Raw genomic sequence first — 56767 nt, forward strand, 5'->3', positions numbered from 1 at the left:
TTACGTTTCTTTTAAATACTTGGTTTAAATGGATTAGATTAAGTAACTATTGTTCTAGCTTTTTGATAATCAAGACAACTGAAGAAAGGAAGGAATCATTTTATGAAAAAATTAAGGCTGCTAACATTTGAAAATATAGTAGAACCCCTTTTAAATGAAAAGGTATCATTTATATACTTTCCTATTGAATGGCTGGACATCGTAGAGATACATTATAAGACATTTTTATTAACGAGTAAGTTGAAACGTTTGAATGAAAGATTGTATGATATGTTTTCGGATATATTGTTTATTCAGCATAACCCGTACGTATTAAATGAAAATACACCATGGATTGTATCGAAAGAACCTATTAGACAAGAGCAGCTCGATTATATTTTTCAAAGTTGGTATGAAATTATTCATGATTGGAAACCAAATAGATTAGTAGAACCACCAAAATATGAATGGCAATCCGATTTGATTTCTAATTTGCCAATACTACATGATAATGAAACGTATTCTAAGTGGGTGCCCGCTTTAATCTCACATATTTTTTGTGAGCGTCCTATATATTTAGAAAATACAAATGCAGAAGAAATCTATTTTTCCCCTCTTAGATCACAAAATATTTGTGAGGCGATGTCAGGGCCGATAAAAGATGAAAAAACACAAGATTTTTTCTCCTATGTATATCGATTCGAATGCATAACCCGCGGTGGTGAGAACGCTCCATTATTAAATATTTCAATAGGAATTCGGAGATTTTATCAAGAATATAAGATGATAGGTCAAGCAAACCTTGATATGACAACGTTTGCTTGACTTTTTTTGATAAAATGCAAACATTTTGCAAACATAGGTTATCCAAAGATACTTTTACCGAAGTTTTTAACTGCTTCTTCCTGCATATTCGGTAAAACATGAGAATAGACACTTAATGTCATTGAAATATCTGTATGACCTAATCGCTCACTGATGATTTTAGGGTTAACCCCTTGTTTCAATAGTAGAGTTGCGTGTGTATGTCTTAAATCATGGAATTTAATTTCTTTTATACCTACTTTGTGTGTCATTCTAATGAAGCTTTTTCTGAAATGTGCTCTTTTTATGATTCTTCCAAACTCATTACAATTTATTAAATCTTGATCTAGATAAGCAGAACCAAACCTTAATTTCTCTTTATTGATTAAAATTTTATGTTTTTTTAAGGCTGCTATTGTTTCATTAGGTACAGGAATTGTGCGTTTTGATGAATTTGTTTTTGCAGTTGTTTTGATTTTATTGTCATGACCAGATGTTTGATTTATTGTAACAGTATGTTTTTCAAAATCAATGTCCTGCCATCGTAAACCTAGAACTTCTCCCAGACGCATACCTGTAGTTATTGCAAGTAGATACCCAATGTGATATCGTGATTCTTGTGAATGAGCTAAAAACTTTTTTACTTCTTCCTCTGTCCAAGTCTGGATAGGGGTTTTTTCTTTTTTAGGTATCTCAGCAAAATCTGCTGGATTTCGAGAGATAATATTTTGTTTTACGGCTAGGTTTAAAGCGCTCTTTAAAATTCTATGCATAAGCAGAATAGAATTGTTTGCAATCCCTTTATCTATCGCTTTCTTATAGCATTTTTGAATGTGCATAACATTTAATTTATGGAGCGCGACCATTCCTATACTAGGTATAACATGTTGGTTGATAAATGCCCTATAGCCAGCAAAGGTACTCTTTTCTATGCTCATACTTTTAATTTCTAGCCAATGATTTAGGTAATCTTTTAGCGTAACTTTAGATGGCTCTATAAAAGTTCCTTCATTCAACTCTGTAATTTTCTTTGCCACATCAGCCTGTGCTTCTTTTTTTGTCTTATACCCAGAAAACCACTTCTGTCTTCTTTTTCCTGTCTCTGGATCAGGCCCGATATCAATAACAATACAATACTTATTTCCTCTTTTTCGAATATGTCCTTTCACTTAAAACACTCCTTCATTTGTTTTGAATCATGTTGTATAAGTCTAGTTGTAATTTTGCTGCTATGAAAATTACATGTTTGGACATATCAGCGATGGATATATTCTACCATATATAAACAAATTCAGTTAAAGGATATGATTGTCATCCAATGTTAAATAATAGTAAAATATTAATAGAATTAGATAAAGGGGGATGTAAGACTATGAGAAAATTCACAAATGATCCAGGCGGACATAAAGTAACTAATCCTGGTGTAGGGTGGCATAATGAACCGGGTGGTGGTTGGAAACACAATCAAGAACCTGGTACAGGGTGGAAAATGATTTCTGATCCAGGAGGCGGTGGATGGGATATAAGTTTAGACCCTGGAACAGGCATATAGTACATAGGTGGAGCTTAACGGCTCTTTTTTTATTGTAGAAAAAAGAGCCGTTAGGCTCCCTTGAGAAACGTTGATATATAACGATTTTAAAACTTTCTCAATAAGAATCAGATAACTACACGACTGAATTTTGGAAAAAATGTGATATTATGAAAATAATAAAATAAACGGACGTGAAAAAGACCTACGACTGTGCAAGTGGTGCTCGCAACACCCTTACACCGTCCTCCCTAAACGCGCTAGGGAAAACACTTGTCATAAGTCTCAAACATAATTATAACACATAACCTAGATATAATGGCACGTTTTCCTGTAAATATAAGACATCTAGGGTAACGTTGTCTTTTTTGTCCATAAGGAGGACAAGGATTGTGCAAGTTTTATTGGATTTAAATGACATGCAGGAGTGTCTAAAATCAAATGGTTATACAAATCGTAAATTGGCAACACGTTTTAAAGTAACGCATACAACAGTAAATAGTTATTTTAAGAAGCAAGGTAAATTTGATTTTATGCACTTGGTTGATGCGCTGAAGCTATATAAGCCTAAAAATATTGATTTTAGAAGGGAATGCATCAAAGAGTGTATACCTACACTATCACATAAAAATTTGAAATTAGCATTAGAAGTGTTAGATATGTTTGGAGAATATGATCTTCAAGACCTAGTAATTCAACGAATAATGAGTTTTAAAACTAATAAAAATAAAAGCGAAGAAGAAAAGAAAAAAGGCAATTCAAAAACTGTAAGGATAAATTTAAATTTGGTTCCATTATACAAAACATTAAGAGAAAGAAGTGAAAATACAACTACTCCTAAGAGGTTCTTTGAGAAAGTTGATAAAATGAGAAAAAATCAAAAATACTCAGATAACGAGCTGGTAATAATATCTGTTTTAAATACAATTTACTCTTTTTTTGATTTAGGTAATTATAAGATGGTCAATGAACATATTCAGCAATTATTACCGGACATCTTGGGAATTAAATGTCATACCTTAAGAGATTCTCTTTTATTAAGAATAAAAGAAATGGAAGTTTTCGTTGCACTTCACGAAAATAATTTAGACGAATCACGTGAATTATGTTTTGAAATAATAAATGATCAAAGTAATTGCTATGTCAGCACAAAGGCAGTAGCATATTGCAAAATTGGAGAAAGTTATGTTTTCTCTGATTATCAAAATGCTAAAGAGTACATGGAGAAATCATTAAATATAATTGGTGTTCCAGTGAATAAAAAATTAGAAGTAAGAAGAGAAAAAGTACTTAATACACTATTATTTTTAAGAATATATCATGAAAAAGATTTACATACCATTAACCCAGAAAATCTAGATGATGCTGAAAAAGCATTCTTATATGTAAAGCTAGGTGAAAATCAAAAAGCGATTAAAATTTTACAAGCTTTACAAAATACAAATGGATATCTTAGTAGTTTTCAATTGTACTATATGGGGCTTGCGGTCGGAGGAGAAGAAGGGAAGAAATACCTAGAAATGTCTATAGAAAGTTTTTCTAAATCAGGTGATTATTTCTATATATTCCTACCAAAGACAGCATTGAAATGCTATAATTGAATTATACAAAAAGGGTGGTGAAACGCTTGAAAAATAAGCTTTTGAAAATAGTTTTCACTATTGCTACTGTAGCTTGTCTTTCTATCACAGCTTTTCAGGTGACAGAAAAAGATAAGGTGCAAAGTGCTAAAGAACAAAAAACAACTTTATATATGATTGATCCAGGCCCAGGAGGCGGGTAATTAATATAATATTAGAAATGACACTATCAAATTGATAGTGTCATTTCTGCTTTATAGGGAATGGAAATATTTTGACTGAAACGACAAAAACTTTCCACTTTAAGACGGTTAATATATAAAACAGGATGTAAGGGGAGAATTAAGGATGACGAAAGAGGAAATTGTAATCCTATTTTTAGATACTGTGAAAGAATATGCACCAGATCAATTAGAAGAATATATAGCAGAAATTAAAAAAATAGCCATTCCTAATTAAGGGGCTATTTTTCTGTTTTATTATGGTGTTTGCTAAGAGCTTGAGCGATAGCTAACATTTGTTCTAACGCCATATCTTCTTTATCCTTTGGCAGCGGTTCTAGCCATTCCATGATTTCTTTGAATTTTTTATATTTATCATCACTAGAGTCGTCATCTTTATTTTCTCCGTACAAATAATTTACAGGTACATTAAATCTCTTCGCTATCTTTTCTATGGTTTCACGACTTGGGAATGCTTTTCCATTTTCAAACTTTGAAACAGTCCCTTTAGTTAAATCCACTTCTTTTCCGAATTGTTCTTGATTCATTTTGTTATCTATTCGAATTTGTTTAATTCTATCCTTCATTTCCATATTTAAATACTCCCCTTTTTACGATATATCGTAAATTACGTTAATTACATTATAAAGTTTCCTAGCAAGAAACGTAAAGAGTAAAAAAAGTTTCCTTCTCTGAAATTTTTTTGTTAAAAATACTTGAAGTTTCACGTTATGAAACTTATAATGAGTTTGTAAGCATCAGAAGGGAGTGATCAGATGCAAAATCAAAAACAACTAACGGCACTTCAAAAAGCTTTTGAAGATTCTGGTCTTAAATATCATGAATTAGCTAATATGGTTGGTATATCAAAGTCTTACTGCTATAAAATTATAAATTATAATCTAAGAGTTTATTATGATGTAGCTGTAAAAATATCAAATGTTTTAGGTAAAGAAACCGACATTCTATTTAATGAACAGGAAAAAAATTTTGAATATGAAGTTTCATTGGATGAAACTAAAGGGTGAAAAAAATGAGCCAATTACAAGTTTTGCAACATCCAGTAAATGAGTTTGTTTTTATGGAAGGGAATTAATTTGTTCATGATGGTGGAAAGAAACTTTTCGCAGCAACTTGGAGAGACGTAAAATCAGCGTTTGCAGTATACAGTTATTGCAACATTTTACAGAAAGATTTCAATGAAGAGATATCATACATAAAAGCATGACGGCCAAGGTTAGTATGATTATCCATCGTTAATATAATTTTGGAAGGAGAAAAAAGAAATGGGATTAGATCAAATCATTAAAGAATCAATCCGCGAAGTTGTTCGAGAGGAGATACAAGCTGCTTTAGCGCAGTTCCAACAACAATCACAACCAAACAAAGTAATGAGGGTGAAAGAAGCAGCAGAATATCTTAATATCGCTGTTTGTAGAATGTATGAATTAGCAAGTCATCCACAGTTTCCAGTGATTAGGGAAGGGCGCAAATTACTTTTCCTACAAAAGGATTTAGAAGCTTGGCTTGAAACACAAAAGGAGGTGATTTAGTGGAAGATACAACATCGTTAGTTATATTCGCAATGTTTATCGCGTGCAGCGCATTGTTACTTTACATTACTTATGAACCAATAAAACAGTGGGCTTGGAGTGACGTAAAACAAAATAAAAAGACCCATGGCAGTGGGTCCTTTAAGAAAAAACAGTTGTTATAAGTATATCACGAAAAGTAGGGAAATAGTAGGTGCGTCTAACTGAATATCAAGTGCTATTACCTAATAAGTTTTGGAACTTAGCAAAGAGCAGGGATGAATTAAAGCAAATGGTTGAACAGTATTTCAAGGCTGGTTATCCGCATTATGAAATTCAACGAATTATCAAAAGTGGACAAGTATATGTGGCGGTTTGTACAAGGAGGTAAATAAATGGCAACATTTCGAGTTAGTAAAAGTAAAAATTACACAACCATTAATAATACAGGTCTTCGAGATGAACGTTTAAGTTGGAAAGCAAAAGGAATATTGGCTTACATTTTATCGTTACCAGATGATTGGGTGTTTTACATGGAGGAAATATCTACTCATGCGAAAGATGGAATTGATAGTTTAAGAGTAGGAATAAAAGAACTAAAAAAATTCGGTTATGTTAGAAGGTTTCCTGTAAAAAACGAAAAGGGAAAGATTACTAACTGGGAGACAATTATTTATGAAGTTCCACAAGTGGAGAATCCAGATATGGAAAATCCACTTGTGGAAAAATCACAAATGGAAGTTCCATTTATGGAAAATCCCAAGCTACTAAGTACTAAAGAACTAAGTACTAATAAACAAAATACTAATATACAAAGTAGTGGTAGCATCTTCTCTTTCTACGAAAATAATTTCGGTATTTTAAATTCATTCATAGCCGAAAGTATTTCGCAATGGGTAAACGATACAAGCGAAGAACTTGTACAAGCAGCTATGGAGCGTGCTTTGAAACAGCAGAAGAAATGGAATTATGCTGAGGGGATTTTAAAACAGTGGGTTAATAAAAACATTCGTACTTTAGCTGATGTTAATGCAGCAGAAATAGAGTTTAAGAACAAAGGTAAAAAAGGAGCGAATAGAAATGGCAACACCAATGAAAAAATTGGCGGAATCCCTGGAATCGAAGGTGAATTACCATTCTGATCAATGTATGAATCACTCCTATGTAATAGGTGGACAAACAATCATTAAGCCAATTCAAATGATTATTTATCAAGGAAAACCTGTTTGCCCAAGATGTGTAGTTGAGCAAAACGATAAAGTTTTGGAAGAACAAGCTAACGCTCATTATAAGAAGATTAGCCGTTTACAGAAATTCAACATGCTGGAAAAGGCTAGTGTTATTACAAATAAGAAAATTCCTCTTTCAAGATTATCTGATTACAGAACCGGATGTGATGAAACGATTAGTCACAAGAAAGCTGTAGAAGAAACCTTGGAGGATTTAAAGAACGTAGAAATTAGAAAAGTTGTATTTACAGGAAATCAAGGGACGGCAAAAAGTTTCCTAGCATACAGCATGCTTCATGAATTAAATCAATATTTTTGGGATATCAGTCAAAAAGAAGAAAATTATCATCTTATGAAAAGTTGCTTGTACGTTGAATTAGAAGCAATAACAAGAATGATTATGGATTCTTTTGATGATAAGAGCAGTAAATATACACTTCAATATTTCGTTCAATTAATTGGACAAGCTGATTTTGTTGTGTTAGATGATCTTGGCGCAGAAAGCGGGTCAACTGATTCGAATAGACAGGCATCGGATTTCATTCAACGCCTTTTATATGCGGTATCAAACGCTAGACAAGGAATGAGTACATTTACCACAACAAACTTTACTGGAAAACAACTCTTTAATAAATACGATGCTAAAACAGTTAGTCGTTTATTAGGTGATTCAAAGGTATTGAAATTTACAACAGCTGATCAAAGGCTTGCAAATTTAGGTTTCTAATAAGGAGGAATAAAAAATGAAAAAAATTCAATTAACGGATGGAATGCCGACAAATGCTAGAAGAGAAGACCTTAAAAAAGATACGGAGAATTTATTGGTGAACATTAAAGAAGAATGCTTAAAAAGTGAATTAAGTTATGTGGAGGTAAATAAGGCCCTTCATCTAGCTGATGAAGAGCTTTACAAAAGCGTAATTCATAATACGTTCAAAAAGTCTTAAAATAATTCGAATTGATCTTCTTCTAACTCTTTTTTATACGCATCATATTGGTCTTGATTAGCACCTACAACATAGGCGGTGTTGTAGTATGTTTGCTCATTGTAGAGATCAATTACTTTCGTGCCAACATGTAATAAAGTCCAACCTTTTGCTAAATAATCGTTGGCACGTGAGTTAGCGGAATCATCATCAAATTCTAAAGTAAATACAATATCTTTCATTAAATTTCCCTCCCTTCAAGGGAGATTATACCAAAATAGTAGGTTTGAGTGGGAAAAGATTCTAATAAGGAGGAATAAGCATGTGTGTATTATGTCATGATACAGGAATTATTCGTAAAGAAACTTATCCAGGTGTAGCTCTAACGGAAGGCTGTAATTGTGAAGTAGCGATCCAGCAACAAGAAGAAAACGATAAGCGTTGGCAAGCATGGTTAATCAAATTTGAATCAATGAAACAAGAGTTGCAGCGGAATCAACAACAAAAAGTAAGTTAACAAGAAAAAGGGGGATTTCAGTCGTATGAAGCCTACGAAAGTTGAAATTGATGTTACAGATAATAAAATTTACGTGGTCAAAAATGGTGAAGTTACTCCGCTGAATCCTCCAGCAACAGGGTTTGGGGAACAAATCATTACGTGGCAAAGTGGGAAGGTTGATCGGGTATCAACTACGTATACGGAAAAAATTAAATAACTGGGGATGCGATTATGAAGCAATTAACGATTGATGATTTAATGGGAAGTTTCTACTACAACGCTATAAGCACCAGTGAGAAGTTTTTGAATCTAAGCTTTGAAGTACATTTTTACGATAAAGAGGAACGACAAAAAATGGATTGTTTTGATGCTAAAACGGAAGTTGAAGCTTGGAATGCTGCGATAGAAGAGCATGGCAATGGAATTCAGAAGATTATGATAACTTTTTCAGATCGTACTAGGGCAGAATTTTTGGCGCTTGATTAGGAGAGAGATAGAACTGGGGAAAATGCCTCAGTACGATTCGAGAAATCGATTGTGAGAAACTGAAGGAATTAAAAAAGGAGCTGGAGATAATGAAGGAAGTAATCAAGGAATATATAAATAAATTGCAACAATCAGCGCTAGAAAACAGAAAGGGATCTGACAAAGCGTATGATGCTGGAGATTTAGGTTTATCAGGTTACTATCGTGGTCAATGGATTGCGAATGAGGGAACAGCAATTGCATTAGAGACTATCTTAAATCAGCACAGAGAAAAAATGTAGGTTCAGATTTATTAAAGTCAGACCAAATTTGAATTTTATAAGAAAAGGGGAATGAGAGACATGAAATGGATGTACAACCTTGATAGTAATAATGAGATTTGGACAAGTGATAACTATGAAACAAAAGAAGAAGCTATTCAAGCAGCTTTAAAAGATTGGACAGATAGAATGGTAGCGGATAGAGCGGCAGTTGATAATGAATTCCAAATTGGGCAATTCAAACAGTATGCGCCATGGATCAATGCAGATGTGTTGTTGGACGAATTGTATGAACGGGCAACCGATGAATGTGGAGAAGTTGCAGAATCTTGGCTTTCAGGTGTACCGATGGAAGAAGGGGAGAAGCTTCAAGAACAAATTAATAAGGTAGTTACAGAATGGCTAAAAGGAATAAATGAGCATCCTAGCTTTGGTTCAATTGAAAATATTGAAACGTTAGATGCTAGCAAAATTGAATATAAAGAAAACTAAACAAAAGCGTTATTTTAATCGAAAAGGGGAATGGAAGATGGATATTTGCGCATTTACAGATGGAAGTTCATATACACAATTCGTTGGTAAGAAGTCGCTCTATGAAAGTAAGGAGAGTTTCGCTAAAGAGTGTACTAAGGAGTTCTGTTACATCTTAGAAGATATATTTTCAGAGCAAGAATACCTAAAGGTAATGAGCGAGATTACTTCAGAAGTCGTACATGATAATCTCTATTGTCGATATTATCCTAGAATGCCAGAAGAAATGTCGTACTTGGATTTGGAATCAGGTTACCTGTTTTGTGATAAAAGTAAGGGTGCTTTTGAGGTGTATGTTATCGACATAGAAGAGTTAAAGAACTTAATAAAATAGTTATTGTATAATGACAAAAATTAAAGAACCTGTTAGTTATAACAGGTCCTGTGTACAAGGAGTTCAAGGAATACAAGGGAACTGGGTTAGAGAAACCTTTGCATTGCTTGATTTAATAGTAATGTATTCAAAATAAACAAAAAAATGAATAAAAGTTAAATAAAAGCCTTATTTAATTAAAAAATCGCGTACAAAAAATGTACACGATTATATAAAACTATGTCTTGTCTGCTCTTTGCATTTTATGTTTATTGTATGTAAAACGTGATACATCTAAATAAATTAAAAGAGCACCTTTAAAAGTGCTCTCTGACCAAAACTAATGTTGAAAAAGAACACCCAAGATATTATATGTATGTTTTTTAGATAGGTGTAATTTAAAAATGAAATCTTTATTTAAATAAAAAGAGCGCTAATCGAGAGCGCTCCTTATGCCTCATTATAACGACAGTGACGAACTCACATTATATAGAAAGGCACTATTATTGTATGTCAAAGTCTGAGATTAGTGAATGGATTTAGATAAAATCGTAAAGGGATTATCTGAGATGAGTTTCAGCTAATCCCGAACCAATCATAGAGAGGAGAATGTATATGCAAGCGAAGACAATGCCTAAAATTATTAAACTAATAAAAGCAAATGTTTTGGCTGTACCTTTCGGAGCCAAAATAGCTAAAATAATTGAGATAGGTATCAAAATTAAAACAGGACCGACAAAATACAGATTGAAAAATAAGAATGCAGTTAAAAACATTGAAATGAAACCAAAGTATTCTCTCATTGCGTTATCCCTTCTCGAAAAGTAAATAATACAGATTATACCATATAGAAAATGAATAAAAGTGATTTTTCAATAAAAACGCTATTTGATTAAAAAGAAGTTAGATAAGGATGAAGAATAGTCATCTCTTATGCTGGGGAGGTTAACAGATATCTAAATTAATTAAGGATGAGTATATGTTGAAAAGTAAAGTGATTAGTTTGTTTTTTGGAATTATAATGGCAATTTCATTTTTAAATCCGTTAGATACCAAAGCGTTTAATATTGATGATCAAGAGTTTTATAATTCTTATAATACTTTATTAGCACCATATGCAAGTCAAGTTATCAGAAGGAAGCTTGGACCAGATCGTCAGTATAGTTTAACGGACACAAAAATTATAAAAATTGAACGGTTCCCAAAAGAAAACTTTAATTTTATTGTTACAGTTCAATATAAAACTTATATAGGAGCTCATAACCCTCCGAATGGCATAGAAACTATTACTTTTAATATAGATCCAAGTGGAGTAAAGGTTATAAATTTTGTTCATAAGGATACTTAAAGAAGAAATGATATTCTCCATACATTGATGAGAAGGATATTTGAATTGAAAAATAAAACAAAAATTTCATTTTATAGAAATAAGGAAACTAAAAAAGAGCACCATGCATCAGTGCTCTTTAAGATAGGAGGTAACACTTTGAGCTGGATGGTTAGGTTAAAAGTATATGATGTAGAAAAGGAATAAGACTAAATTTTATTATTAACTCAATATAAAAGAGCAATTAGCTTTTGCTAATTGCTCGGCCCAAGGTAATAGACATAGAGTGGGTATTAGTAAATTTGGCTATTCACGAGCCTGTTTACAGTGTAACCAAGATTTTTTTAATGTATTCCCTCTTTAAAAACCTTATTTAAACAGTGTTATTTAAAGAGGGAGTGGAGTAATGAAAAAGAATACTTTTCCTTTAAACATGAGATGATTTTTTAATTCTCAATATTATATGAGTGTTAAGACAAAAATGTGTAATTAAAAGAGCAGCTAGAAAAAGCTAACTGCTCAGGTCAGGGAACTACTGCTGATAGGGGTTCATTAATATGAGTTTTGGCTATCGCCTATGCACAGTATTGACGGAATATCGAGTTTTATTCAAGGGGGAGAGGGAAATAAATAATTTTAACTTGATACAACTTGGTCTTGATCAGCAACATCAGAATCAAATGTATTCGTTGCACTAACACCGTTAAAGGTATTAACAACAAAAGAAACATTTGATGCCCCTGAACCATTATAAGATTTTGTATTCTCTTTTGGAGATACGTTATAAAAATCCCCTAAATTAAAAGCACCATTACTGTTTTGAACGACAAGATTTCCAACGACAGAAGGCATAGTATACACCTGCTTTCCTAGAACGTATATAAATTAGTATATGGTGTATTCGTCTAGAGGTTCATTTGGATCTAAGATTTCAAAGTTATCGCTCGTGAAGATTTTAATAAAATAATCCTTTGAATAGAAAGTGAGGTTAGGAGAATGACTGATTTAAAGAAAAATTAGAAAAGCAATTGCTCGTCGCACAAAGGCAGTAGAAAAATATCAAGTTGATAACGCTTGGAGAAATATTTTTGTGAAAGCTGGAATAATAAAATAACAGTACTGGAGGGATAGAAAATGAATGGTAAACAGTTTTTCGGAATGTATTTGGCTCTTTACTTAATCATCATGTTTGTGACCTTTAGTAATGCGAAAAGCTTCATACAAGCTGGAATTATTATGGTACTTGTAATTTTGATTTCAGAAGTTGATCATAGATATGGATTTTATAAGGGAAGCAAGAAAGCTAAAAGCAAACAAATATAGTCCGGCTAGAAAACTAGAGGACACCAATTCATTAAAGCAGCAATAAAAGCTGTTTTAGGAATAGGTGTCCTTTTTATTTTGAAAATGGAGATGGGGAAATGAAGGGGTTAAAGGATCAGTTACGTGAATGGAAAAAGCAATCGAATCAAGCAAAAAAGAAAAAGAAGAAAAAACGAAAAGAGAAATTTAGCACTCGTGAAATTGAGGATTTAATGGGGATGCATAGACCTTGTTATGAACGAAGACGTGGAGCAATAAGACAAAAGTAATCTAAAAATAAAAAGGAGTGGTCTTACATGACTAAACAATTATCTTTCTTACCAAAAATTGATAGAATAGCGACACAAGAGAAATTAGAAGGTGTGTTGGAAAGCGTACGTATACATAGACAATTCGGGATGATGCGTAAAGAAATGAAAGTCACTCCTTCTTATGAAATACGCGAGCACGGTCCTACACATACAGTTGGTAAGCCGTTAGAAGATGTTGCTATAGCAAATATCCAACAAAGTAAACGAGAAGAATGGTTAGCAATAATGTCATTACGTATTAATCAATTTCTAAATCGATTAGGAAATGGGCGTGCAGGAATCATCCAAAGGGATATCATTTATAAACGTTATTTAGAAGAAGAGGATGTATGTGATTACATGGTTTATAACGAAATTGGAATGTCAGAGCGTACTTATCGACGTTGGAAGTCTAAAGCGTTTTATAAGCTTGCTTTTGCACTCGGATTAGAAGTTTACGAGACAGAAGAGACTGGAGGTAATGAATAATGAATTTTGTTCAGCCAATACGTGATTCAGAAGAAATACAGCAGCTAAAAGATTATTTTAAAGAAAAGAGCTTACGTAATTACATTCTCTTCATTATGGGTATTAATACAGGTCTTAGAATCTCAGATATTTTGAAACTGAAGGTAGAAGATGTCAAAGGTAGTCATATATCCATGAGGGAAAAGAAAACAGGAAAGCAGAAAAGAATACAAATTACTGCAGTGCTGAAAAGAGAACTTAAATGGTTTATTGAAGAAAGAGAAGACAATGAGTATCTATTGCAAAGTAGACAAGGAAAGAATCGTCCTATTGGTCGTAGCATGGCATATAAGATACTCAGTGGAGCAGCAGCAGAGTTTGGATTAGATGAGATAGGAACACATACGTTAAGAAAGACGTACGGGTATCATATGTACATGCAAACGAAAAACATAGCATTACTCATGGAGATATTCAATCATTCGTCAGAGAAGGTCACATTACGTTATATAGGTGTTAACCAAGATGCAATGGATAAAGCAATGAGTAGGTTTAAAATCTAATCACCGCTTATTTCTTTTTAAATCTAGGGGTATTGTAGCATTTTGGAAAAACTCACGCTAAGAGTAAGCAAGATCTTATACAGTTCTAGTAACAAACAAGAACCCTAAAACCGCGCTAGGATAGGAATGTATAAAAAAATGCATAGATCCATAGAACAAAAAAGAAGGTTTCTTGGTGAGAGTACAGTTTCCTTCCTTTTCCTTGCTACCGATAATGATACGTTATGTTAACCGAGCATGTATATGGTATACATTGTTTCTTGTTCAATTAACTGGCAGTTTAGTTATACAAGTAATTGGATATTTGTGGTAAGATGAAGGTGAATGAGAGAAGAATTTATGGAGGTTACTCTATGGACTACAATCTTTTTAGAACTTTACCAGAAATACCAAATCCTAAATACATTGTATTTAGTGATTTTGATGAAACGTACTTTCCTCACCAATTAACCGCTGAACGAAAAAGTCAAATACAAGCATTAGAACAGACTATCGTAGAAAAAAGTAGGGTTTCTGGTTTACTTTTTGGCTTGGTAACGGGTAGTAACATTGAGGCTGTTCTTGAAAAAATGAAGAGGGGTGGATTTCAGTATCTTCCTCATTTTATTGCAAGTGATTTGGGAACAGAAATTCATTATTTCAACAAGTTAAAACAAGGTGAAATTGATGAAGAATGGCTTAGCAGGTTTGATAATGGCAATTACCATCCCGATAAAATAAAAGAGATAATTGATTTGTTAGCTTCTAAAAATATTGCTTTAGATAGCCAATCACAGATGGGTGCATCAAAATACAAAAGCAATTACTACTATTTCTGCAAGAATGAAGAGGACGATCAATTAAACCTTAACCATATTAGACAAATTGCTAGTGATTTTAAAATTAGTATAAACATCAATCAATGTAATCCTTTGGCTGGAGACCCAGAGAATGCATATGATATTGATTTTATCCCTTTAGGGACTGGAAAAGACGAGATTGTGAGATATATATTAGCAAAATTTAAGATAGACCGACAAAATGCAATTGCCTTCGGTGATAGTGGTAATGACTTAAAAATGTTACAGGCTGTAAAATTCGGTTATTTACTTGAGAACGCTACAAGTGAGGCGAAAAATGGACATGGACGTTTAACCATAGGTTCTTATTCAGAAGGGATACTTAACACCATTAAAGAACTAGTTGTGTAGTAGTGATTGAAACCATTTTTTATAAGTTTTTAAATTAAATGGTCTTTGTTTGTGAAACAAACGGGTGCTAATGTTAAATAAACAAGATACATTGACTTCCGCTTTCGATAATTATGTAAATAAGCTGTCCACATGGGCAGCTTATTTTATTTTTCCACATAGCATAGGTTATTTTGCAAAATGCTGGTGGCATCTCTATACAGTTACTCATAATTTTTGTACTGTGTAACTCAAAAGAGAAAGTTAAATGAAATCAATGATACCAAGGGATTCAGCGAAGGGGTCAGTTACACACAATATAAGATATGGGTATGTCAATACTATTAAAATACTAATGTTATTTGTTAAAATTAAACAATAAGGAGGTGATATCATGAAAACGTATATTATTTATAACTTGTCTGTTAAAGGATTGGATGAAGAAATTAAATTCGATAAGGGGTATCTATATGTACATGAATCGAATTATATTAATTGGAACATTGATATTGACGGGGCAGAACAGGTTTCGGTATTTAGAAATGCAATAAGAAATAGAGAATATTTAGCATTATCTATTTTCACTAGTAATAAGAACCATTTCAAGGGAACTGTTATGGTTAAAAACATAACTAATGATTCAATTGAATTAAAAGGATCTGGTGAATTATTAGGTTATGTAGAGGAATAAAATAAGTGGCAGAGTCGTGACCGCTTTTTGGCAGGAAATGTGCCGGTTGTTTTGGAATTAACATGATATATTTGTATTGTGAGTAGTGGCGGAAAACACAACTTATAATGTTCCTTTATAATCTATATGTTGTCTAAACGATTTCATAATGATGACACATAAAATCCGAAACCAGCAGGTGGTAACAATTGAATGATACCATTATTAAGGAGAGCTTTTGCTCTTCTTCCAATTACTTGGTAAAGGACGGACAAATAGAGAAAGTAAAATTAGGTAGTTGGAAGAAGAAAAATAACACTTCATTTACCGTAATTAAAGCACAAAAACATTAACTAATAAAAAGGAATACCAATAAATATTATAATTTGTGTTTCTTATTGAGTCTGGCAATATTGCTAGGTTGATTGGTAACATGAAATATTTTTGCGTAAAATCCCCAAAAACATCACTTTCAATTTGTCCATTTTATGGTATAGGTGGTAGAGTTATCTTATGGGATACTGAGATCCTATAAGGAGTAATGAAGAACATAAAAATATAAAATTTCATAATCATATTAAGCGGATTGTGTAATGTGGAATAGGGGACTTTTTATGACTTTTAGTACTGTTACTGGTATGGGAGAACTGAAAATTGAGGCGTATGAACCATGTCCATGTGGTTCGGAAAAAAAGTTTAAGTTTTGTTGTTATCCAAAAGTAAAAGCATCTAAGCCGAAGGAATATGATTATTCGGACAGTAGAATCAATCATATTATGACGAAATCTTGGGAAAGTACTGATTTTGAAACTTGTATGGCTTTTGAAAAAGAGACTTGTCATAAGCTAATAAAAGGAGCGCATTCTATTCAAAATAACCGTATTTTAAATAGAATAAGTAAGGATGGACACGTTTATAGAATTGTAGGTAATGTAGAGAAACAGGATTTAAACACTGAATTTAAAAAAATTAGTAAAAATAAAGCCAGTACTTTTTTAGGTTTTTGTGAGGTACATGATACTGAACTATTCCTGCCTATTGAACAAAAAGAATACAATAATGAACCGATTCAAAATTTTTTATTTGCTTTTAGAGCTCATGCCATACAGTTCCATAAGAAACAGCGTGAATTGAAGAGTGTTCAAAATCTTTTTAAAGAATTTCCATATTTATTGGTCAATCCAACAATTATTAATTGGTACAGAGTAACTTTACTCGCTATGTCGGATTGTGAACGTGATTACTCTATTTTTAGAAATCACTATTTATCTGGTAATTTTGATGGGTTAAGAACTATTCATCGCAAACTAGACTTTGAAGTTGATTTTGCAGTTTGTTCATCATTTGCTGTTCAATATGATTTAAATAAAAAACAAATAAACGATATTTACTTCGATAAATCGGATGAGAAAATGCCATCAATTTATATAAATGTGTATCCAGTAGAAAATGGTACAAATATTATTTTATCCTATCATTTAGAAGATGAAATGAAATATAAAGAATATTTCAATCAATTGGAGTCACTGTCACTTAAAGAGTTGTTAAAACATTTGAGTTTTTTAGTTATAGAATATGCTGAGAATGTATTTTTTAATCCAGGTTACATTGAAGATTTGACTGATAATCAAGAAGAATCGATACTTAAAAGTTTTAGCTCCTCCATAAATGTTTTAGAGAAATTAGACCTAATAATGGACGATAATTACTATAATTTCAATTTGTTTATTGATAAAAGTACCAATTAGGTGCTTTTTTTTATTTCGTAAAGATAAAGGCTGGTGTAACTATGAAACCTTTAACAATACAAGAGATTAATAAGCTATATGAACAAGATAATATCATTAAATTCTATAAGCATCCTTACTGGAGAAGGAACATTAGGATTAAGGCGTTAGAACGAGATAATAACGAATGCCAGGAATGCAAGCGTAAAGGTAAGTATAGCAAGGGTAGGAACGTCCATCACATTAAGGAGTTATGTGATAGACCAGACTTAGCATACATACTAAGCAACCTAGAAACGCTATGCATTCGCTGCCATAACTATATTCATAGCAAAGAGAAGAACATAGTGAAGAAGCGTTGCACGATAGTAGATGAGGAGAAGTGGTAAGTGTGGACAGCCTAACGATACAAAGTAACACGTATGAATTAAATATTATAAGACAAATAGAACGAAAGAAACCTAATGATCGTACAATCGCTGATACTTCTTTATATAAACAATTCAAGACTGACATCTACACAACATACAAACAGATAAGACACATATGTAATCCAAGAGCATGTGAGAAGGCTACACTTGAAACTGTAAAGAAAAGTCTACGTGAACATTGGCTAGAACAATATCTAAATATGAAATTAACAGAAGCTCACATTGTTATTGAATATGCTGAGCTATTCTTTGGTTTAGCTATAAAATAATTTAATACAAATCCTTTGAGATACCCCCCGGGTAAAATATAGAAACAATTTTGCTGGGGGACCGAGCAACGCGAGGGGGGATTTCTCTTTTTATTTTCGCGTTACGCGCGTGGGAATAGAAAAAAAGGCAAAAAAAATACCATCCCTTCTCTGGGATGATTAAAATTTTCGATATGTATTTGTAATCAGTGGACCGTCGCCACTGTTTCCTTCTAAGTAAAACTATACATGATTATTCTCGTCTTTACAAGTGTCATTTTTAAAATTAATCTTCGAAAAAATCCAATGAAAAAGCGGGGTGGTGATATTGTGAGCGGAAAACAAAGTAAATATAAATTAGCGTTCAAAGATTTCTTAGAAGGTGTTAAATACAAGGATATCGCGGATAAATATGGCGTATCTGTTAGCACTGTTAAATCATGGCGCAGCCGTTATTGGGAAGACATGATAAATGAAAAAGGTCTAAAAAATGTTTCGGAAAAGGTTGCAAAACTTCAAAAAAACAGAGAAAAAACGCTTAGAAATAAAATAAGAGATGATTTATATGAACAACTCGGCACGAACGGTATCATACACGCTCATTTTATGGATTTAGTAGAAGATTATATGTCATTTTGGGATATAAAAAACAGATTGATAGCTGATGTAAAAGATCGCGGTGTATCTGTACTAGGCGCTAATGGATTTATGAAAAAAAACGATAGCATTAACGAGTTGAATAAAACTAACACGCAAATGTTAAAGATTCTTAACGAGTTAGGACTTAAGGCGGTATGTGAGGATGATGACGATGATGCAGAAGTCTAATCTTCCTTATAAATATCATCCTTTCATTAGTGAGTACATGCATGCTGTGGAAAGCGGATCTATCCGTTCTTGTAATGAACAAAAACAATTAATGACCTTAGTTCGAAAAACTTTAGATGATCCAAATGTTTATGTTGATGTTCAGGCTATTGAGGATAGTGTTAATATCCCAGCTAAATATTTTCCATTCGAATTATTCGCATGGCAACGTTTTGTTAACGCTTGTGTGTTCGGCGTTCGTTATAAGGACACCAATCGTCTTGTTTGGAATCAAATATTAATACTGATGGGACGTGGCGGTGGTAAAAACGGATATGCCGGATATTTAAACTTCTATATGCTATCTAAACAGTTTGGTATAGATAGATATCACATTGAATGGATCGCGACATCTGAAGAACAAGCAAAAACTACATTCGATGACGTGAAGGAAGTAATAGAAAATCCTGCAAATAAGGTTTTAAAGAAATCATTTAGTGCTACAAAGGTACTAATTAAACATAAAACAAACAAATCTCACATGAAATTCAATACTTCTAATGCTAGAACGAAAGATGGACGACGTCCTGGATCAGTTTGGTTCGATGAAATTCATGAATATGAAGATTATAAGTCGATTAAAGTATTCCGTTCAGCCTTGGGTAAAGTTAAAGATGGACGAACTTTCTATTTAACAACGGATGGATATGTCCGTGGTGGCGTTTTGGATGATATGAAAGAGAAGGCTCGAATGATTCTAAGTGGCGAAGTTGAAAGGAGTAAGTTATTCCCCTTCATCTGCAAATTAGACTCCGAAGAAGAAGTCGAAGATATTGCAAACTGGGAAAAAGCCAATCCTTCTATTCGAGATAATATGGAATTATTCGAAACGATGAAAGAAGAATGGGCCGATTGTCAAACCAACATTCCTATGCATGTTGAATTCATGACAAAACGGATGAACATTCCGAAGCAGCTATTTCAACATAAAATCGCTACTTATGAGGATCTTCTTGCAACAGATCAACCTTTACCTGATGATTTACACAAATATGAATGTATTGGTGGTGTAGATTACGCAGAATTACGCGATTTCTGCAGCGTCGGTTTGCTATTCAAACGGCAAGGGAAGCGTTATTGGATTCACCATACCTTTATATGGCATCAGGCATTGAAAATGCAGGATATTAATCAAGATATTATAGATATAGGTGTTGAAAAAGGACTCTTCACCATCGTCTATGATAAAGAAATCGAGCCCAAACGTGTTATCAATTGGTTTTTAGAAAAATCGAAAACATACGACATTAAGCGTATCGCGATTGATAAATTCCGTTCTGTAATCTTGAAACCTTTATTAGAAGAAGCTGGTTTTAACGAAAGAGTTGAGATAGTAAGGCGCGGGCAGTACATTCATGCTATGTTAGACCCATTAATCCAACATCTATTCATAAATCATAATATTATTTTCCACGACGATCCTGTTATGCGTTGGTATTGCGGGAATGTTTATGTGGACGAACTAGGAAATGGCTCAAAAGAATATAAAAAAATCGACCCTGTCAAAAGAAAAACTGACGGGTTTTTTGCGTTCACACATGCGCTCAATTTCGACGGTGATCTTGAAGACTATGCAGTCGATTTAAACGATATGCAAGTATGGTCATTCTGAGAAAGGGGGTGAAAAAATGGGAATTCGTAATGTTTTTAAAACCTTTTTAGGAAAAAGTGATAATGGAACAGTCCCGGATGTTGATTGTAGTGTGATGACACTTAAAGCTGAAATTGCTTACAAGAAATTGTATGTTAACGCTGCTATCGATTTAATTGCTCGTAGTTTAGTAGCTTGTGATTTTGAAACATATAGAAGTGGCAAGTTAAAAAGAAGTTTGAACTACTACCAATTAAATGTGGCACCAAATAAGAATGAAAATGCCCATGAGTTTTGGTATAAGGTTGTCCATCAGTTAATTTACGAAAAGGAAGCGTTAATTTTACCTATAGGTGAGGAACTGTGGATAGCTGAATCGTTTCATCGTGAAACTACGAATGGTTTTAATGAGTATGTTTATAAAAGTGTTTCGATTAACAATCAGCTTTTAACGAAGGAATTTAGAGAACAAGACGTTCTATACTTGAGCCTTTCTGTAGAGTCAATAAACAACGTGATTAATAGTTTATATAGTTCATATGGACTATTACTAGCTAAAGCGATGTCAGATTACAAAGGCAATGGAAGAATACGTTATTTGTTCAGAGGCCGTTTTATGAATTCGTTAACTGATGAAAACGGAAAAGCTTCGCAAGAACTTTTTGAAGAGAAAGCAAAAGATTATATGAATCCTGAAAAGTTAGCAGCAATCATGTTTTTACCTGACAACGTACAAATGGAAGATCAAAGCAAGGACCCACGTAATTTAGATACGAGGGACATCAAAAATCTTGCAAAAGATATGTTAGATTTCGTGGCAACTGCCTTCCACATTCCTCCGTCATTACTAAGTGGAATAAGTGAAGGTGGCATTTCAACTACCGGTAATCCTACTGGCGATTTAGATAACTTTATCATATTCGCAGTAAGACCAATAGGGGAAATGATTACTAACGAATATAACAAGAAGATGTTCTCTAGAGAGCAATATTTAAGTAAAACATACATTAGATTCAACATGGACAACTTCAAATTGTTCGACCTTACTAAGTTTGCTAATTCCGTTGACAAGCTATTTGCAGTCGGTGGCATGAGCATAAACGATGTATTAGAACGTTTAGGAAAAGAACAAATAAAAGAAGATTGGGCTAATGAACGTTATGTTACTAAGAACTATGAGAGAGCAAGGATAAGCGGAACTATGAAAGGGGGTGAAGATATTGGAAATGGAAAAGATTCAACCGAAGTTCCTAATGATGGACAACAATCAACAGGACAATAGTAAATCAGTCATTTATATGTATGGGAATGTTGGTAAAGCTCCTTTCGGTGACATTTCTTCTCAAGGTGTAAGAGAAATGTTAGATGGTGTTACAAATGACATTGAAATTCACATCAATTCAAATGGTGGCGATGCGTTTGAAGGGATTGCAATTTGCAACTACTTAAAAAATCACCCTTCTAATGTAACTGCCGTTATTGATGGTATAGCCGCTTCAGCCGCTTCATTAATTGCGATGGGTGCTAATAAAATCGAAATGCCTTCTAATACCACTATGATGGTACATCGTGCATCGACATATGCATTCGGTAATGCTGACTCATTAGAGAAGCAAGCTAAAATGCTACGTGACGTTGACGAAGCGTTAATTCAATCTTATAACAGCCGTTTTAACGGTGAGTTTTTCCAACTAGAAACACTTCTAGACAACGAAACTTATATGACCGCTGAAAAAGCTAAGTCATTCGGTTTCTGTGACGTAATCACTGATTCAATACAATCAAGTGTGGACAGTGAATCTGTAATTACAAATGAAGTTGAAGAACAACCCATCATCGCATCTATCGAAAACGAAGGTGACAAACGTACTCAAAACGCTGAAAAATCAGCTAACTTTATGGTTTCACTATTAAAATCTATTAAACTGTAGGAGGTAATTTACAATGATTAAAGACTTAGAAACGAAATTTGAAAATCAACAAAATTTAAGTAAGGTTTTAGCATCTGGTTCAGATGAAGAGGTGAATGATGCGTTAGTTGCATTCGCTCAAGGTATTCAAGAAAAAATTTTAGCACAAGCATCAGTACAATCTAGCGATCAAGCTATCTTAGCTGCTCGTGGTGGACGTGCTTTAACTAGTCAAGAAACGAAATACTACAATGAAGTAATTGCAGGTAACTCTTTTGCTGGTACTGAAGCATTAGTACCACCAACTGTTATCGAACGAGTATTTGAAGACTTAGTTCAAAATCATGAATTATTATCTGAAATTACATTTGTTAACGTCGGTGCTTTAACTGAATGGATTCTGAAAAAAGGTGATATCCAAACTGCCTTCTGGGGTAAATTGTGCGCGGCTCACAAAGAACTTTTAGATGAAGGTTTCGAAACGATTAAAATTGAGGAATACAAATTATCAGCATTTATGCCTGTATGTAAAGCAATGTTAGACCTTGGCCCGACTTGGTTAGATCGCTACGTTCGAACTGTATTAGTTGAATCTTTAAAAATCGCTTTAGAATTAGCTATCGTTCGTGGTACTGGTAAAGATCAACCTGTAGGCATGATGAAAGATTTATTAACTGTTACAGGGGGCGTACATGCTGATAAAGCCGATACTGGTAAGTTAAAAGACCTTAATCCTTACACTTTAGGTAATATCATGGCTCTACTTACTAAAGATGGTAAACGTAATCCATCTAATGTGTTACTAATCGTTAACCCTGTAGACTACTGGTCTAAAATTTATGGTTATACTACACGACCTAACATGGATGGAACTTACACTTATAACGTTCTTCCGATTCCAGGTAAAATCGTTAAATCAAATGCTGTTCCTAAAGGTAAATTAATCGCTGGTATGGCAAAAGATTACTTCCTTGGATTAGGTGGAGCACAACGTTTAGACGTTTACGATCAAACACGCGCTATCGAAGACGAAGATTTATACATCGCTAAAATGTACGCTAATGGTCGTGCTGAAGAAAATGAATCATTCTTAGTTTATGATATTTCTGAAATGAAAGACCCAGGTACAGCGGTGACTACTCCAGCACCTACTAAATAGGGAGTGATCCTTTATGAGTGACAATCAATCACAGGCGACGTTACAGTCGCCTTTTGATTTGTTAGAAGATGTAAAACATGCACTAGCAATCACTTGGGATGAAGAAGACAAGGACATCATAAAGCTTATAGATCGTTCCGTTTATTTTATCAATGATTTAGTAGGCGCTGAACTTGATCTAGCCGTCAATTTATCCGCAAGAGAGCTAGTTATTAACCGTATTCGTTATGAATATAACAATGCGTTAGACAGTTTCGAAAGTAACTTCAGACAACCACTTTCACGATTGATATTACATGTCGCAATCGATGAAAGGAAGAAGAATAATGGCAATTGAACAACATAGAAAAACATTTAATGATGGATTTATTAGCGTTAAGGAAAGTAAAACGATCCGGAATAGCGCTAAAAAAGTAATCGGACGTGAAAATGTCGAGATTATCAGACTTAGATTTTCGGAACTTTCGTGCCGTGAAGTTGATATTCAATTCGCTGAAAGTATTGATAAAAAGTTAGATATGAAAATTGAAACGTTATACGCTCCTATGTTCAAGAATAAGGATGTGGACAGCCTAATAATTGAATTACGAGGACATTCTTATAGCATCATTAAAGCGGATCGTTTTAAAAATAGCATGTATTTATACTTGCAAAAGGTAGGTGGTCTAGATGACACTGAATGATTTAATTGAAAAGTTTAATAGTAAACTAGTCCAGCATTTAGAGTCTTTCTTCCACACTGTAGAAGTATACCAGGACTCAGTTCAGGAGGATGAAGCGAATCTATCCACAATCAACCATGTTGTATTTGAAACAGGTGGGTTTGTTAGAGCGGGGGCAAGCGCATTTACACAAGATGTAACAGTTTATTATTTTTCGGAAAATCGTGAGGACTTAGATGTATTGCAAGTTGAGTTTATGAGTTCACTAAGTAAAACTGGCCACACATGTAATAAATCGCTCAAAGAAAAAATGAGGAAGAAAGATACAGAGTTTTTTGTTGATGTATTAACATTCGAGCTTACAAGGAATGTAAAATATGCCTGCTAATTTTAGTGTTGATGCTTCTAAATTTGAATCTTTGCAAAGAAACATTGAGCGATTACCAAACGTTGCGGAAAAGATAATAAATGAAGATTTAAAGTCTAGAATTGCACCAGTAATGAAAAAGTCAGTTCTTGGCTTAATGCCTATATCGAATAGAAAGAAAGCCCACGCTAAACTATATCAATCTATTAATGACGATAACAAAGAGAATTTAACATTAACATTAAAACCAAAATCGAAATATAGATATTTAGTTTTCCCTGATTTGGGATTAGGTACAAGTAAGAAAAAGGCGGCCAAAAAGTTCATGGAGCGTGGTGTGGATAAAAAGGTCGATTACTCTATTGAGGAATTAAATAAATCTTTAATAGAAGAAATAAATAAAACTTTAGGAGGGCAATAATATGCCAGTTACAGTTGATGTATTTGATGCGGTCGAGATTAAAAATGCTAGTGTACTTTTTAAAGGTGAACATGTAACTGACCCATTCGGTTGTGTAGGTAAATTAGATGCAGAAACAGAAATTAAATCAGTTGAAAAGAAATGCGGCGGCTTTACTCAAAAGAAAAAATCAAAACCAACACAAATGAATGTAAAAATTAGCGGTCACATGCAATTAAAGGTTATTCGTAACATTTTTGGTATTACAAACGAAGGGTTGATCGATGGCGTTTACTCATATGGTATCGACAGCTTAGGAAAAGATTTTGCGTTCGTTGCGGAAGAGCTTGACATATTCGAAGAAAACACACGTTTAATCGCATTCCCTAATTGTACAAGTGCAACAGGTTTTGTTAAGAGTGTAGAAAACGGTGCTGAAGAACTAGCCGAAGTAGAATTAGAAGTAACAGCGTTATCTGACGAATTCGGTCGTTTCTATTATGAAGGTATCGAACTACCGGAAACAGTTGCAAAAGAATGGATGACAAAATTTGATTCGGCTAAATTACGAAAAACAGCACAAACAAAATAAATTCTATCAAAGGTGCTCTTTATGAGTGCCTTTTAATTTTGATTATAGGGAGAGAAATTACATGACAAAAGAAATTACGTTATCAAATGGTGAAGTAGTGAAGGCGAATCCTAACTTAACAGCTTTAACATTATTCAAATTAGAAAAAGAAGGCATTATCGATAAAGGATTTTTAAGTACTTTATTAAACGCTGGCGGAATTCAGAACATTGATTTATTAGATACGTTCCGTATTGTTTATGCGGCTTATCGTCAAGCAAATCCTACTGGATATATGGAATTTGAAGCATTCATGGAAGTATATGAAGTTGATATGTCAGAGGCGTTCGATTATTTCGGTGCAGTTATGAAAAAAGAAGCTAAAAACAACATGGCAAAAGGTTTTCAACAAAAAGCCGGAAAAAAGGCTTAAAACTTCCTAAATTCGAAATTGAATTCGTTGTGGACTTATACAGTCTATACGTATTTATTTTTGAAATATCGGAAAGTGACTTTTGGAATTTACCCTTAAGGGATGTTCAAAGAATAGCAGAAAACAAAAGTGCTTACGAAGGGTGGAAAGCCTATATCCAAGAAAAGGAGAGTGGAAAATAAATGGCTACTCCTTCAAAAGAAACCATAATTAAATTTAAGGCTGACACCGCTGATTATAAATCTAAGATAAACGAAATGAATCAGGCGAATAGAGCCTTAACACAAGAGTTAAAGTTAGCTCAAACACAAATGAAGTTAACCGGAACTGATGTTGATAAATATAAGACTTCGTTATCCACACTTGAGAAGCAATATGATATCGCTAAAAACAAAACAAGAGAGACAGCGGAACAACTTCAAAGAACAAAACAAGTGTGGGGAGAAAATGCAACAGAAACAAAGAAGGCTGAAGAAGCGTTACGACGTGCACAAATTACTGAAACTGAAATTTCTAACAAAATAAAAACTACTACCGAATCATTAAAAGAAGCTAAACAAGCTGAAGCATTACGAAATAGTGAAATAGGTAAGTCAAAGCAAGCGTTAGAAGGTTTGAAAACAGCCCATTCCAGTTTAAAAACTGAAGCTGATAAATTAAAATCGGCGTACGATCTCCAAGCAGCTTCACTAGGAAAGAACGCTTCGGAAACTTCCAAGGCGAAATTACAATATGACTATTTAAAGCAAGCGCAACAAAACGCTGGTGAACAGTCTCGAAATTTAGCGCGACAATTAAATAATGCTAAAACTGCATTCGGCGCTGGATCTGAAGAAGTTAAAAGGTTAGAAACCGAATTAAATAGGGCAAGACAAGCTGAAATTGAACTAGGCAGAGAAACGCAAGCTCTAGAAAGAAGAGTTGGAGACAGCTTTAAAACAGCTAAATCACACGTTCAAGAATTCGGTAACAAAGTAAAAGAAGTCGGTCAAAGTGTTTCTAGTGTAGGAAAAGACATGTCAATGAAAGTGACAGCTCCTATAGCTGGCGCCATGGGTTACGCTGCAAAAGAAGCATCGAAATTCCAACATGAAATGGCTGATATTCGAAAAGAGGTAAACGCAACAGGGTTAACTTCTCAACAAGTTAACGACGTTATGAGCAGAATGTGGGATAGTTCCCTTGCTAACTCTCAAAAGTTTGGTGTTAGTACCGAAAAAATAAATGAAGGTTTACTTGTGTTAGTTAAAGACGGTTACACAGCAGAAGAAGCGATGCGAATCATGACTGTTTCTCTCCATACTGCCCGTGGCGCGAATGAAGATTTATCAAAAACTGTGGACGGATTAGGATCTGCTTATGAAGCTACAGGACAAAAAACAAATAACGCTGAGCAGAATATAGCTGGTATCAATAAGATGGCTGACATATTCGCTTATACAGCTAACCATACAAAAGCTAGCGTTCATTCTCTAACAGAAGCAATGTCAATTATTGGGCCAACTGCAAATTCAGCTGGACAAGATTTATCAACAACCGCTTCTGCTGTAGGTTTATTACAATCTAATGGTATTGAAGCGTCTGTAGCGGCAAGGGCTTTGAAATCTGGTTTCGTTAACTTAACTAAGCCAACAAAGGCTATGTCTAAAGCTATGGCGAAAATGGGATTCAGTGCATTTGATGCAAACGGACAAATGAAACAATTACCTCAAGTCATGGACGAACTTGAACACGGTTTACAAGGAATGACACAAGAACAACAAAACGCTACAATCGCTACAATATTCGGTAAAGAACATTTAGCATCGTGGCAAATACTTGTTCATAGTGGCGGCGAAAAGCTTAAAAAAATGTCTGATGATGCCCGGAATGCTACCGGAGAGGTTAAACATTTATCTGAACAAATGGAGAACACACCGGAAAATAAATTCAAAGAATTACAACAAACACTTCATACTTTAGCCGTACAATTCGGGACTGAAATATTACCTGCGTTAATGCCTGTTGTTGAAAAATTAAAAGAATTAATGGACTGGATTTCTAAACTTGATCCTAAAACTAAACAAACAATCGTAATTATTGCGGCATTAGCGGCGGCAATTGGCCCGTTATTAATAGTCATAGGAGCTACGATAACAGCCATAGGGACGATAATAACCGCCGTCGGTTCGGTAATTGGTTTTATCGGTACTCTAATAGGTTGGATTTCAGCTATAGCTGAAGCGATAGGGATAGTAGTCACCGTAATAGCTGCATTTGTTGGCGCTCCTGTCGCATTAGTTGTAGCCGCAATAGCTGCAATAATAGCAGCAGTCGTAGCAGTTATAGCTATATTTAACAACTGGGGAGGTATTACAGATTGGCTTAAAGAAAAATGGAGCCAATTTTCAACATGGATGTCAGAATTGTGGACAACAATTAGCGATGCTTGTTCTAAAGGTTGGGATAATGTAACCCAATCGATTCAAATGGCATGGGATATGATATCGCAATGGTTTAGTCAACAATGGGAAGAGTTTAAAAATAATTGGAATAACTTTTGGGCTGAAGTTGGCAACATAGCAAATGAAATGTGGACAGCAACGATTGAATGGTTTTCAAGTACATGGGATTCGTTCAAACAAATTTGTTCTGACGCATGGGAAGCTGTAAAATCAGGTTTCTCAGCATTCTGGGAAGGTTTGAAAGAGATCGCGCAAATAGCTTGGAATATTCTATTCCAAATCATAACATTCCCTTTACAGTTGTTATTAACTGCTTTCATTTTAGGATGGGAATTAATAAAAGAACCGGTAACACAATTCTGGGAATGGATTAAACCTTACATCGAAGAAGCTTGGAATGCTATTTCCTCTACTTTTATAGAATATAGAGATATGTTAGTTAACACTATCACAGAATTGTGGAATGCAATCACAAGTGCAACCAGTACAGCGTGGAATTGGATTACTAATATAATCCGTGAAGCATGGCAATGGATCACTGATACTGTAAATGAATTTTTGGGCCCTATAAAACTTAAAATACAGGAAGGTTGGAATTACGTATTAAATATAACATCAAAGGCGTGGAACGCGGTTTCGACGTTTATTTCTGATGTTTGGAATGAGATTGTTGGATATATTAGGAACAAGATAAATAAAGCAACAGATACTGTTACAAGCGGTTGGACTTCAACTAAAAATACAACATCCAACAAATGGAATGAAATAACTTCTACTATTTCGAGAGTTTGGAATACGATAACTTCGAATATTAGTAATGCAGTAAATGAAGTGAAAAGCAGAATTGAAGGCGCTTGGAATGTAGTTTATGCCATAACTTCTGGTATTTGGAACAATGTCGTATCTAATGTAACTGGCGCTTGGGATAGGTTGTCTTCTGGCGTGTCTGGAACATTCAATTATATCTCTAACATCGTGCGTAGCAATTGGAGTTATGTTTCAGATATCCTTCAAAGTGTTTACAAACCGATTAATAGTGTAGTTGGTTTCTTTTATGATCTTTGGAATTCTATTATAAGAGTAATGAACGGTATTATCGATACGGTTACAAGAGCGTGGAATAAAGCTGGTGGCATTTTAAACAAATTAAATCCATTTAGCAGTTCTTATTCTATAAGTGTTAACGATAATACAGGAAATCAAGGAATTGCCCCAGCATCATTCGCAGCGCCAAGGGCATTAGCTGTTAATTTAAATCAAGGCGTTCCATTAGCTCCATTCTCTTCTGGAGGTGCACTAGGAGATACGGTACAAAGGATTACTAAAACAATAGGTGGCAATGGTATTCTTTCTAATTTACCTAACATTGTTAACAATTCATTGTCATTGAGTAAAGGTGTTAACGCTAATCAGCAACAACAACCACAAGAAATTAAAAATGAAGTGACTTTTAATACAACTGTTAAAAATGAAAGTGATCTAAATAAAATGTTTGAAAAAGCTGATGATTGGTTTGCAAAGAAAGGACAAATGTTAAATATCGGTATAGGGAGGGCGCAACGTGGTTGATATTCGAATAAATGAAATATTAGGTCGTGACTATCTTCTTTGTATGGTAGAGCGCCCTGACATACCAACAGCAAAAGAAAAAATAGAGTTTATTGAAGTTCCTGGTAGAGAAAACGGATCATTAACAAAGAAAAATGGTTATGAAGACGTTACTTTCAAGATTGACTTTAACTTGTTAGAAGATTATAACATCAAACCATTGTTACGACGTATAAAAGCGTGGCTATTGAACGCTAAAACCCTTTCTTTTACAGATGATAACGTTTATAGAAAAATAAAAAGTGTGGAAATAGGTAGTATCGCTAATGAAATAGAAGAATATGGACAATTCGAAGTTACTTTTGTAGCTGATCCATTCGAATACGCTATTCTACAACCTTTGGAAATAACTAAGACAACTACTCTTGTAAACTCGGGCACTAAGTATTCATTACCTAAAATAACGATTTATGGTAGTGGATCAATTACTGTTACGATAAATGATGTTTCATTCTTAATTAAAAATGTAAATAGTTCAGTAGTAATTGATTCCGAGTTAAAAGAAGCATATTCGAACACTACGCCGATGAATAGTAATATGATCGGTAATTTTCCCACATTCTCTGAAGGTGCAAACACAATAAAATGGACTGGAACTGTTACAAAGTTACAAATTGACCCGAGGTGGCGTTACTTATGATTACATTATATAAACCAACTGAAACGGATTTTACTCACAATGGTATAGGTATTTTAGACGATAATATTTACGATGCAGTTATTGAAGAAGAATTAAATGGTTTATATGTCTTAAGTTTTAAATATCCGTTATTCGCTCCGCACGGATTAGAAATAGGTGGTCAATGTTTAATCAAAGCGCCAACACCTGATGGCAATCAATTGTTTCGTGTAGCACGACCTGCACCTTCTATGGGTGAATTACACGTATTTTGTTATCACGTATTCTATGATCTCGTTGATAACTTGATTGAAGATACATTTATTCAAGAAAAGGGCGGACAAGCAGCATTACAACAAATGAAAGAACGTATGCAATATAACACTAATTTTAATTTCATTAGTGATATCAATACAATTTCTAGTTCTCGTTTGGTTAGAAAAAACCCAGTCGAAGCAATACTTGATAACAGCCAGGACAACTCTTTTCTTAGTCGTTGGGGCGGGGAATTAAAAAGGGATAATTTCACCGTCCACATGCTAAGAGAACGTGGAAAAGATCGCGGTGTTGTTATTCAACACAAAAAAGATTTATTAGGATATGAAGGCGATGTTGATTGGCAAGGTGTTATAACTCGAATGATGCCTAAAGGTTTTGATGGACTACTGTTACCAGAAAAGTACGTGGAAAGCTATAACGCTAGTAAATATATTAAACCTAAAATTAGAGTTGTTGAATTTGAACACATTAAAGCAGCTATTGGTGATTATGCTGACGACGAAGACGCAGTTCCGTTACCACAAGCATATGAAATGTTACGCAATGCCGCAAAAAAAATGTACGATGAACAACATGTTGATTATCCAAAAGCGACATATAAAGTAGAGTTTCAAGAGCTATCTCAAACTGAAGAGTATAAAGATTTGGCGGTATTACAACGTGTATATATGGGAGATACAGTAACAGTTATACATGAAGAAGACGGTTTCGAAATTGAAGCTAAAGTTAATCATTACAAATACGACCCGATCTATGAAGAGTATATCGAATTGACATTAGGCAATTTTAAAGAGTCATTCGTTGATATAACAGGCAGAGTTGATAATGTTGAGAATAACTTCAATGATATTAGAAATAGCGTCAATGGTATTAAAAACAACGTTAAAGGAATGGAAAAATCAATATTAGAACAAGCACGCGAAAATGCTACGAATTTAATCAATAGCGGTTTCGGTGGCCATGTTCGTATATATCCAGAAAGAATTTTGATTATGGATACAGCTGATGAAAGAACCGCTAAAAAAGTGTGGCAATGGAATATCAATGGATTTGGTTATTCCTCCACAGGCATTAATGGACCCTATAATACGGCAATCACAATGGATGGAAGGATTGTCGCTGATTTCATTACAACGGGTGTGCTAAACGGTAACTTAGTACGTGGTGGAGAGATAGTTGGTTCTACAGTACGGACAGACAACGGTACTAACTATGTACACATCCAAAAACAATTCATACGCTTGATGGAATCGAATTTAACGCGAATGTTTATTGGCTATTACAAAAGAGCTGTTGATAGCCAAATACAACCAACAATACTTATGCATGATGATGTGGATACATCACGTTTCCGCGATGGTACTTTAACAATATCTCAATTCCCAGTGAAAGGAGAAAATTACTATACCGGTAGCTTTGGTATTGTAAAAGGTTATGATGCGGATCAAACTCCACATTATTGCGCTAAATTAAATGTGGATACAAAAGGGGATGTATCTCTTAATGGAGATAACTATATTTATATTACTGGTAATAACGGAGTTACCCTAAGGTCTGATAAACAATTTAGCGCCTATACTAATACAATTCGTTTAGATTCTGTTAGCCACGTAGATATTCTTACTGGTGGGGCTTTGTTTATGAAAAGTAATCAAAATACAGAGGTCAATTCTGGTGGGCATACAATTATCACTTCTGGAAAAGGTATAAGTCAGTATGCAAAAAATGGATCATATTGGGTTGAAGTAGCCAACGGTGCTACCTTCACAGTATCTAATCCATCGAACGCATTTTGGGTAGACTCTGCTGGTGGAATAACATTAAAAGGTGGATCTAAATCCGTATGGATGGACAGTCAGTCTTCCATTGTATTCAACTTAAAAGGTAAAAATATGCTTGATATAGTTGCAACGCCCAACGCTGAAACAGACCTTCGATTCCAAACAGTAATGCTACGAAATGGTAACGTTGAGGGATATAAAACACTTCAGGTTAAAAATGGGTCAGGAAGTGCATATAACGCTGTTACAGCATCAGCTTTTCAAACGGCATCGAAACGTGAATACAAAACAAATATTCGTGACGTGCAGTTTAGCGCAATAGAAAAAATTATGGCACTTCAAATCCAACAATACAACTTGAAAACAGATATAGAAGACTTATATGAGAAGCGAATGAATCGTGTTGAAGGGGACCCAATTCTTACAACAAACGATATAGAAACTCACTATGGGTGGATTGCAGATGATGAAAATACTCCTGAGTGTTTTGTTACAAAAACAAGAAATGCAGCTGAAATATATTCTTCAGTAGCAATTCAAATAAAGGCATTTCAAGAAGAAAAACAAGCGAAAGATGCTGAAATTCAAGAGTTAAAAGAAGAAAATAAACAAATGAACAGTAGAATTGAAGTTTTAGAACAACTGTTACTTCAAAATTTAATTGATAAGAAACCGGAGCAGCCATAAGCTGGTCTTTTTTTATTGCCTAAAAAGGGGTGGTCAAAGTGGAAGCGTTACAAGATGTACGAAGTGATGTTCAAGAAATAAAGCAAGATATTAAGGACATTCGCTTAGAGATTAAAAGTTTAGAAATGAGGACAACAGGTAACGAGAAAGACATTATCAATATCAACAAACAGCTAGATAAAATCAGCGCCAATACTACCTGGATTTTGCGACTTATAGTTGGCGGAATTGTTGGTGGCATTCTCACTTTTTTAATGAAAGGAGGTGGTATGTAATGTTTGAAATTACTGTAATAATTGGAATTGTAGTTGGTCTTTCACAAATTGGAAAAACAATTGGATTACAAACAAAGTATGTTCCGTTATTAAATTTAACGCTTGGCATTGTGCTAGGCGTTTTATTTTTGGACGGAGATATCAAAACAAATGTATTTCAAGGAATCATCATTGGACTGTCAGCAAGTGGATTATTTGACCACACAAAAATTATGAAAAAGGATGTTGATGCTAAATGAAAAAGACAATGAAACATATTACTTCGTTACTTATGATTCTAGTACTTGCTGTTTCTTTTGCTACAAGTGCTTTTGCTGATAGAACGCTTATTATTCCTGATTTACCAAAACAACCATACCGTTATGGTGTAGGTGCTTATGAGGGAGTTGTGGCACATTCTACAGCAACTCCAGAAGCTCCAGCTATTAACATTCAAAAATATGAGTCTCGTACATGGAGAAATGCATTTGTTCACTATGCAGTCGATTGGGACGAAACAATCCAAATTGCTGATACAAAATACATTGCTTATGGCGGCGGTCCTGCTGCGAATAAGCGCTTTGTACATGTAGAGTTATGCGAAACAGCGGATTATACAAAATTCAAACGCAGCTATGACAAATACGTTAAGTTACTAGCTAAAATCTTACGTGACCGTGGGTTATCTGTAGAAAAAGGATTATGGACACACAGCGATGTAACTCATTACCTTGGCGGTACGGATCATGAAGATCCAATTGACTACTTAAAGTCTCATGGTGTTTCAGAATCTCAATTTAGAGCAGATGTACAAAGAGCATATAATAATTCTAGTGTAGATGTTTCTGTTCCTGAGAAGCCATCTGAACCGGCGGAAGTACCGACATCCGTAACAGATGGGATTGCTTATATTGAAGGTTATAACGTTAATTTACGTAAAGGACCTGGCACAAGCTATTCTAAGATTCGTCAGTTAAACAAACCAGAGTCTTATACTGTGTGGGCTGAAAAAGAAGGGTGGTTAAATCTTGGTGGAGATCAGTGGATTAAGAACGATCCATCTTATGTGAAGTTTAACAAGAAAAGTACAGTAGATTCTTCTATTGTTGGAAAGCGCGTTATTTCAAAAGTTAACAATCTACGTTTCTATGATGCTCCATCTTGGCAGGACAAAGATGTTGCTGGTTTCGTAGATGCAGGTGAGGGATTTACAATTGATGGGAAGTTAAATGTGAACGGTTCACTACAATTTAAGGTGCACAATAGTATAGGGAAAACATATTATATTACGATAAATGAAGTTTATGTATATGTAAGATAACTGTCATACCACAGTATAGTACACTCATAGGAGGTAGTTAAGTGTTTGATAAAAATGAAATGCAAAAAACAAATGGGATATTTCAAACTAATGCATTAACCCCAAATTTAATTGGTCCCACACTCCCGCCAATCCCACCATTTACTTTACCAACCGGCCCCACGGGTCCAACAGGAGGGACAGGCCCAACGGGAGTAACGGGTCCAACGGGAGTAACGGGTCCAACAGGAGTAACGGGTCCAACAGGGATAACAGGTCCAACGGGAGTAACGGGTCCAACAGGGATAACAGGTCCAACGGGAGTAACGGGTCCAACAGGAGTAATGGGTCCGACAGGGATAACAGGTCCAACGGGAGTAACGGGTCCAACAGGGATAACAGGTCCAACGGGAGGGACTGAAGGTTGTCTGTGTGATTGCTGTGTTTTACCTATGCAAAGTGTCTTACAACAACTTATTGGAGAAACTGTGATTCTCGGCACTATTGCAGACACACCAAACACGCCCCCACTTTTCTTTCTATTTACTATCACTTCCGTAAATGATTTTTTAGTTACAGTTACAGATGGCACCACAACCTTCGTGGTTAATATTTCTGATGTAACAGGGGTAGGTTTTTTACCACCAGGACCACCTATCACATTACTTCCACCTGTCGATGTAGGATGTGAGTGTGAATGTCGTGAACGACCAATTAGACAATTATTGGATGTGTTTATTGGATCTACAGTAAGTCTTTTAGCAAGTAATGGTTCTATTGCAGCAGATTTTAACGTGGAACAAACAGGACTTGGTATAGTGCTAGGTACATTACCTATAAATCCAACTACAACCGTTAGGTTTGCTATTTCAACTTGTAAAATTACAGCTGTAAATATAACTCCTGCTACGATATAATAGATTTCTTTCAGAAGTATCTATTTAATTTCATTGATAATGATTATGTCATACAAACATACTTTAAAAAATGAATAATAAATGCACTACCAAAATATGATATTCTTTTAGGAATAATTTGTGAAGTTCACAAGAAAATGGAATTATATATGATGTTATTTCTCACAAAAGAATAGTTTGTTATGTAATACGAAGAAAAGACCGCCTATTACGGGCGGTCGATTTTTACTAATGATTTTTTAATGCTTGTTTTAACGTTTCAACTGTTTGTTCAAGCCATTCTATAGGATTAAGTTTTAAAGAAGGAAAATAAATTTCAGTATAATATTCAATGAACGCTTCTTTTTCTTGCGTGGATAAATCACTTTTTAAAAATTCAGTTATGTACTTTACAGTATTTTCTATACACACTTTGTGAGCTTCTTCTATAAATTCATTTAAGGCTTTTTCTACTGTTCCCATATCTTGATGAAATGTTCCGTCTAAAAAATCACTTACTTCTTCATACATATAATCTTTATCATTCATAAGTATCCTCCTAAATTTCTATCTTACGGGATATCCTGTTCGAATATAACTTCCTTGTCCGTCTTTTTTTAAGATAATTTTAGCATTAGTTACCTCTAAAATATTTTCAGATCCTCTTACAATAGATCGACCAATAACTTCATCACCTCTATACCTAAACGCTAGAGTTGGCGGGCTGTAGGGATCATCTAACCACCTTTCTATTTTACGTATATTTCGAGGATTGGTTAACACTTCATCAGCAATTTTTTGGGCTGTTTCTAAATTATTAAAAGATGAAGACCCTGTGATATCGGGATCGTCTTTTAAGCGTTGAGCCAATGCTTCATTAGATATTTCAACATGCTTTTCCATTAAATGTCCACCTTTGTCTTCGTGTTGCTTTAAATCACCATCAAATACACGTGGACTATATTGGGTTGATCTATCTATGTTTTCAGCAGATAAAATAGTATCTTCAGCTTTTCTAAAATCAGGTGTATCAAATGCAGAGCGTATATTATTTCCGCCAGCGAAAGCAAACTCATTGTGATTACGATTGAATAAGGATGCAGCGTCTTGCAAGCTTTGATTAGCAGTTCGTGAAATCTCAGCTAATTTTGTGCCAGGGTTCAACATTGCAATTTTATCCACGCCTTTTGTTCCTACGAATAGTTGTCCAACAGCCAATATAGTATGACCAGCCGCGCTTCCATACCATGCTGCACCACTATACGAGTCACCATTGGTAACGTCACGATTCCAAGAATCAGAAATTGTTTGTTTTATCGCATTGAACGTCTCGACTGGGTGAGAAACGGCTTCAATCGTGTTATTAAATGTGTCAATTGGATGGATAACTGCATCTGCAAGTCCTAATAATTCATCACCTATAGCGTCGCCCACGCCCTTTTTTAAGTGATAGGGGACACCTAATCCAGATTTTTCAAAAGCAGATTCGATTTCATCATCTATAGTCTCTTTTATTTTATTCACATCTTTATAAGCTACATCGATACCATGTTTAAATTTATCATATAAAGACTCATCGGAATTTTTTACTTTACTAAGATCCTCATAAGTTTCCTTGAGACCATGCCAAACCTTGTCACGTAAAGATCCATCATTTTTCTCACTATCTAACTTACCACACATTGCTCCTTCTTCAAGATTTCCGTCATATGAAGCATCTGCGGTACGGAATTTTTCGGCACTCCGTTTCAAGTCTTCTTCTACTTGTACAATTGAATTAATGGCTGTAAAAGCTTTTGGTCTGGCATCATTGAACATTTGAATGAACTGTTGATTAGAGGCGCCAATCCATTGAAAACACAAATGATCTATTTCATTACATAAATTATTATGTATAGATTCTAATGCGATCCTGGTATTACTTGCACGATTTGCAACATCTTCTAGCATTTCAGGTGTCACTTTGATTTGAACCATTTTTTTCCTCCCTCTCCCAATTAAAATTATAAGATAAATAGAAGAAAAGTAAATATATAAAATTTAGATTATATTAAGGGGGATTTATTTATAGAAGAAATATAAAAAAGTGCTAACAAGTTTGCAAACGAACCTGCTAACACCTATAAGAAATAGACATAAATTATCGCCGATATGTCGTCTTTGAAAATAGCTTTAATCAGTTACATCATACTTATACGAAATGCTCATAAAGACAGTCTTAATATCAAGAATATAATCATCCAGATATTCCTTTACTTTTAAGACGAAAACGAGGCATGATATTGATTTCTACCTCAGAGTTTGCGTCAAATAATAAAAAAATACGGTTTGTAAAACTAAAAATACAACAAGCTACAACCGGCATGAAATGGATTAAGATATTTAGAAATTTAAAAGATGATTTTCAAATAGGGGGAGAGGTGGATTTAGACCATATTCTCCAATATCCGAAAGATTATATTGTAGGAGAAAATAAAAGGGTGTTATTTCCATACAATGAGAGAATTTATAAAGTTCAAGGTACTAAAATAGAACCGGGTATAACAGTAAAGGAAAGAGAGTATTTATTTAAAGAATTTCAGCGTAAATTCTCTTATTTCACAATACTTCCAGAATGTAAAAAGGTAGCTACAAATAACAAAAATGAATTATTTCCTTTATTTGCACCAAAAGGATTAGAGACATTAATATTAGAAGTTTGGTCTGAAAATATAGCGCTGGAAATAGAACAAGCATTACTTGATAGCGAAATTGTTTTGACTAAAGTTGGTGAAAATTCTTATGTATTGAATACAGATTTTCCAGTGTTATTAAAGATTGTGAGATACAATATTGAAAAGGTGTTACAAAATCCATATAAAATGCAATATTGCCAAAAATATAAAACAAATCTTGTAGATGATGTTAAGAAAGCTGTCTATGCTACCGCGGGTAAGCGCAGTGATGCGACATTAGCATTAATCGCGATGAAGAATTGTGATGGACGCGAAAAAATTGATCCAAAACAAATCATTAGAGAGGGATTTGCACGAACAAACCGTATTTCAACATTTATTAATTTATTTATAGGACAAAATGTATCTCGTAAAACAATTGTAAATAGTATTTTTAGTCTATTAGAACAAAAAGGATTTTTGAGGCGTAGTTGGAATAAGATAAATTTACCTTGTACATATGTTAGTTTATCAATTGAACGAATATCGAAATTCGATTTCTTACCTATTTTTTCAAAAATAAAAGGAAAAGAAATTTTATATAAATTATATGGGAGTACAGAGTGGCAAACGATTGATTACGTATTATTAAATATAAATAAACATAATGCATTTTTACCACAACCATCAAAGAGAAATGATATGGGGGCTCTTTTTAAACAATATGTTTTCGAAACATTAATGGAAATTGTACAATATGCAAAAGAACAAAATGAACAAGTTTACTTCATTGTAGATGCAAATTTAAGAAAATATTGGATAAAAGAGTTACAAAATAAAGAAATTAATATAGATATTTTACCTGATATTGTTCCAGAGGTGTTAAAGGTTCCAAATTTAAATATTATTAGAATAAATACAGGTTTTGATGTACCAAGTTACGGTGTAATAGAATCTGATGATGCTCTAGATAGCATTGGCTTATATGCAGATCAAAAAGGGATGTATTATAGCACTGGTGAATATTCACTTAATTGTAGTGGGATTTTTCAGCGATATATACTTGAAATTTTACCATTGGGTGTAAAACCTGTAGAAAGGGATTATATCGCTAAAATGATACATTACATGTGCTGTAATTCTAGTATGCTTTCGAAAAAGAATGTACACATGACATATTCCGTACATATGGAAAAAGTAATGAAGACTTATATTACTGACATAGATGCAAGAGAGTTTAAAGAATTTGATGATGAATTGGATGTAGATGTAGTAAAGGTAGAAAAGAAAGATTCAATTACTCTACTTTAAATACTAGTAAACAAATCCTGCTCGTTATATCGATCAGGATTTGTCATTTTTTTATGTAAATAAGGATATCCTTTGTCAAGTATCTTTTCGTTTACATATTTACTTTATGTGCAGACAGGATTAATATGTTTTTTAGAAATACAAAAACTATATCATATGGAAAAAGATTTTTATTAATTGAAAAAATTTGAAAGGAATGGGGAATTGTGAAGAAATTAGATGTGCTCTTAATGCTATTGAGCGGCCTCTTTCCAATTGCAGGACTTACAAAGCAAATCCCTCTAGAACAATCTATATATATTGGAGGGCTTTTATTTTTTACTAGTTTCGGTAGTTATTTTGCTAAAAAGATGTATTCACGTATATGTAGCTGGATAGCGTATGCGCCATTTATAACATTACTGTTAGTTATTTGGCATCAGGATATTTCAACAAGTTCAATCATAGCAAATGCGAAAATTGCTGCATGTGTCGCGTTAATTCCATGTTTATTCCGTTTTCGTACATATGGACTTACTTTGGGCTTATTCTCATTATGGGCCGCTTTACTATGGGATATAAAAGAAGTACAGTCGTTAGTCATACTTGAACGCATAACGAGTTTAATGACAAGCCATTATGTATATATATTACTATTAATTGGAGGACTTGTATTAGGAGGATTACTTGCGATGTTCATTCACCGCAAAGAGAAAGATAATAAAGAAAATAAAAATCTACTTGGACCAAAAAAGAAACGCAAAAGATTATCAATTAAGATTCGACTTCCAAGGTTGCCGAAATTAAAGATGAAACTATTTAAGTTTGGTGGGAAAGAATCTAAAAGTAAAATGCCAGAAAAGATCCATGAGTATAAGTACGAAGAACCAGTTGCAACATATGAAATGACAGAGCAAATAGATCCATACAAAGAAAATGCAGTTCAAGGTCAAACAAGGATGGAACGCCGAAGAAATAGGTATAATGCATAATGAAGTTTAATAACCCCGTAATGACTTATCTTAATATTGATAAATCATTACGGTTTTTTTATGTAATTAAATGGAGGTTGTTAATGTGGGGGGCAACAGCATATTTTATAGGTGGGAACCAAAATGAAATAAGGGGAGGATAAAATGCTTATTATTACATATATATCTGCTTGTATATTATTCTTAGTTAGCTTTTTACATGTATATTGGGCTTTCGGAGGTAATTGGGGGACAAATAGTGTTATTCCAACTAAATCAGGGGAAAAGGCGTTTACACCTCGCGCCGGAATGACATTGTTCATTGCATTATTATTAAGTATGGCAGCAATAATTTTGTTGCAACAAGCAAAAATTGTTCATTTTGCAGTTCCTAATGTTATTATTCAAGTCGGTTCCTGGATTTGTATGATCGTCTTTTCTATTAGAGTAATTGGTGAGTTTAATTATTTTGGTATCTTTAAACGACAAAAAGATACGCACTTTGCTAGAATGGATACCGGTTTATATATTCCACTTTGTGTATTGTTATCTTTATCTTTCTTATTAACAATAATTTTGTGAGTAAATAATAGTAGTTTCTTTTCTCAAAATATATGTAAACGTTAGAAATCTAAGAGTAAATAAAAAGGGTGTAAGCGCCTTCTTGTCGAAATGTAAATTATTATGAAAGGCGGTGACACTATGAAGTATGTAAAAGTTAGTATGAATGGTGGAAGTGAACACAAATTCTCAATGACTTTAGATCGGTTTGAAGAACTTATTACTACAGAGAATGGGATATTAGAAAATAAATTAGTATGTATTGAAAATGTAATGATTAATCCTACTAATATATCTTCTGTAGTTGAAAAAATTGGTGTACCGGCTAAGTTTATGGAAGCTTAAAATTGTTAGATAAAAAACATCCATTGAGGATGTTTTTTAATTTATAATTATGAAATTGTGCAGTGAATTTTTGAGTAGATTTTTTAGCAATGACTATGCATATATTAAGTACCTGAACATGGTGCTTAATACATGCACGAAATAATAAGTACAAGCATATATTATGTAGTAGGACAAGATCTTCGTGTCCTACTTAATACTCAAAAAAAACCTCTAATCACATAAGAGCATCCAATTGCAGGGTGCTCTTATTTTTTATGAAAATCTACTACGAGCCTTATTTTATAGTAGGATGCAATAATAAAGGGCTATTTTGAAATAGTGTTTTTTAGCCTTTAATTTTAAATTTATCTTTAACGTTAATAAATATTAAAAATAATATGATAGCAGAAATTAAGTTAGATAAGTAGAAATCTTGATGAAACAGTAGTTCGAAGATGACATCGAAAGTAACGAATAAGGCGATAGCAGGTAGTATGCAAATAAATATAAATCTCCAATTTTTTAAGTAATGTTTATAATTTGTAAGTACTTTATCCATAAATATAGCTCCTATATTTTTGTTTTTATATAATTATACATTTAGATACAAGGATTTTCAAAGTAAAAATATTTAGCAATTCAAAAATATAAGAAGAGCTTTTGTTAAAAATCCAGATTGCTGTAGTAATCTGGATTTGACTTTAAAGAACTATACTAAAATGATACACTATAATCTACGTTATTTTTGAAATGAATAGAGGGATTTGTGTGATAGATAAAATTAAAAATGCTGTAGAGGATATGTACGAAGATGAGGCTAAAGGTTTACTTCAAAATATTCTCATACAGTTAAACTTATTAGAAGAAAACTATAGTGAAGATACAATTAAAAATTTGATGGATATTCCGAAACAATTAACAAGTAATCCTACTTATAAAAGGAATGTAAAAGAAAGTACGCACGTACATATTGCTTTTGATGATTCAACGGCTGGTTGCTTGAAATATATGTTAAGTCAAGAAGAATTATTTGAAGAGAGTGTTGTTGCTTTTTCGGAATTCTTTTCAATTGGACCGATATATAAGTTGCATACGAATAAGGGGCAACTAGCAAGACAGAAGTGGTTAATAAATAACTTAACTGCATATGATAGTTATTTTGAAGAAGAATATTTATTAAGATTTATAGCAACTATAGAAGAACTACATACTATTCCTGTTGAAACGCCTATTACAATTTGGAGGGCTGATAATGCACATGAACATGTAGGTCTAAGTTTTGTAATAGCACAATTAAAGGATAAGAAAAACATTCGAATAATTAATACGTCTGAAGCAAGCAGAGAAATATTAAAACAAGAGTATGATATTCGTGGAACGGGAGAATTACCACCTGAAAGTTTAGCTCTATTCCAAAAAAGTTTTATAAAGTTACCTTATTTAACTGAAGAGAAGCGCATGAAGTTTGAACATGAGTGGAATAGATTATCGGAAAGCATAGAATGTTTAAGAGTGTGGAAAGAAAATGAAGTGCATTCTGTACAGGAAGATTATTTTGATCAATTTATAATTGAATGCGCGAAAAGTGTGGGTGCTGATCGAGAGTTCCTCAAAGCTCCTAGAGTAATTGGTGAAGCACTTGGTCTTGTTGAACAATTGGTTGGAGATACTTTCTTAGAATATCGCTTGAAACAATTAATTATACAAGAAGTATTTGAATTTGAAGGTTCGTTAGATGAAATGCGTTTTTATAGTGTGAAGTTAAGGAGATGATAAAAATATTCTATTTTTGAAAAACTCGTATTTTTAATAATACGAGTTTTTTAAGTTGAATTTGGGCTATACATAAGCTTCCCAGAGAGGGCATATCACATATGAATGATAAAGGTAATGAATGAAAAGAAGGTGATTTGTTAATATGTATAACCAACAAAATTATCCATATGATCAAGCGATGTATTATAATCCACAAAACTACGGGTATGAACCTACAAATGAAGTGAGAGATATGGAACAAGAAGATTACAGACCAGATGATGCGGAAGATGCTCCAACGTCACCACCACCGTCACAAGCGCCATCGTTACCGTCTACATTTGCTTCTCCAGCACAACCAGGCAATATGAAATCATGGATGTGTAACTGTTTAGGAAGATGGGGCTATTTACGTTTACATCGTCCTGGACCTTTTGGAAGGGATTTATGGTTCTTTCCGACTGAAGTGAGAAGAAACGGAGTATCAGGTTACACTTGGCAAGGTGGTCGTCGTCGTAAAGTAAGTTATCGCTATCAACAAATTAGTAATTTTATGTGCTTCGCATAAAGAGAAGTGGGAGAGTAAAACGATTGTACTCTCTCACTTTTTTATTTTTCAATATACGAAGTAAGATTTTGATTAAAAATTTACAATTTTCACGTTTTTATTAGAGTATAATGCATATGTTGGTTGGTTTTCAAAAACAAATGAGAGTGAGGGAATACAATGTCAATGAAAAACAAAGTTGGGTTAAGCATAGAGGATGGCATTAATTTAGCTTCAGCTCAGTTTAAAGAAGATGCGTATGAAATTTATAAAGAATCGCGAAAAAAACAACCTATATTATTTGTAAACCAAGTTGAAATCGGTAAAGAATGGCTCATTACTAGATATGAAGATGCTCTGCCACTTTTAAAAGATAATCGTTTAAAAAAAGATTGGACAAATGTGTTTTCTCAAGATATAAAGAACATGTATCTTTCCGTTGATAATAGTGACCACTTAACAACACATATGCTAAATTCAGATCCACCTAACCACAGTCGTTTACGATCTTTAGTTCAAAAAGCTTTTACACCGAAGATGATTGCACAATTAGACGGAAGAATTCAGAGAATAGCAGATGATTTGATAAGTGATATAGAGCGAAAAGGTACATTAAATCTTGTGGATGATTATTCATTTCCATTACCAATTATTGTAATAAGTGAGATGCTCGGTATTCCAAAAGAAGATCAAGCGAAATTTAGGATTTGGTCTCATGCTGTTATTGCATCACCAGAAACACCTGAAGAAATAAAAGAGACCGAAAAACAACTATCTGAATTTATTACATATCTTCAATATTTAGTTGATATTAAAAGAAAAGAGCCAAAAGAAGACTTGGTGAGTGCTTTAATACTTGCAGAGAGTGAAGGGCATAAACTTAGCGCTCGGGAACTATATTCAATGATAATGCTATTAATTGTCGCAGGACATGAGACGACAGTGAATTTAATTACAAATACGGTATTAGCACTTCTTGAAAATCCAAATCAATTACAGTTATTAAAAGATAATCCAAAACTAATTGATTCGGCTATTGAGGAAGGATTGCGTTATTATTCTCCAGTTGAGGTTACAACTGCAAGATGGGCAGCGGAACCTTTTCAAATTCACCATCAAACAATACAGAAAGGAGATATGGTTATTATTGCATTGGCTTCAGCGAACCGTGATGAAACAGTATTTGAAAATCCAGAAATATTTGATATTACACGGGAGAACAACCGTCACATTGCCTTTGGTCATGGTAGTCATTTCTGCTTAGGAGCTCCACTTGCGAGGTTAGAAGCAAAGATTGCTATTACTACTTTGTTTAATCGAATGCCTGAACTAAAAATAAAAGGGAATCGTGAAGAAATTAAATGGCAAGGTAATTATTTAATGCGTTCTTTAGAGGAATTGCCTTTAACTTTCTAGAATAGTTAAAAGTAGACATGCATACATCGAAAATGATTTACATAGAGTATGTATGTGTTATTTAAATTCGAAACGGAAGGGTGAAGACATCCCAATGATCAACTAATTCTATTTGTAAGAGATCTTCGTTAAAAAACGAAATATTCTTCTGAATAGGGTTAGTCTGTACATTTATAGAAAAGGGATGTATTTCGCTCTGCGAATATATAGTCTTTTTATATGATTTGTGCTGCCTCCTGTTCAGAACATGAAATAGGAGGCTTTTTTATGTCGACAAATGTAGTAACGAAACAAAACAATGGGGTATCACAAGTATTAAAAAATCGGTTTGTTCAAGGGATTTTAGCATCAGCATTATTTTTACAAATAGGAATATGGGTTCGAAACTTTGCGGTATTACTATATGTAATGGAAATGACAAAAGGTGATGCTTTTGCAATTTCCATGATTTCAGTTGCTGAATTCGCTCCAATTTTTATTTTTTCATTTATTGGCGGTACCTTTGCTGATAGGTGGAAGCCAAAGAAGACAATGATATGGTGTGAAACGTTAAGTTCCATTTCAGTATTCGCTGTCTTAATTACGCTTATGTTTGGAACGTGGAAAATTGTGTTTTTTGTGACACTCATCTCTGCAATCCTTTCACAGTTTTCACAACCATCTGGAATGAAGTTGTTTAAACAACATTTATCAACGGAACAAATTCAATTAGCGATGTCTATATATCAAACGATATTTGCAATATTTATGGTATTAGGACCAATTCTAGGGACATTTATCTTTCATAGTTTTGGAATTTATATTTCAATCATCATAACAGGTATCTCGTTTTTACTTGCGGCAGTTGTATTGTTATTTCTTCCGAAAGATCTTGAAAACGACGTAGAAAAGAAAGATATCACTCTGCTGCAGGAGATGAAGGATGGTATTAAGTATGTCAAAAAGAAAAAAGCATTAACTTTGCTAGGGCTTTGCTTTATGGCTGCAGGACTAGGTATAGGATTAATTCAACCATTAGGTATATTTATTGTGACTGAGCAGCTAGGATTATCAAAAGAGAGTTTACAGTGGCTACTAACAGTAAATGGTGCGGGAATGATTGTTGGCGGAGCATTAGCAATGGTATTTGCGAAAAACGTTGCTCCGCAAAAGATGTTAATTATCGGTATGCTTGGTCAAGCAATTGGTATTGGCATTATAGGATATTCTACAAATTTATGGGTGACACTTACAGCTCAGCTTTTTAGTGGCTTAGCTCTTCCTTGTATCCAAATTGGTATTAATACGCTTATTATTCAAAATAGCGATACCGATTTTATAGGTCGTGTAAATGGTATTTTAAGTCCGCTATTTACCGGTTCAATGGTAGTAACGATGAGTATAGCTGGCTCATTAAAAGAGATGTTTTCATTAAGTATGATGTATGAAGGGACGGCTTTACTTTTTATAATTGGATTATTGTTTATTTTACCTATATACAATTTAAAGCCAGTAATAGCGGTAGAAAGTCAAATAAGTGGTAAAGGAAGTGCCGTACAAAATGAATCCTAATCCAAATGTTAAATACCCTATTGAAGGAAATCAAAACGTTCAATTTATAAAAAATATAATAACAAAACCTAATATACTTGTTGGTGACTATTCTTATTATGATGCGAAAGATGGAGAAACATTTGAAGATCGAGTATTACATCATTATGAATTTCTTGGAGATCGCCTTAATATTGGAAAGTTTTGTTGTATTGCATCTGGAGTTAACTTTATTATGAACGGAGCCAATCATCGGATGGATGGATTTTCGGCATATCCATTTAATATATTTGGAAATGGGTGGGAAAAGTATACACCTAGTTTGTCTGATTTACCTTATAAAGGTGATACAGTTATAGGAAATGACGTTTGGATTGGTATGGATACAACAATTATGCCCGGAATAAAAATAGGGGATGGTGCAATCATTGCAGCTAAATCTGTTGTGACTAGAGACGTCGCACCATATACAATTGTTGGTGGAAACCCTGCAAATAAAATAAAAGAGAGATTTTCAAATGAAATAATAGAAGAATTATTGCAAATTCAATGGTGGCATTTTGATATTGAAAAAATAACTGGAAATATTGATGCTATTGTACGCGGAGATATTGAACCATTAAGAAAGCTAAAAAGGGAATAAAAAATGGATGACAAATAGTATCATACCTCCGAATTTTGTTAATGATAATAGAACAAGGAGGTGTGATACTATGGCACAAGACGTTTTATGTGAAGTAAATAACTGTAAATTTTGGGCGAACGGTAATAAATGTAGTGCAGAGGCAATTTACGTAGTAAGTCATAAAGGTAAACATGCATCTACAACGGAAGAAACAGATTGCAAAACTTTCGATCCAGAAGTGTAAATGTTTGAAGGGTAGCCAAATCGTGGTTGCCCTTTTATTAATTATAGTATTGATAATAAATATCATTTTCATTCATTGTTTTTAACTTTTCTTGTTATTTTTTCATATTTTTTTCATAAGTGATGTAATCCAACTCAATTCATGTTCAATTCGTGATTTACTAAATTCAATGACTTCAGTAATAAAAGATGAGGTAACATCTAGAGACTGAATAGCAGTAAGCTGATTATGTAGTACGTTTTGACGTACAGTCAAAATCTCTTTTCTATCCTCATAGTCAAGTTTTTCAAATAGCGCAATACGAACAAGAAATTCTGTATTGTTTGTCGCAAGTTTTTCGGGAAACTCTCGTAACATTTCAGAAAAAATTTCTTCTCCTGTTTCTGTTATATCGTACATATTTCGGTTTGGTTTTCCGACTTGTTTATGTATTTTTTTCGTTATAGCACCCATATTTTCAAAGCGCCTAAGGGCAGGGTAAAGCATGTTGTGATTTAATTCGAAATTTTCACCTAAACGATTTTGAACATTTTTTTTAATTTCATATCCATGTTTTGGTCCTGTCGTTAATTCTGCTAGTAGTAAAATGTCAACGTACATAAAAATCCCCCTTATATATTTCTCAAGTTCTCTAATGAAAAATCCCCTTTGGTATATGTTAAAATAACATATGATAGTTTATACAACTTTGGACTGCCGACCTATCACTTTTATTGTAAAAGAAAAGGGAGGAAAGAACTATGGCTTCACCTGAAAATGTTATTTTAGTTCATGAAATTTCAAAGCTGAAAACAAAAGAAGAATTATGGAATCCATATGAATGGTATCGTTTGATGAGGGATAATCACCCAGTTCATTATGATGAAGAGCAGGATGTATGGAATGTTTTTTTATATGATGATGTAAATCGTGTTTTATCAGATTATCGCTTATTTTCAAGTAGAAGGGAGCGCAGACAATTCTCAATCCCTCCTTTAGAAACTAGAATAAATATAAACTCTACAGATCCACCAGAACATCGCAATGTACGTTCCATTGTTTCTAAAGCATTTACTCCAAGAAGTTTAGAACAGTGGAAACCTCGAATACAGACTATCGCAGATGAACTTGTACAACATATCGAAAAATGTAGTGAAGTTAATATCGTTGAACAGTTTGCTGCACCTTTACCTGTTACCGTTATTTCCGATTTATTAGGAGTCCCAACAACAGATCGTAAAAAAATTAAAGAATGGTCTGATATTTTATTTATGCCGTATAGTAAAGAAAAGTTTAATGATCTGGATGCCGAGAAAGGGATAGCATTACATGAATTCAAAGCATACCTTCTACCGATTGTTCAGGAAAAGAGATATCATTTAACCGATGATATCATTTCTGATTTAATTCGAGCTGAATATGAAGGCGAAAGATTAACCGATGAAGAAATTGTAACCTTTTCATTAGGTTTACTAGCGGCTGGGAATGAAACCACTACAAATTTAATTATTAATAGCTTTTATTGCTTTTTAGTAGATTCACCTGGAATTTATGAAGAGTTAAGAAAAGAACCTAACTTAATTTTAAAAGCGATTGAGGAAGTATTACGCTATCGCTTTCCTGTTACATTGGCCCGGAGGATTACAGAGGATACAAATATATTTGGTCCTTTCATGAAAAAGAATCAGATGATTGTTGCGTGGGTTAGTGCAGCGAATTTAGATGAGAAAAAATTTTCACAAGCCTCTCAATTTAATGTACATCGAACAGGAAATGAAAAGCATTTAACCTTTGGGAAAGGTCCTCACTTTTGCTTAGGAGCACCACTTGCACGTTTAGAAGCTGAGATTGCATTAACTACCTTTATAAATGCTTTTGAAAAAATAGAGCTATCTCCATCTTTCTGTTTAGAAAAATGTATATTGGAAAATGAACAAACATTAAAATACTTACCTATTCGATTGAAAGCCAAATAAAAATCTTAACAAGGTGCATACATTTGCATCTTGTTTTTTTGTTTCTCAATTGTGAGTTTTCGGCAATTACCTTAATATGGAATTGTATAAAACGTAGAGGAGGATTCTTATGTTGACTTGTAATGGAAGTAAATCATTTCAAAAGTTTATTAAAGGTGTTACAAATCTTATGGAAAACGGTTTATTTGAAGAAGAAATAGTGTGTGGCATTGAAAAATTACTAGAAGAACTTTTAGAAAAGAAAACATGGCTTCCGTTAGAAAAACAGAAGGCCAATTTGACCCAATATGCAAGACATTTATTGTATGAAGATCCGCTCAAACGTTTTGAAGTACTAGCTCTCGTATGGAAAGATGGACAATCTACACCTTTACATGATCATGACGGCACATGGGGAGTAGAAGGCGTTTTTTCAGGAAGGATAATGGTACAGAACTTTATACAAACGAAACAACTTGGAAATTCACTTGTTTATTTAACACATACAGGAAATCTTTATTTGGGAGAAGGAGAAACTGATAAAGTAATTCCACCAGCAGATTGTCATATTCTTGAAATTAGCGAAAATGAAAGCGTTATTACGATTCATGTCTATGGAAAACGATTAGAAAAGTTTAAAGTATATATCCCAACTGAAGAAAAAAACGTGTACATGTGTGAGACAAAATACATTAGTTATAATTCATAGTTTAAAATCCAAAGCTTTTTTAAAAAGAAAAGCTTTGGATTTTATTTTTAATTATTTCTTGACCTGAAACGCTTTTCATAAATTATAAATAAGAAGTACCTCACGAGGATTGTATGGAAACGATACCTAATAATTAATTAGAACTCGTGTATTTATAGAAAGTGGTGAAGAAATAATGAAATTAATCGCAATTGATTTAGATGGAACTCTTCTTTCGGGGAATAAAATGATAAGTAAAGAAAATGCAGAAGCAATTCGAACATGTCAAGAAGCTGGCCATGTTGTAGCAATTTGTACAGGACGTTCTATTGTTGACATTGAGCGATTATTGTTAGAAGTTAATTTAGAGTGTCCAATCATTGCGGAAAATGGGGCTCTTATATATAAAGATAAAAAAATGATGAAGAGATATCCAATTCAAAATATGCAGGCACTTGAAATTGTAGAATATCTTGAAGAGAATGGTTTATATTATCAGCTTTATACTGATAAAGGTGTGTATGTACCGGATTATGGAGTAGAGAGTGTACGTAATGAAATTGAGTATGTGAAGAATTCAAAAGAAAATTTCGACTTGAAAGAGTTAGAAACAATCGCAGCATTATATCTTGAGCATACAGCGTTTCATAGTGCGGAAAGTTGTAAACCAATTGTAGAAACAGATATACATGTGCATAAACTATTACCATTTTCTTATGATATTGAGAAATTAAAAAAACTAAAAGAAACATTTCTTCATAATACAGATTTAGCAATTACATCTTCATATTGGCACAATTTAGAGATTAATCATCGAGATGCTCAAAAAGGGAATGGATTATATACTTTAGCAGAACATCTTAATATTCCGGTTGAAAACACTGTAGCGATAGGTGATGGATTAAACGATGTTTCTATGATGGAAAAAGCGAATATATCAATTGCAATGGGAAATGCAGTTGAAGAAATAAAAGCAATGTGTAAATACGAAACGTTATCAAATGAAGAACATGGTGTGGCACATGCTTTATATAAATATGTAATGTAATTAAAAAAAGAAAAAAGAATCCAAATGGATTCTTTTTTCTTTTTTATTAGGGGTAAGGTATTCTATGAGATTCATAGAAGCCTTATTACATTTCATTATATAGAATATATTGGAATAAATGTGTATATTTTTCATAAAAATTGTGAATATTTTATGAACTTTATACTTATTGCATGTTTATACCGCTATTAGTGACGCGTATGACTCTCAAGTGAAAATTCAGTGAATGTAAGGAGGAATTCAAGTTAGCTAGACAATAAATGAGGAATGGACGAAATATATTCTTTTCTTGTTTTAATTGAAAAATAAAATTTGTTCGAATAATTATTCTACAGCTATATACCTACACTAGCTTTCTTCGTATAATGGAGAAGTATGAATTTTAGATTTGTATTAATTTTACATATTGAGGTGAACAAAGAATGAATTCGCGGCTAATGGAACTTATTGATGTGAGTACAATAGAAACCATGGCAGAACAATTTTATAAATTAACTAACATATCACATCAACTTCTTGATGCTGAAAAAGAGTGTGTTTTTTCATTCGGAATGAATGAAATAAAAAAGAGTAAACTTCCAAAGATTGAAATCCCCATTTTCTTATACAATCAACATTTAGGATCTTTTGTTGTATGGTCCAAAAAAAGTGAAATTTTCAGTTGTCAAAAATACTTTGAAATGCTCTCAAGTTTAATTTTAGATGGTGCAATAAAAGTATTTCAAAGTAAAAATACAACGTTGCTTTCTCGGAAAGAGGAGGAACTACATACGATTTTACAAAACATGCCTGTTATGGTCGATGCGCTTGATTATAATGGAGATTTTGTTTTGTGGAACCGAGAATGCGAAATCGTAACAGGTTATACCGCTGAAGAAATAATTGGAAATCCAAATGCACTGCAATTATTGTATCCTGATCATAATTATCGCCATCAAATACAAAAGAAATTTTTAACTTGTGGAAAAAATTTCAGAGATTGGGAAATGCACTTAACATGTAAAAATGGTGAAATCAAAACAATAATGTGGTCGAATATCTCAGAACAGTTTCCTGTAACAGGATATAGTTATTGGGCTGTTGGTGTAGATATTACGCATTTAAAAGCGATAGAAGAGCAGTTAAAACAACAAACATCTGAACTGGAATTAATTTTTAAAGCTTTACCAGATTTATGTTTCTTAACAGAAGATGATGGCACGATTATTGATTACAAGGCAGGATCTCCTACGAAGTTTTACGTACCCGCAGAAGCTTTTATGGGAAAAAAGTTTTACGAAGTATTACCATCTTCAGTAGCACAGCAGTTTCAGGAAGCCATTAATCAAGTGAAGGAAAAAGGAACGAATGTAATTGTAGAATATCCACTCACACTTAATGGAAGTATTGATTTCTTTGAAGCTAGGTGCTTACCATTATTACGTGATAAAATTATGATTATTGTACGCGACATTACAGAGCGAAAAAAGACAGAAGAATTGTTAAACAAATCAGATACGCTTGCAGCAATTGGTCAATTAGCAGCTGGCGTAGCTCATGAAGTAAGAAATCCTTTAACTGTAATTAAAGGTTTTATACAGTTATTCCAAATTAATAAAGAAGATCAAGAAAGATATTTTGATCTTATGCTTTCTGAAATTGAAAGGATAGAAGCGATCCTGCAAGAATTTCTGTCAATTGCTAAAACAGATGAAATAAATACAGAAAAGAAAAATATTTATCAAATTTTTAAAAATGTCGTATCGTTAATGAATACAAAAGCAATTATGACAAATATTCAAGTTGAACTATTTACGGATGACAAAGATATAATTATTGAATGCTCAGAAAATCAATTGAAACAAGTATTTATTAATATTTTGCAAAATTCAATCGAAGCTATGCCAAATGGTGGGGAAATTTCAATTCACATAAAAGAAATAAATGATGATGGTGTCATCATTCATGTAATAGATGAAGGAATAGGAATACCTGAAGAAAGAATTAAGAGATTAGGTGAACCTTTTTATAGTACGAAAGAAAAAGGGACTGGTATTGGATTAATGTTAAGTTATAAAATTATTGAAAGTCATCAAGGGACAATTAGTATCATGAGTGAGGTTGGTGTCGGGACAACAGTAACTATTTACTTACCGAAAGTACTAAGTAAACAATCTCTTTCTAATTGTGACGACAAATGTATACCAATACGCACTAGTAGTAATTCTTAAATCAATTAATACCCAATAACAAAGCGATTAGTGAAAACTAAGCTTTTTGTTATTGGGTATTTTTTATATTTAATTTAGTAAACTTTACCTTTTCTTTACCTTTGTTTTAATTTCTATTAAGTTTTAAACATTATATTAATATTTGTACAAAGCAATGTATAGAAATTGTACATTACTTTTAATATAGAAATGTGATTATTATTTGAAATATTGTAAGGAGGAGATTATGACAAGGTGAAAAAGCAAGAGAAGAAAAGTGGTAGAGTAGTACCTCTCCGGTTAAATATTTTATTCCTTTGTGTATTTTTATTATTTTCTGGCATTATTATTCAGTTAGGGAAAGTGCAAATTTTTGATGGAGAAACATATAAAAATGAAGTAGAGAAGAGAGAAAATGCAACCGTGGGCCTTTCTGTACCACGTGGGAAAATATTTGATCGTGAAGGAAATCCGGTAGTTGATAATAAGTCTTTACGTACGATTACATATACAAAGGTGAAAGGTGTAAAACAAGAAGAAATATTAAAATCAGCAAGACAACTTGCAGATATTATTGAAATGCCACAAGAAGATATAGATAAGTTAACTGAGACTGATAAGAAAGACTTTTGGATGCAATTAAATCCAGAACTTGCTCAAGACTTAGTATCAAAAAAAGAAATAGATAAGTTCCGAGATAAGGATATTACCGGAAAAGAGCTAGACAAAAAAATAGAAGATTTAAAAAGGAAACGCGTTACAGATAAAAATCTTCAAGAACTAACGGCTAAAGATATAGAAGTGTTAGCTATTAAAAGTAAAATGACCTCAGGTTTTCAAATGGCACCTCAAATTATTAAAAAGGACGTTAGTGAACAGGAATATGCGGTGATTAGTGAAAATTTAGCGAACCTTCCAGGAGTAGACGCATCAGTTGATTGGGAGAGAATCTATGTAAATGATGGATTATTCCGTTCTGTCCTTGGTAACGTTTCAAATGCTGATGAAGGATTGCCACGTGAACGATTAGATTATTATTTAGTGCGTGATTATAGCCGAAATGATAGGGTCGGCAAAAGTTATATCGAACAGCAATACGAAGATGTACTTCATGGTACAAAAAAAGAAGTAAGAAGCATTGCTGATAAACAAGGAAATACTATTAGAACGGAAACTGTTACTGAAGGGAAAAGCGGTAAAAATTTAACTTTAACAATAGATATGGAATTGCAAAAAAAAGTAGAGGAGAGCATAGAAAAAATATTAAAACAATATAAAGGATCAGAATCAATGTTAGACCGTGCTTTCGTAGTGATGATGAATCCGAAAAATGGCCAAGTATTATCAATGGCTGGGAAAAGGCTTGTAGAAAAAGATGGGAAAATGGAAGTAGAAGATTATGCTTTAGGCACGCTGACAAGTTCATATGAGCTTGGATCAACGGTTAAAGGTGCGACAGTTTTAACAGGGTTTGAAACAAATGCAATAACTCCTGGAACACATTTTTATGATGCACCTATGAAGTTTAAAGGAACCAAGGAAAAGAAGTCTTGGAAAAATTTTGGTGATATAGACGATCTAAGAGCGTTACAAGTTTCTTCAAACGTTTATATGTTTAATATAGCATTGAAAATTGCTGGCGTGGATTATGTAAAAAATAGTTCGCTAGATATTAAACAAGAATATTTTGATAAAATGAGGTATTATTTCAGGCAATTTGGACTAGGCGTACAAACTGGTATTGATTTACCAAATGAAACTGCAGGACAAATTGGAAGAAAAGATAATCAGCCTGGTTTCTTATTAGATTATTCTATTGGACAATATGATACGTATACACCACTTCAGCTTGCACAATATATTTCGACTATCGCAAATGGAGGGTATCGAATGAAACCACAAATTGTTCAAGAGATTAGAGAACAAACCGTTCAAAAAGATGAGGTTGGTAAAGTAGTACAATCAATAGAACCCGTTGTTTTAAATAGAATCGATATGAAACAAGAATATATTAATCAAGTAAAAGAAGGATTTAGAAAAGTATTTCAAGAAGGAGATGGAACGGGAGTAAGAGCGTTCCAAAAAGCACCATATAAACCAGCTGGTAAAACAGGGACCGCACAAACTGTATATGGTGGAGAAAATGAAATTGGGCGAAATGCGAAAGGCGATCGTAGAGAATGTTATAACTTAACATTGGCTGGATATGCGCCATATGATGATCCAGAAGTAGCATTTTCTGTTGTAGTACCGTGGGTTGAAAATGATAAATCGGGCATTAACTCCGATATTGGAAAAGAAGTTTTAGATGCTTATTTTGATTTGAAAAATAAGCGATTAACTGATGAAGCGCCAAAAACAGATGCCTCTAAAGAGAATTAAAATGAACGAAACGTCTCTAGCATTCATGTGAACTAGAGGCGTTTTTATCTGGGGATAGATTAGAAATGAGGTATATATGAAGCTGTTTATTCTAAAATATTGGAGGAACATATGTAGCTACATATTAATTATAATAGGGGTTATTTTTATTAATAAGTCCTTTTTATTTTGTATGGTAGAAGGAATTTCGATGCAACCTACTTTGAATGAAAAAGATTATATACTTGTTAATAAGGTAAACGTCTGTTTATCGTCTTTTCATCATGGAGATGTTGTCATTATAAAAAAAGAAGACGAGCCTACTTACTATGTGAAACGAATTATTGGATTATCGGGGGATAATATACAACTAAAAAAGGATGAGGTATTTATTAACGGTAAAAAGCGTGATGAGTCGTATATAAATTTAGATATGTCACAAGTATCCAATCGTTTTTCAAATTTTAGAGAAATAAAAGTTCCTACGCATAAATTATTTGTGTTAGGTGATAATCGTAATCATAGTAAAGATAGTAGGAATACACTTGGACTTATTGATGAGTCAAATATAATAGGTAAAGTAGAAATGGTATTTTATCCATTTGATCATATAAAATGGATAAAATAATTCTATTAACTATTCACGTTTTATAAAATCAATCATATATTAATAGCATAGGACAAGCAGAAAA

71 protein-coding genes and 1 pseudogene are annotated in these 56767 nt (G+C 33.5%); 64 read left to right on the plus strand and 8 right to left on the minus strand.

The features are described from left to right. The first annotated feature begins 102 nt into the window (after positions 1-102). Positions 103-804 (plus strand): pPIWI_RE module domain-containing protein, encoded by a 702-nt coding sequence (locus ACO6VI_RS19435; protein WP_422423855.1) that lies wholly within the window; start codon positions 103-105, stop codon positions 802-804. Positions 805-842: 38 nt separating this feature from the next. Here the strand turns inward: ACO6VI_RS19435 and ACO6VI_RS19440 are convergent, their stop codons facing one another. Then, positions 843-1952, minus strand: coding sequence for a tyrosine-type recombinase/integrase (locus ACO6VI_RS19440; protein WP_422423857.1), 1110 nt, complete (start codon positions 1950-1952; stop codon positions 843-845). A gap of 203 nt (positions 1953-2155) precedes the next feature. Here ACO6VI_RS19440 and ACO6VI_RS19445 point away from each other — a divergent pair, with 203 nt between their 5' ends. From ACO6VI_RS19445 to ACO6VI_RS19455, 3 genes are all read left to right on the plus strand, one after another. Further along, a complete protein-coding gene (locus tag ACO6VI_RS19445) occupies positions 2156-2335 on the plus strand; it encodes a hypothetical protein (RefSeq protein WP_318160694.1) in 180 nt (59 codons plus the stop codon). 371 nt (positions 2336-2706) lie between these two features. Beyond that, complete coding sequence (locus ACO6VI_RS19450) at positions 2707-3915, plus strand: AimR family lysis-lysogeny pheromone receptor (RefSeq protein WP_422423858.1); 1209 nt, start codon at positions 2707-2709, stop codon at positions 3913-3915. A gap of 26 nt (positions 3916-3941) precedes the next feature. Then, positions 3942-4097: a hypothetical protein gene (locus ACO6VI_RS19455; RefSeq protein ID WP_000791664.1), complete on the plus strand. Its 156-nt coding sequence runs from the start codon at positions 3942-3944 to the stop codon at positions 4095-4097. A 260-nt stretch (positions 4098-4357) separates the two neighbouring features. Here ACO6VI_RS19455 and ACO6VI_RS19460 read toward each other — a convergent pair whose 3' ends face one another. Beyond that, entirely contained in the window at positions 4358-4708 is a 351-nt protein-coding gene (locus ACO6VI_RS19460; RefSeq protein WP_000425256.1) for a helix-turn-helix transcriptional regulator, read from the minus strand. A gap of 183 nt (positions 4709-4891) precedes the next feature. Here ACO6VI_RS19460 and ACO6VI_RS19465 point away from each other — a divergent pair, with 183 nt between their 5' ends. The 8 genes and pseudogenes from ACO6VI_RS19465 (at position 4892) to ACO6VI_RS19500 (ending at position 7823) form a co-directional block, all read left to right on the plus strand. After that, positions 4892-5143 (plus strand): helix-turn-helix domain-containing protein, encoded by a 252-nt coding sequence (locus ACO6VI_RS19465; RefSeq protein ID WP_422423861.1) that lies wholly within the window; start codon positions 4892-4894, stop codon positions 5141-5143. A 98-nt stretch (positions 5144-5241) separates the two neighbouring features. Then, positions 5242-5343: pseudogene (locus tag ACO6VI_RS19470) on the plus strand (hypothetical protein); the annotation flags it as partial. A 58-nt stretch (positions 5344-5401) separates the two neighbouring features. Then, positions 5402-5668, plus strand: a complete 267-nt coding sequence (locus ACO6VI_RS19475; protein ID WP_000522024.1) for a helix-turn-helix domain-containing protein — start codon at positions 5402-5404, stop codon at positions 5666-5668. Then, positions 5668-5832 carry a hypothetical protein gene (locus ACO6VI_RS19480; RefSeq protein WP_000390298.1) on the plus strand — a complete coding sequence of 55 codons (165 nt, stop codon included), beginning with the start codon at positions 5668-5670 and terminating at the stop codon, positions 5830-5832. Before ACO6VI_RS19475 ends, ACO6VI_RS19480 begins: the two co-directional genes overlap by 1 nt. A 29-nt stretch (positions 5833-5861) precedes the next feature. Further along, positions 5862-6038, plus strand: a complete 177-nt coding sequence (locus ACO6VI_RS19485; protein WP_422423863.1) for a hypothetical protein — start codon at positions 5862-5864, stop codon at positions 6036-6038. A gap of 4 nt (positions 6039-6042) precedes the next feature. Then, positions 6043-6789 carry a DnaD domain protein gene (locus ACO6VI_RS19490; RefSeq protein WP_422423865.1) on the plus strand — a complete coding sequence of 249 codons (747 nt, stop codon included), beginning with the start codon at positions 6043-6045 and terminating at the stop codon, positions 6787-6789. Next, positions 6728-7603, plus strand: a complete 876-nt coding sequence (locus ACO6VI_RS19495) for an ATP-binding protein (protein ID WP_422423867.1) — start codon at positions 6728-6730, stop codon at positions 7601-7603. The genes ACO6VI_RS19490 and ACO6VI_RS19495 overlap by 62 nt, the downstream gene beginning before the upstream one ends. A gap of 16 nt (positions 7604-7619) precedes the next feature. Beyond that, complete coding sequence (locus tag ACO6VI_RS19500) at positions 7620-7823, plus strand: hypothetical protein (protein WP_422423869.1); 204 nt, start codon at positions 7620-7622, stop codon at positions 7821-7823. Here ACO6VI_RS19500 and ACO6VI_RS19505 read toward each other — a convergent pair. Then, positions 7820-8044, minus strand: coding sequence for a hypothetical protein (locus ACO6VI_RS19505; protein ID WP_000652092.1), 225 nt, complete (start codon positions 8042-8044; stop codon positions 7820-7822). The two genes, ACO6VI_RS19500 and ACO6VI_RS19505, sit on opposite strands and share 4 nt — an antisense overlap. 80 nt (positions 8045-8124) lie before the next feature. Here ACO6VI_RS19505 and ACO6VI_RS19510 point away from each other — a divergent pair, with 80 nt between their 5' ends. The 8 genes from ACO6VI_RS19510 to ACO6VI_RS19545 all read left to right on the plus strand — a co-directional run bounded on the left by ACO6VI_RS19510 (position 8125) and on the right by ACO6VI_RS19545 (position 11239). After that, positions 8125-8319: a hypothetical protein gene (locus tag ACO6VI_RS19510; RefSeq protein ID WP_097966240.1), complete on the plus strand. Its 195-nt coding sequence runs from the start codon at positions 8125-8127 to the stop codon at positions 8317-8319. Between the two features lie 25 nt (positions 8320-8344). Then, entirely contained in the window at positions 8345-8518 is a 174-nt protein-coding gene (locus ACO6VI_RS19515; RefSeq protein WP_086410650.1) for a DUF3954 domain-containing protein, read from the plus strand. Between the two features lie 14 nt (positions 8519-8532). Further along, positions 8533-8787, plus strand: coding sequence for a hypothetical protein (locus tag ACO6VI_RS19520; protein ID WP_422423871.1), 255 nt, complete (start codon positions 8533-8535; stop codon positions 8785-8787). Between the two features lie 89 nt (positions 8788-8876). Next, on the plus strand, positions 8877-9068 hold the full coding sequence (locus tag ACO6VI_RS19525; protein ID WP_422423873.1) for a glyoxalase: 192 nt from the start codon (positions 8877-8879) through the stop codon (positions 9066-9068). A 60-nt stretch (positions 9069-9128) separates the two neighbouring features. Further along, complete coding sequence (locus tag ACO6VI_RS19530; protein WP_422423875.1) at positions 9129-9539, plus strand: hypothetical protein; 411 nt, start codon at positions 9129-9131, stop codon at positions 9537-9539. Positions 9540-9576: 37 nt separating this feature from the next. After that, complete coding sequence (locus tag ACO6VI_RS19535) at positions 9577-9912, plus strand: hypothetical protein (RefSeq protein ID WP_422423876.1); 336 nt, start codon at positions 9577-9579, stop codon at positions 9910-9912. Between the two features lie 594 nt (positions 9913-10506). Then, entirely contained in the window at positions 10507-10719 is a 213-nt protein-coding gene (locus ACO6VI_RS19540; protein ID WP_141544207.1) for a hypothetical protein, read from the plus strand. Positions 10720-10870: 151 nt separating this feature from the next. Then, the gene (locus tag ACO6VI_RS19545) at positions 10871-11239 is read left to right on the plus strand and encodes a DUF3888 domain-containing protein (protein WP_422423878.1); all 369 of its coding nucleotides are present in this window, start codon (positions 10871-10873) and stop codon (positions 11237-11239) included. A 615-nt stretch (positions 11240-11854) separates the two neighbouring features. Here the strand turns inward: ACO6VI_RS19545 and gerPF are convergent. Then, positions 11855-12070: a spore germination protein GerPF gene (gene gerPF / locus ACO6VI_RS19550; RefSeq protein ID WP_061884034.1), complete on the minus strand. Its 216-nt coding sequence runs from the start codon at positions 12068-12070 to the stop codon at positions 11855-11857. A gap of 163 nt (positions 12071-12233) precedes the next feature. Between gerPF and ACO6VI_RS19555 the strand changes: the two genes are divergently transcribed. The 28 genes from ACO6VI_RS19555 (at position 12234) to ACO6VI_RS19690 (ending at position 35956) form a co-directional block, all read left to right on the plus strand. After that, complete coding sequence (locus tag ACO6VI_RS19555) at positions 12234-12332, plus strand: DUF3983 domain-containing protein (RefSeq protein WP_098394420.1); 99 nt, start codon at positions 12234-12236, stop codon at positions 12330-12332. 20 nt (positions 12333-12352) lie between these two features. After that, positions 12353-12541 carry a hypothetical protein gene (locus ACO6VI_RS19560; protein ID WP_078400816.1) on the plus strand — a complete coding sequence of 63 codons (189 nt, stop codon included), beginning with the start codon at positions 12353-12355 and terminating at the stop codon, positions 12539-12541. A gap of 98 nt (positions 12542-12639) precedes the next feature. Next, entirely contained in the window at positions 12640-12810 is a 171-nt protein-coding gene (locus tag ACO6VI_RS19565; RefSeq protein WP_000677276.1) for a hypothetical protein, read from the plus strand. 27 nt (positions 12811-12837) lie between these two features. Continuing rightward, entirely contained in the window at positions 12838-13320 is a 483-nt protein-coding gene (locus ACO6VI_RS19570) for an ArpU family phage packaging/lysis transcriptional regulator (protein WP_088065331.1), read from the plus strand. Beyond that, the gene (locus tag ACO6VI_RS19575; RefSeq protein ID WP_422423881.1) at positions 13320-13862 is read left to right on the plus strand and encodes a site-specific integrase; all 543 of its coding nucleotides are present in this window, start codon (positions 13320-13322) and stop codon (positions 13860-13862) included. Before ACO6VI_RS19570 ends, ACO6VI_RS19575 begins: the two co-directional genes overlap by 1 nt. A 353-nt stretch (positions 13863-14215) precedes the next feature. After that, complete coding sequence (locus tag ACO6VI_RS19580; protein ID WP_088338339.1) at positions 14216-15052, plus strand: HAD-IIB family hydrolase; 837 nt, start codon at positions 14216-14218, stop codon at positions 15050-15052. 373 nt (positions 15053-15425) lie between these two features. Beyond that, positions 15426-15722, plus strand: a complete 297-nt coding sequence (locus tag ACO6VI_RS19585; protein WP_098834292.1) for a hypothetical protein — start codon at positions 15426-15428, stop codon at positions 15720-15722. Positions 15723-16315: 593 nt separating this feature from the next. Next, on the plus strand, positions 16316-17449 hold the full coding sequence (locus ACO6VI_RS19590; RefSeq protein ID WP_422423883.1) for an SEC-C domain-containing protein: 1134 nt from the start codon (positions 16316-16318) through the stop codon (positions 17447-17449). A gap of 41 nt (positions 17450-17490) precedes the next feature. Further along, a complete protein-coding gene (locus tag ACO6VI_RS19595; protein ID WP_098834290.1) occupies positions 17491-17817 on the plus strand; it encodes an HNH endonuclease in 327 nt (108 codons plus the stop codon). A 2-nt stretch (positions 17818-17819) separates the two neighbouring features. Then, a complete protein-coding gene (locus tag ACO6VI_RS19600) occupies positions 17820-18128 on the plus strand; it encodes a hypothetical protein (protein WP_176544587.1) in 309 nt (102 codons plus the stop codon). A gap of 309 nt (positions 18129-18437) precedes the next feature. Beyond that, the gene (locus ACO6VI_RS19605; protein WP_000015466.1) at positions 18438-18935 is read left to right on the plus strand and encodes a P27 family phage terminase small subunit; all 498 of its coding nucleotides are present in this window, start codon (positions 18438-18440) and stop codon (positions 18933-18935) included. Further along, entirely contained in the window at positions 18910-20586 is a 1677-nt protein-coding gene (locus ACO6VI_RS19610; RefSeq protein WP_098887048.1) for a terminase TerL endonuclease subunit, read from the plus strand. The genes ACO6VI_RS19605 and ACO6VI_RS19610 overlap by 26 nt, the downstream gene beginning before the upstream one ends. Before the next feature lie 16 nt (positions 20587-20602). Further along, positions 20603-21847: a phage portal protein gene (locus ACO6VI_RS19615; protein WP_000512881.1), complete on the plus strand. Its 1245-nt coding sequence runs from the start codon at positions 20603-20605 to the stop codon at positions 21845-21847. 16 nt (positions 21848-21863) lie between these two features. Beyond that, positions 21864-22496, plus strand: a complete 633-nt coding sequence (locus ACO6VI_RS19620; RefSeq protein ID WP_003272656.1) for a head maturation protease, ClpP-related — start codon at positions 21864-21866, stop codon at positions 22494-22496. A 13-nt stretch (positions 22497-22509) separates the two neighbouring features. Next, positions 22510-23634: a phage major capsid protein gene (locus ACO6VI_RS19625; RefSeq protein WP_000588590.1), complete on the plus strand. Its 1125-nt coding sequence runs from the start codon at positions 22510-22512 to the stop codon at positions 23632-23634. A gap of 13 nt (positions 23635-23647) precedes the next feature. Further along, positions 23648-23971, plus strand: coding sequence for a hypothetical protein (locus tag ACO6VI_RS19630; protein ID WP_001282872.1), 324 nt, complete (start codon positions 23648-23650; stop codon positions 23969-23971). Next, complete coding sequence (locus ACO6VI_RS19635; RefSeq protein WP_000963758.1) at positions 23961-24317, plus strand: hypothetical protein; 357 nt, start codon at positions 23961-23963, stop codon at positions 24315-24317. The genes ACO6VI_RS19630 and ACO6VI_RS19635 overlap by 11 nt, the downstream gene beginning before the upstream one ends. Further along, positions 24304-24684, plus strand: a complete 381-nt coding sequence (locus ACO6VI_RS19640) for a hypothetical protein (protein WP_016512759.1) — start codon at positions 24304-24306, stop codon at positions 24682-24684. The genes ACO6VI_RS19635 and ACO6VI_RS19640 overlap by 14 nt, the downstream gene beginning before the upstream one ends. After that, entirely contained in the window at positions 24674-25084 is a 411-nt protein-coding gene (locus tag ACO6VI_RS19645) for a hypothetical protein (protein ID WP_001111193.1), read from the plus strand. Before ACO6VI_RS19640 ends, ACO6VI_RS19645 begins: the two co-directional genes overlap by 11 nt. Before the next feature lies 1 nt (position 25085). After that, entirely contained in the window at positions 25086-25655 is a 570-nt protein-coding gene (locus tag ACO6VI_RS19650) for a hypothetical protein (protein WP_001145608.1), read from the plus strand. A 61-nt stretch (positions 25656-25716) separates the two neighbouring features. Further along, a complete protein-coding gene (locus ACO6VI_RS19655) occupies positions 25717-26067 on the plus strand; it encodes a hypothetical protein (protein ID WP_000159510.1) in 351 nt (116 codons plus the stop codon). Positions 26068-26249: 182 nt separating this feature from the next. Next, entirely contained in the window at positions 26250-30080 is a 3831-nt protein-coding gene (locus ACO6VI_RS19660; RefSeq protein WP_422423886.1) for a phage tail tape measure protein, read from the plus strand. Further along, entirely contained in the window at positions 30073-30759 is a 687-nt protein-coding gene (locus ACO6VI_RS19665) for a hypothetical protein (protein ID WP_000227695.1), read from the plus strand. The genes ACO6VI_RS19660 and ACO6VI_RS19665 overlap by 8 nt, the downstream gene beginning before the upstream one ends. Beyond that, on the plus strand, positions 30756-33485 hold the full coding sequence (locus ACO6VI_RS19670) for a phage tail spike protein (protein ID WP_098367254.1): 2730 nt from the start codon (positions 30756-30758) through the stop codon (positions 33483-33485). The genes ACO6VI_RS19665 and ACO6VI_RS19670 overlap by 4 nt, the downstream gene beginning before the upstream one ends. 38 nt (positions 33486-33523) lie before the next feature. Further along, on the plus strand, positions 33524-33760 hold the full coding sequence (locus tag ACO6VI_RS19675; RefSeq protein ID WP_000387825.1) for a hemolysin XhlA family protein: 237 nt from the start codon (positions 33524-33526) through the stop codon (positions 33758-33760). Continuing rightward, entirely contained in the window at positions 33760-33999 is a 240-nt protein-coding gene (locus tag ACO6VI_RS19680) for a hypothetical protein (protein ID WP_000461715.1), read from the plus strand. Before ACO6VI_RS19675 ends, ACO6VI_RS19680 begins: the two co-directional genes overlap by 1 nt. After that, the gene (locus tag ACO6VI_RS19685; RefSeq protein WP_422118070.1) at positions 33996-35060 is read left to right on the plus strand and encodes an N-acetylmuramoyl-L-alanine amidase; all 1065 of its coding nucleotides are present in this window, start codon (positions 33996-33998) and stop codon (positions 35058-35060) included. Before ACO6VI_RS19680 ends, ACO6VI_RS19685 begins: the two co-directional genes overlap by 4 nt. A gap of 41 nt (positions 35061-35101) precedes the next feature. Next, on the plus strand, positions 35102-35956 hold the full coding sequence (locus ACO6VI_RS19690; RefSeq protein ID WP_422118071.1) for an exosporium leader peptide-containing protein: 855 nt from the start codon (positions 35102-35104) through the stop codon (positions 35954-35956). A gap of 228 nt (positions 35957-36184) precedes the next feature. Here ACO6VI_RS19690 and ACO6VI_RS19695 read toward each other — a convergent pair whose 3' ends face one another. Together ACO6VI_RS19695 and ACO6VI_RS19700 are read right to left on the minus strand one after the other, a co-directional pair. Continuing rightward, entirely contained in the window at positions 36185-36484 is a 300-nt protein-coding gene (locus ACO6VI_RS19695; protein ID WP_000998176.1) for a contact-dependent growth inhibition system immunity protein, read from the minus strand. A gap of 18 nt (positions 36485-36502) precedes the next feature. After that, positions 36503-37912 carry a WXG100 family type VII secretion target gene (locus ACO6VI_RS19700; protein WP_063547405.1) on the minus strand — a complete coding sequence of 470 codons (1410 nt, stop codon included), beginning with the start codon at positions 37910-37912 and terminating at the stop codon, positions 36503-36505. Positions 37913-38217: 305 nt separating this feature from the next. Between ACO6VI_RS19700 and ACO6VI_RS19705 the strand changes: the two genes are divergently transcribed. From ACO6VI_RS19705 to ACO6VI_RS19720, 4 genes are all read left to right on the plus strand, one after another. Beyond that, the gene (locus ACO6VI_RS19705; protein ID WP_141544704.1) at positions 38218-39900 is read left to right on the plus strand and encodes an RNaseH domain-containing protein; all 1683 of its coding nucleotides are present in this window, start codon (positions 38218-38220) and stop codon (positions 39898-39900) included. Positions 39901-40106: 206 nt separating this feature from the next. Further along, on the plus strand, positions 40107-40871 hold the full coding sequence (locus ACO6VI_RS19710) for a DUF3959 family protein (RefSeq protein ID WP_063547407.1): 765 nt from the start codon (positions 40107-40109) through the stop codon (positions 40869-40871). Between the two features lie 144 nt (positions 40872-41015). Next, positions 41016-41432, plus strand: coding sequence for a DUF3995 domain-containing protein (locus tag ACO6VI_RS19715; RefSeq protein WP_063547408.1), 417 nt, complete (start codon positions 41016-41018; stop codon positions 41430-41432). A 120-nt stretch (positions 41433-41552) separates the two neighbouring features. Then, the gene (locus ACO6VI_RS19720; RefSeq protein WP_000878369.1) at positions 41553-41756 is read left to right on the plus strand and encodes a hypothetical protein; all 204 of its coding nucleotides are present in this window, start codon (positions 41553-41555) and stop codon (positions 41754-41756) included. A 328-nt stretch (positions 41757-42084) separates the two neighbouring features. Here ACO6VI_RS19720 and ACO6VI_RS19725 read toward each other — a convergent pair whose 3' ends face one another. Beyond that, positions 42085-42297 (minus strand): hypothetical protein, encoded by a 213-nt coding sequence (locus tag ACO6VI_RS19725; RefSeq protein WP_063547409.1) that lies wholly within the window; start codon positions 42295-42297, stop codon positions 42085-42087. Positions 42298-42506: 209 nt separating this feature from the next. Here ACO6VI_RS19725 and ACO6VI_RS19730 point away from each other — a divergent pair, with 209 nt between their 5' ends. From ACO6VI_RS19730 to ACO6VI_RS19755, 6 genes are all read left to right on the plus strand, one after another. Next, positions 42507-43511 (plus strand): DUF1835 domain-containing protein, encoded by a 1005-nt coding sequence (locus ACO6VI_RS19730; protein WP_063547410.1) that lies wholly within the window; start codon positions 42507-42509, stop codon positions 43509-43511. Between the two features lie 145 nt (positions 43512-43656). Beyond that, entirely contained in the window at positions 43657-44061 is a 405-nt protein-coding gene (locus ACO6VI_RS19735; RefSeq protein ID WP_063547411.1) for a hypothetical protein, read from the plus strand. A 159-nt stretch (positions 44062-44220) separates the two neighbouring features. Beyond that, complete coding sequence (locus tag ACO6VI_RS19740) at positions 44221-45456, plus strand: cytochrome P450 family protein (RefSeq protein ID WP_063547412.1); 1236 nt, start codon at positions 44221-44223, stop codon at positions 45454-45456. A gap of 267 nt (positions 45457-45723) precedes the next feature. Continuing rightward, positions 45724-47007: an MFS transporter gene (locus ACO6VI_RS19745; RefSeq protein WP_023522056.1), complete on the plus strand. Its 1284-nt coding sequence runs from the start codon at positions 45724-45726 to the stop codon at positions 47005-47007. Then, a complete protein-coding gene (locus ACO6VI_RS19750; RefSeq protein ID WP_063547414.1) occupies positions 46997-47629 on the plus strand; it encodes a Vat family streptogramin A O-acetyltransferase in 633 nt (210 codons plus the stop codon). Before ACO6VI_RS19745 ends, ACO6VI_RS19750 begins: the two co-directional genes overlap by 11 nt. Positions 47630-47699: 70 nt before the next feature. After that, positions 47700-47855 (plus strand): DUF1540 domain-containing protein, encoded by a 156-nt coding sequence (locus tag ACO6VI_RS19755; protein ID WP_000046095.1) that lies wholly within the window; start codon positions 47700-47702, stop codon positions 47853-47855. A 102-nt stretch (positions 47856-47957) separates the two neighbouring features. Here the strand turns inward: ACO6VI_RS19755 and ACO6VI_RS19760 are convergent, their stop codons facing one another. Beyond that, positions 47958-48455, minus strand: coding sequence for a PadR family transcriptional regulator (locus ACO6VI_RS19760; RefSeq protein WP_000289124.1), 498 nt, complete (start codon positions 48453-48455; stop codon positions 47958-47960). 140 nt (positions 48456-48595) lie between these two features. Between ACO6VI_RS19760 and ACO6VI_RS19765 the strand changes: the two genes are divergently transcribed. The 6 genes from ACO6VI_RS19765 (at position 48596) to lepB (ending at position 56703) form a co-directional block, all read left to right on the plus strand. Further along, positions 48596-49810 (plus strand): cytochrome P450, encoded by a 1215-nt coding sequence (locus ACO6VI_RS19765; RefSeq protein WP_065483785.1) that lies wholly within the window; start codon positions 48596-48598, stop codon positions 49808-49810. Positions 49811-49919: 109 nt separating this feature from the next. Continuing rightward, positions 49920-50498: a cysteine dioxygenase family protein gene (locus tag ACO6VI_RS19770; protein WP_000954443.1), complete on the plus strand. Its 579-nt coding sequence runs from the start codon at positions 49920-49922 to the stop codon at positions 50496-50498. 175 nt (positions 50499-50673) lie between these two features. Next, positions 50674-51525: a Cof-type HAD-IIB family hydrolase gene (locus tag ACO6VI_RS19775; RefSeq protein ID WP_000766393.1), complete on the plus strand. Its 852-nt coding sequence runs from the start codon at positions 50674-50676 to the stop codon at positions 51523-51525. A 422-nt stretch (positions 51526-51947) separates the two neighbouring features. Continuing rightward, complete coding sequence (locus ACO6VI_RS19780) at positions 51948-53735, plus strand: PAS domain-containing sensor histidine kinase (RefSeq protein WP_001088549.1); 1788 nt, start codon at positions 51948-51950, stop codon at positions 53733-53735. A gap of 234 nt (positions 53736-53969) precedes the next feature. Further along, complete coding sequence (locus ACO6VI_RS19785; protein WP_063547416.1) at positions 53970-56096, plus strand: peptidoglycan D,D-transpeptidase FtsI family protein; 2127 nt, start codon at positions 53970-53972, stop codon at positions 56094-56096. 76 nt (positions 56097-56172) lie between these two features. Next, complete coding sequence (gene lepB, locus ACO6VI_RS19790; protein WP_043924669.1) at positions 56173-56703, plus strand: signal peptidase I; 531 nt, start codon at positions 56173-56175, stop codon at positions 56701-56703. Positions 56704-56767 lie beyond the last annotated feature (64 nt).

This window comes from Bacillus sp. PSXD-155, assembly GCF_049310765.1.
GTDB classification, from domain to species: domain Bacteria; phylum Bacillota; class Bacilli; order Bacillales; family Bacillaceae_G; genus Bacillus_A; species Bacillus_A cereus.

Bases quoted from the DNA above. Each gene is read 5' to 3' on its own strand.
- ACO6VI_RS19780 (WP_001088549.1), top strand. From the start codon at position 51,948: ATGAATTCGCGGCTAATGGAACTTATTGATGTGAGTACAATAGAAACC.
- ACO6VI_RS19520 (WP_422423871.1), top strand. From the start codon at position 8,533: ATGAAGCAATTAACGATTGATGATTTAATGGGAAGTTTCTACTACAAC.
- ACO6VI_RS19630 (WP_001282872.1), top strand. From the start codon at position 23,648: ATGAGTGACAATCAATCACAGGCGACGTTACAGTCGCCTTTTGATTTG.
- ACO6VI_RS19540 (WP_141544207.1), top strand. From the start codon at position 10,507: ATGCAAGCGAAGACAATGCCTAAAATTATTAAACTAATAAAAGCAAAT.
- ACO6VI_RS19490 (WP_422423865.1), top strand. From the start codon at position 6,043: ATGGCAACATTTCGAGTTAGTAAAAGTAAAAATTACACAACCATTAAT.
- ACO6VI_RS19510 (WP_097966240.1), top strand. From the start codon at position 8,125: ATGTGTGTATTATGTCATGATACAGGAATTATTCGTAAAGAAACTTAT.
- lepB (WP_043924669.1), top strand. From the start codon at position 56,173: ATGAAGCTGTTTATTCTAAAATATTGGAGGAACATATGTAGCTACATA.
- gerPF (WP_061884034.1), bottom strand. From the start codon at position 12,070: ATGCCTTCTGTCGTTGGAAATCTTGTCGTTCAAAACAGTAATGGTGCT.
- ACO6VI_RS19770 (WP_000954443.1), top strand. From the start codon at position 49,920: ATGTTGACTTGTAATGGAAGTAAATCATTTCAAAAGTTTATTAAAGGT.
- ACO6VI_RS19655 (WP_000159510.1), top strand. From the start codon at position 25,717: ATGACAAAAGAAATTACGTTATCAAATGGTGAAGTAGTGAAGGCGAAT.
- ACO6VI_RS19585 (WP_098834292.1), top strand. From the start codon at position 15,426: ATGAAAACGTATATTATTTATAACTTGTCTGTTAAAGGATTGGATGAA.
- ACO6VI_RS19745 (WP_023522056.1), top strand. From the start codon at position 45,724: ATGTCGACAAATGTAGTAACGAAACAAAACAATGGGGTATCACAAGTA.
- ACO6VI_RS19525 (WP_422423873.1), top strand. From the start codon at position 8,877: ATGAAGGAAGTAATCAAGGAATATATAAATAAATTGCAACAATCAGCG.
- ACO6VI_RS19580 (WP_088338339.1), top strand. From the start codon at position 14,216: ATGGACTACAATCTTTTTAGAACTTTACCAGAAATACCAAATCCTAAA.
- ACO6VI_RS19775 (WP_000766393.1), top strand. From the start codon at position 50,674: ATGAAATTAATCGCAATTGATTTAGATGGAACTCTTCTTTCGGGGAAT.
- ACO6VI_RS19610 (WP_098887048.1), top strand. From the start codon at position 18,910: ATGATGACGATGATGCAGAAGTCTAATCTTCCTTATAAATATCATCCT.
- ACO6VI_RS19760 (WP_000289124.1), bottom strand. From the start codon at position 48,455: ATGTACGTTGACATTTTACTACTAGCAGAATTAACGACAGGACCAAAA.
- ACO6VI_RS19660 (WP_422423886.1), top strand. From the start codon at position 26,250: ATGGCTACTCCTTCAAAAGAAACCATAATTAAATTTAAGGCTGACACC.
- ACO6VI_RS19535 (WP_422423876.1), top strand. From the start codon at position 9,577: ATGGATATTTGCGCATTTACAGATGGAAGTTCATATACACAATTCGTT.
- ACO6VI_RS19680 (WP_000461715.1), top strand. From the start codon at position 33,760: ATGTTTGAAATTACTGTAATAATTGGAATTGTAGTTGGTCTTTCACAA.
- ACO6VI_RS19500 (WP_422423869.1), top strand. From the start codon at position 7,620: ATGAAAAAAATTCAATTAACGGATGGAATGCCGACAAATGCTAGAAGA.
- ACO6VI_RS19530 (WP_422423875.1), top strand. From the start codon at position 9,129: ATGAAATGGATGTACAACCTTGATAGTAATAATGAGATTTGGACAAGT.
- ACO6VI_RS19495 (WP_422423867.1), top strand. From the start codon at position 6,728: ATGGCAACACCAATGAAAAAATTGGCGGAATCCCTGGAATCGAAGGTG.
- ACO6VI_RS19595 (WP_098834290.1), top strand. From the start codon at position 17,491: ATGAAACCTTTAACAATACAAGAGATTAATAAGCTATATGAACAAGAT.
- ACO6VI_RS19750 (WP_063547414.1), top strand. From the start codon at position 46,997: ATGAATCCTAATCCAAATGTTAAATACCCTATTGAAGGAAATCAAAAC.
- ACO6VI_RS19735 (WP_063547411.1), top strand. From the start codon at position 43,657: ATGTATAACCAACAAAATTATCCATATGATCAAGCGATGTATTATAAT.
- ACO6VI_RS19715 (WP_063547408.1), top strand. From the start codon at position 41,016: ATGCTTATTATTACATATATATCTGCTTGTATATTATTCTTAGTTAGC.
- ACO6VI_RS19590 (WP_422423883.1), top strand. From the start codon at position 16,316: ATGACTTTTAGTACTGTTACTGGTATGGGAGAACTGAAAATTGAGGCG.
- ACO6VI_RS19545 (WP_422423878.1), top strand. From the start codon at position 10,871: ATGTTGAAAAGTAAAGTGATTAGTTTGTTTTTTGGAATTATAATGGCA.
- ACO6VI_RS19700 (WP_063547405.1), bottom strand. From the start codon at position 37,912: ATGGTTCAAATCAAAGTGACACCTGAAATGCTAGAAGATGTTGCAAAT.
- ACO6VI_RS19635 (WP_000963758.1), top strand. From the start codon at position 23,961: ATGGCAATTGAACAACATAGAAAAACATTTAATGATGGATTTATTAGC.
- ACO6VI_RS19565 (WP_000677276.1), top strand. From the start codon at position 12,640: ATGAAGGGGTTAAAGGATCAGTTACGTGAATGGAAAAAGCAATCGAAT.
- ACO6VI_RS19765 (WP_065483785.1), top strand. From the start codon at position 48,596: ATGGCTTCACCTGAAAATGTTATTTTAGTTCATGAAATTTCAAAGCTG.
- ACO6VI_RS19570 (WP_088065331.1), top strand. From the start codon at position 12,838: ATGACTAAACAATTATCTTTCTTACCAAAAATTGATAGAATAGCGACA.
- ACO6VI_RS19620 (WP_003272656.1), top strand. From the start codon at position 21,864: ATGTATGGGAATGTTGGTAAAGCTCCTTTCGGTGACATTTCTTCTCAA.
- ACO6VI_RS19645 (WP_001111193.1), top strand. From the start codon at position 24,674: ATGCCTGCTAATTTTAGTGTTGATGCTTCTAAATTTGAATCTTTGCAA.
- ACO6VI_RS19575 (WP_422423881.1), top strand. From the start codon at position 13,320: ATGAATTTTGTTCAGCCAATACGTGATTCAGAAGAAATACAGCAGCTA.
- ACO6VI_RS19445 (WP_318160694.1), top strand. From the start codon at position 2,156: ATGAGAAAATTCACAAATGATCCAGGCGGACATAAAGTAACTAATCCT.
- ACO6VI_RS19475 (WP_000522024.1), top strand. From the start codon at position 5,402: ATGGGATTAGATCAAATCATTAAAGAATCAATCCGCGAAGTTGTTCGA.
- ACO6VI_RS19460 (WP_000425256.1), bottom strand. From the start codon at position 4,708: ATGGAAATGAAGGATAGAATTAAACAAATTCGAATAGATAACAAAATG.
- ACO6VI_RS19670 (WP_098367254.1), top strand. From the start codon at position 30,756: ATGATTACATTATATAAACCAACTGAAACGGATTTTACTCACAATGGT.
- ACO6VI_RS19435 (WP_422423855.1), top strand. From the start codon at position 103: ATGAAAAAATTAAGGCTGCTAACATTTGAAAATATAGTAGAACCCCTT.
- ACO6VI_RS19695 (WP_000998176.1), bottom strand. From the start codon at position 36,484: ATGAATGATAAAGATTATATGTATGAAGAAGTAAGTGATTTTTTAGAC.
- ACO6VI_RS19560 (WP_078400816.1), top strand. From the start codon at position 12,353: ATGAATGGTAAACAGTTTTTCGGAATGTATTTGGCTCTTTACTTAATC.
- ACO6VI_RS19650 (WP_001145608.1), top strand. From the start codon at position 25,086: ATGCCAGTTACAGTTGATGTATTTGATGCGGTCGAGATTAAAAATGCT.
- ACO6VI_RS19720 (WP_000878369.1), top strand. From the start codon at position 41,553: ATGAAGTATGTAAAAGTTAGTATGAATGGTGGAAGTGAACACAAATTC.
- ACO6VI_RS19685 (WP_422118070.1), top strand. From the start codon at position 33,996: ATGAAAAAGACAATGAAACATATTACTTCGTTACTTATGATTCTAGTA.
- ACO6VI_RS19465 (WP_422423861.1), top strand. From the start codon at position 4,892: ATGCAAAATCAAAAACAACTAACGGCACTTCAAAAAGCTTTTGAAGAT.
- ACO6VI_RS19740 (WP_063547412.1), top strand. From the start codon at position 44,221: ATGTCAATGAAAAACAAAGTTGGGTTAAGCATAGAGGATGGCATTAAT.
- ACO6VI_RS19515 (WP_086410650.1), top strand. From the start codon at position 8,345: ATGAAGCCTACGAAAGTTGAAATTGATGTTACAGATAATAAAATTTAC.
- ACO6VI_RS19755 (WP_000046095.1), top strand. From the start codon at position 47,700: ATGGCACAAGACGTTTTATGTGAAGTAAATAACTGTAAATTTTGGGCG.
- ACO6VI_RS19505 (WP_000652092.1), bottom strand. From the start codon at position 8,044: ATGAAAGATATTGTATTTACTTTAGAATTTGATGATGATTCCGCTAAC.
- ACO6VI_RS19725 (WP_063547409.1), bottom strand. From the start codon at position 42,297: ATGGATAAAGTACTTACAAATTATAAACATTACTTAAAAAATTGGAGA.
- ACO6VI_RS19640 (WP_016512759.1), top strand. From the start codon at position 24,304: ATGACACTGAATGATTTAATTGAAAAGTTTAATAGTAAACTAGTCCAG.
- ACO6VI_RS19615 (WP_000512881.1), top strand. From the start codon at position 20,603: ATGGGAATTCGTAATGTTTTTAAAACCTTTTTAGGAAAAAGTGATAAT.
- ACO6VI_RS19625 (WP_000588590.1), top strand. From the start codon at position 22,510: ATGATTAAAGACTTAGAAACGAAATTTGAAAATCAACAAAATTTAAGT.